Below are 57671 nucleotides of genomic sequence, written 5' to 3'. Positions count from 1 at the left end.
CTCCAAAGGAGTATCTTTCCGGTATTGGTTTCTCTTTTCAGTTCATTAGGGTGGCACAGCAGTGCCACCTGGACGGAATCGTCGAACCTTGGTAACTGTTCACAGAGGCAGTTGTGGGTAAACCCGCAATTTGGACAAGGCATCATTGAGTTTTCTTGAGGGTTAACCCGCCATTGGTTAATGGGTAAGTCGCACCATTGATAGTTTCATGCCCAGTGGAGAGAGTATCGTCCTTTAGTTCAAACTCACGTGTAGCAATGATTTTTTGCCCTTGATAGGTAACTGATGTTACTTGTACCAATCCACTTTCTAGGGTTTGCCAGTAACCGCTTTCGACCACATCATCACTGCCATCGGTATAGGAGTATCGAGTCTCAGCCTGATGATCTGGGCGTAAAGACAAGGTCAGATTGGTTGTGTCATCGATAGATTGAGCATATTCTCCGGCGGACAGGTCGCTATATTCGTTGGAATCTGTACTGCATCCAACGTAGGTTTGATCTTTTGTTGTTAGCTGTGCGCTCCAGCCGTAGATGGAATCGCTCATGGTATCGCGACATACCTTGTTGCTGATCTCGAGCCTACCTTGCGTTAGGTCGTAGCGCGTCCCCTCTGTGTCTTGCTCTAGGTTAACCACGGGCAACACCAGTGTTTCTTTGCCTAATTGCATAAGGGTTATGGCATTGTCAGTGATACTTGCAGACCAAGAGGGCTCATTGCCAAAAGCGCGCGCATCACGAGTAGGTTGGTTACAGCGGTTAGGGTTTTCAGCCGTTATGATATTGAATTCAGTGACAATGAACTGACTACCAAATTCTTCAGCGAAGCCAGTGGTTGCCGGCTCAAAGTAACCAAACACTTCAGCATACATAGGCTGATAAGGCTTGGTTACCATTGATTCTGCGATATTGCGAACAGACTCAGGAAGATTGAGCCAGTAGGTGGTATTGCTATTACAAGGCTGGATAGTGCGAGATTCATGGCCGACAACAATCTGCCCTCGTAATAGTACGCGAGCAGGTGCTTGTTTGTTTGGGATAAGCTCAACGGCGGTGAGTGTCTCGTCTTGATTGACTGAAGATTGAGGCTCGGTGCTACTGCAACCGAGCAAAACTAGAGAGCTAACAATAGAAAATAGAGCGCATTTTTTCATTATATAGCCTGCTGTAAGGCGATGAATTTAATGCCTATCTTAGCAGGTGTTCAACCAGATAGTGAGCAACAGCGTCATCTTCATTGCTGCCAATAACTTCATTTTCCGGTAGTGCGGCTTTTACTTTAGGGTGAGCGGTTTGCATTACTTTACCCATGCCTGCCATAGAAAGCATTTCTGCATCATTCATCCCATCACCAAAAGCGATGCAGTGCGATAACTCTTTGCCAAGAGACTTGGCTACGGCTTGTAATGCGTGCCCTTTTGATACATTGCCTTGCATAACCTCTAGACACCAAGGAGTAGAGAAAGCAATGTTCAGCTCGTCTCCGAATTTTTGGTTTAGTTTATCTTCAAATGAAGCAAGGTGATCGTGACTCTTATGCGTAAAGAAGATCTTTGCGATGCCGTCTTTTGGTGCGTTGCTGTCATCAAAGACATCAAAAGAGAACCCAGATAGCTTACTGAAAGAGAGTAACTGCTCATCGGTTTGATTTACCCACCACTTTTCATCTTGGTAGATGTGCACGATGATGTCAGGGTCTTGGCGAATGATATCGACAATGTCTTGTACCAGTTCAGGATTAACATCTTGGCTGTACATTAGGTTGTCGTCGATGTCATGAACGCGAGCACCATTGGAGGTGATCATGTAAGCGGGAATCCCTGCGGTTTCTCGAATGTAAGCGACATCAACATGGTGGCGCCCAGTCGCGAAAATAAAGGTATAACCTTGTTCATGTAATTGCTTTAGCGTCTGCTTTGTAAACTCAGATAGCTGGTGGTCGGGGGCCAAAAGTGTGCCATCCAAATCGGAAGCGACAATAGAAATGTGTTCAAAAGCAGTTTTGTTCAAGGTCATACCCTTTCTCTTATTTTCAGAAGCAGGTTCATATTACGACAATAATTGGGGAAGAAAGAGGGTAAACCTGCGTTTCCCCTTTTCCTTTTTTTACTGCTCAAAGAAGCTCAATATAGCATCGAGAGCTTGGTTTCTTGGAGCGTCTTTCTCTACCAGAAGCTCGTGTTTAGCATCTGCAACAGGCACCAAAATAGCATCTTGGCGAGCTCGGCTAAGCTGAGCAATAAATTGATTTTGTGCCTTATTGTCGACAACCGTGTCTAATGCTGGTTGAACCAATAACAGAGGGATATTAACCTCTTGCGCATGTTTGACACATTGTTCAGATCCAAGAATGGCCTGCCATACCCATTGTGATGTTGGCCCGCCCATTTGGATGTCTTTTATTGAGTCGAACAGATCGGCTGACCATTCAAATCTAGCTTTACAATGACTAAGGGTGTTGCCCTCAAATGGCGTTCTTTGGTAACTGGTTTGCCCCGGCGCATAATGGGGATGTTTTTTCCAACGAATTAGGGTTTTGCAAAGCGGTTTCGCAATAGCCCGTAAAGGCGAAGGCATATTGATTCCAAACATGGGAGCGCAAAGGGCAATGGCATGAAAAGGCTGGGAGTGATGAGTTTGAATATAGCGCGTTGAGATAGCGCCTCCCATTGAATGGGCTAAAATAAAACGGCGGCTATAGCGGTTAAAATCAAACTTCTTAACAACAATATCTAAGTCATCAATGTAGTCTTGGAAGTCCTCTACATGCCCCATATCATGATCATCCAGCAGGCGCTCAGACATGCCTTGGCCCCTGTGATCATAAGAATAGATATCAAAGCCTTGCTTGAACAAGTCGTAAAATAGCTCTTGATAGCGAAAAACACTTTCAGTGCGGCCATTTACCATCAATATTGCCTTGCTATGAGCTGGAGAGGTAAGGCTTATCCAATACAGTTTCTTTTTATCTTTACCTTCGACATATCCCTGCTGTCGATTGTTCCAGAAGCTGCTTATCGGATATTTCATCTGATACTCATAGTCGTGCTCTTGAGTACAGATATCAATCGCGTTATTTGACATTGCATTTGTTCCCTGTTCACGTTACAAACAGCATAACATCCTAGAATGACAGTGAATATAGGCACCAATATGGAGTTAAAAATTTGGTTGGCATACGTTGCCACCGCCATCATTTTCAGCCTGGCACCAGGCTCAGGCACGGTAAATTCTATCGCCAATGGCATTAACTTTGGTATGCGAAAGTCCTTGTCAGCTATTGTCGGCCTTCAATTGGGATTGGCTTTTCATATCATCTTAGTGGGTGCGGGTATTGGTGCGCTGGTGGCCAAGTCAGCGGTTGCGTTCAGCATGATCAAGTGGGTAGGTGTGGCGTATCTTATCTGGCTTGGTATTCAGAAGTGGCGTGATAGTAAGGGCTTTAAGGTCGTAGAAAGCCATCAACAGGTATCAAGCACAGCTTTGTTGAAGCAGGCTATCTTTATTAATCTCACCAACCCCAAGTCGATTGTGTTTTTGGTGGCGCTATTTCCTCAATTCATCAACCCTAGTATGCCTCAGATGCCACAGTTGTTGATTCTTGGTATTACTACCATAGTCATTGATGGAGTGGTAATGCTTGGTTATACCGGGTTAGCGGCACAGATGGGACGTTTTATTCGCTCAGATAAGATTATTGGTAAGCTGAATAAGGTGTTTGGTTCTATGTTTGTCGGCTGTGGAATGTTGCTTGCAGCAGCGAAAAGCTAACTAATACGACTTCTATTTATTAAGATTTGATGACATCGGCAAATTTTACTTGCCGATGTCTTTTTTTTTATTAAGATATACGGATATTCATATATGGTTATTTGGTTGTTCTTATGTTGCCTCATCAATTTTTTAAACTGCTGTCAGATGAAACCCGATTGCGAAGCCTGCTATTGATTGCGCGCGAAGGGGCATTGTGTGTCTGTGAGTTAACCCAGGCGCTACAAGAAAGCCAACCTAAGATCTCTCGTCATCTAGCTCAAATGCGTCAGTCTGGCATTTTGGTTGATGAACGACGTGGCCAATGGGTTTATTACCATGTATCGACAGAACTTCCTGGATGGGCTCAAAAAATAGTGGACGGCTTAAGAGACTCAAATTGCTTAAAAGAGCAATACCAGCAAGACATACAAAGATTAGTACACATAGGCGATATGTCCTGTGCGTAAGCATAAATTTCAATAACCTCACTTTGCATGAGAAGAAAGGAAAAAAAGATGACTATTAAGATCGGTATCAATGGTTTTGGTCGTATTGGCCGTTTGGCTTTAAGAGCTTCATTCGACTGGCCTGAGGTTGAGTTTGTTCAGATCAATGATGTAGCGGGAGATACAAAGACACTGGCTCATCTATTGGAGTTTGATTCAGTGCAAGGTCGCTGGCACCATGAAGTGTCTGTAGATGGCAGCAATATGATCATCGATGGTCAATCAGTGAAAACCACGCAAGAGCGTGATCTCGATGCAATTGATTGGTCTGGTTGTGATGTTGTAATTGAAGCAACAGGTGTGCATCGCAAGACCTCATTCCTAAACAAATACTTAGAGCAAGGTGTGAAGCGAGTTGTCGTTTCAGCGCCAGTTAAAGAAGAAGGCATTGCTAACATCGTTGTGGGTGTGAACGATGAACTCTTTGACCCTGCTATTCACAAGATCGTGACTGCAGCATCATGTACTACTAACTGTATCGCTCCTGTAGTTAAGGTTATTCACGAGAAATTGGGCATTGAGCAGGCGGCATTTACCACTATTCATGACCTAACAAACACTCAAACTATCCTTGATGCACCGCACAAAGACCTACGTCGTGCTCGCGCATGTGGCATGAGCCTTATCCCAACTACAACGGGCTCAGCAACGGCAATCGTTGAGATCTTCCCTGAGCTAAAGGACAAGATCAACGGTCATGCAGTACGTGTACCACTAGCGAACGCTTCGCTAACAGACATCATTTTTGATGTGAAACGTGATACCACAGTAGAAGAAGTAAACGCACTGCTAAAAGAAGCATCAGAGAATGAGCTGAAAGGCATTCTTGGCTTTGAAGAGCGCCCACTAGTTTCTATCGACTACAAGGGCGACCAACGCTCTACTATCGTTGATGGTCTATCTACTATGCTTGTCGGCACTCGCATGCTGAAAATCTACGCTTGGTATGACAATGAAATGGGCTACGCAACTCGTACTGCTGAGCTTGTTCGCACTGTTGGTCTAGCAGACAAATAAATTATTCGTTTAAAGGGCATGCAACAGCATGCCTTCGTTTTTGAGGAAAAATTAATGACGCATCCTACTTGGGAACTATCTATTGATCACGGCGCAACTCTAGTACTAACGCCTTGCCCAGGCACTAAAGAGTTAGGTCTTGATGAATCTCTTGCTCAACTAAAAGAGCAAGGTGTTGTGGCAATCGTTACTGCTATTAACAGCGAAGAGATGGCGAGTAAAAACGTTGGTGAGTTAGGCGAAAAAGCTAAAGCTTTGGGTCTAAAGTGGTTCCACCTTCCTATTGAAGACGATTGCGCTCCAGAAGCCGATTTCGCACAGCAGTGGAAAGCGGTAAGCCCTGAGCTTCATGAGTTTGTTAAGCAAGGTGACAAAATCGCAATGCATTGCATGGGTGGCTCAGGTCGCACGGGTTTGTTGGCTGCCAATCTTCTACTTGAACTGGATTGGCCACTACCAAAGATTGTGACTGAGGTTAAGGCTCTTCGCCCTGGCGCATTCAGCAAGCCTGTTCAGGTTAATTATGTTGAAGCTTTAGCGCAAAATCGCTAATTAAAGACTGATATAAGCGTGCCTTTACTAGAAGGCGCGCTACTACCCAATGAGATTCTCTCGGAACACTCCTATGTTATCGACTCTAGATAAAAGCGTTCGCCAGTACATGCTGGTGACATTCAACTACTGGAACTTTACCCTGACAGATGGCGCTCTGCGTATGCTGGTGGTGCTGTATTTCTACGACCTTGGATACAGCAGTTTAGCGATTGCATCTCTGTTCTTGTTCTATGAGTTCTTTGGAGTGGTAACCAATCTTGTTGGAGGCTGGTTAGGAGCAAGGCTTGGCCTGAATCGCACCATGAATGTGGGCTTAGGGATGCAGATCTTTGCCTTGGTTATGCTAGCAGTCCCTCAGGCATGGTTAACCATTCCATGGGTGATGGCTGCTCAAGCACTCTCTGGTATCGCTAAAGATCTTAATAAGATGAGCGCGAAGAGCGCAATCAAGACTCTTGTTCCAGATGAAAGACAAGGCGCGCTATACAAGTGGGTCGCGATACTGACGGGTTCAAAGAATGCCCTTAAGGGTGCCGGCTTCTTCTTAGGTGGTGTATTGCTATCAACACTTGGCTTCCAAGGTGCGGTGTTGGCTATGGCAGCGGTTCTGTTCTTTGTGTTGGTTGGCAGTCTCGTTTGGCTAGAAAGCGATATGGGCAAAGCCAAGAGCAAGCCTAAATTCAAGCATTTGTTCTCAAAGTCTGAAAGCATTAATGTGCTTTCAGCGGCGCGTATGTTCTTGTTTGGCGCTCGAGATGTATGGTTTGTGGTGGCGCTACCAATCTACCTTGGCAGTGTCTTTGGCTGGAATCACTCTATGGTCGGTGGCTTCCTCGCTCTCTGGGTCATAGCTTATGGCTTTGTGCAAGGATTTGCCCCGCGCATTACCGGAAAGGCGCAAGGAAAAGTGCCAGACGGAAAAGCTGCGCTTCTATGGGCTATGTTGTTGACCGTAGTAACTGGAGCAATTGCTTATGGGGTGCAAGTAGGCTGGCAACCAGAATTAGTTATCGTAGTTGGTCTACTTATCTTCGGTGCTATCTTTGCGGTTAACTCCTCTCTCCACTCTTACCTTATCGTCAGCTATGCAAAGGGTGATGGGGTATCGATGGATGTAGGGTTTTATTATATGGCCAATGCCATGGGACGCTTGATTGGTACCGTTCTCTCCGGGTGGGTCTTCCAAATGGCGGGTTTGGCTGCTTGTCTTTGGGTCTCGTTTGCCTTTTTATTACTGGCGAGCATCATATCGATTAAGCTACCTCGACACGCATAATTGCTTTAAAAAACAACAAAAAAGCTGGCAGGGTTTCCTTGGCCAGCTTTTTTATTGCTATGATGGCAGTAGCATAAATAAAGGAATAGGTTCAAATGAGACAAAGGGTACTGTTTTTCGATCTCGCTCGATGCGTGGCTGCTATTGCCGTGATCGCGATACATGTGTTGGCTCCGTATCGACATCAGTATGGTGTAATTCCATTTGATGAGTGGTTTACAGCAATCAGCATAAACAGTATCAGTCGTTGGGCCGTTCCCGTATTTATCCTGATCTCTGGCGCTTTAATGCTGAGCGACCGCAGGCCTTTTGATTTCAAGTATTATGTAAAGCGCCGTCTTGGTAAGGTGCTGATTCCATTTATTATTTGGTCTATTTTCTATGCCTACCTGTCTGGTTGGAGCGCGAGTGGTTTTGATGCCAACAATACGCAGAAGGTGCTGATTGAGGGATTAGATCACGCGACCTATTATCACTTAGGCTTCTTTTACTACTTCATCCCACTTTATTTTGTGATTCCGTTCTTGCAGATATTTGTCCGTCGTTATGATGATAAAGCTCTGTATGCTCTAACGGGACTCTGGTTGTTTACCACAGCTCTATTCTTGTTCCGCATTGATGGAATATGGAGTAGTCAAATGTGGCTCTATTCTGGTTTGCTACCGTTAGGTTATATCCTTTACCAAAAAGTCCCTTTGACTAAGGCTAATGTCAGTCTCTTTGTGCTGCTGGGTTTAGCGGCATTTGCAGCGACTATCTATCAGGTTGTGCATCTGAGTATGGAGGCGGACAAGTATGCCTTTGGACGTTGGCTATCCTACAAAACACTGAATACTGTGTTAGCTGCAAGTATGGTGTTTATGGTGTGTCGTTATTTTGGTGAAGGGCTTTCGGCAGGGGCAAACAAGGTCGTTGGCTTTATCAGCACCCATAGTTTGGGCATCTACATTTTGCATCCTATCTTCCTTTGGCCAATGAAAGAGTTCGGTTGGTACCAAGGGCATCCTGGGTGGGTGATTCCGCTTTGGATTGTAATCAGTGGTGGGGCGTCGTTATTTGTGAGTTGGTTGGTCTCTCGCTCAAGTAAAACAGCGTGGTTACTGCCTTAAGATAGAACGCAGATGAGCTTAACTTGATGCTTATGAAGTTAAGCTCTAATCGTTGTTACCTCTTCATCGCAAAGTGCATGAACTTATCACCTTGGTAGGTTAACTCACCTTGATGTCCTGGCAGTAGTGCGTGGTAATAATGGATACCCACTTGAAACTCTCGTTTTGGACCAAAGCGTCCTTTTTGAACGTAGATCCAGTATTCCTTATCTTCTTCACCCGGTTGCGCATCCGGTAAATCCACTGCTTGTTTATCAATGATGGTGACCTTGGCTTTTTGTTCAGGTGCACCAATCCCTTGCACGTGTTTACTAAACACATATTTGAATGCGACAGCGGCAGTGGCAACAAGAATTGCAACCAAAAAGAACAGAGAAGTTGGCATAGGATCACCCTTGAAGTCTATTGGTGAAAAAGTGTAGCCTTCCGTTGCTCGATAGATGAACAATTAGTGATATTGCGTGATCTAGATGTAAGAGATATCACAAAATTGGCGCTTGGATCACATAACGATGCTGAACCGGAATAGGCCATAAAGGTCTGATTTATAGAGAGACGAGTGGTTTAATCCTGCTAAACTTGATTTAGGTTCAATAATTAGCCAACTTGCTCGATTTTAATCACAGAATAGTAAAAAATGGCTAAGAGAAGGTTCATGGACGGAATCTTCTGCATAAGCAGACATTTGGACGGGAGTATGGATATGTCCGATATTGATCAAGTGGTAACACGCACTCGGCGTATAGAGGGGCTTTTACGCACGCGCTTTCATGCGAGTGGGCGAGGCCTTCATCAACTCATCACAGACAGTGAAGAGCGCTTGCCTCATGATGTTATTGCGAAACTGCGCTATGTCGCCACGATCCGCAATAAAATGCTTCATGAAGATGGCTTTAAATTAGAAGATCGTAAACAATTTCTTCAGGCATGTAATGAATGTGAGAAAGAGCTTACTCCACGCAGTGGACGCTTTATTTGGGGAGTCGCTATTGCATTAATGACCCTTCTTACATTGGCAGCCGCTTTATTCTACTACGCCAATTGGGCGGAATTTAGTGTACATCTATAAATGACAGGATGTACTTTGACTTGTAACAATGTCTTTCTTTTCTCACTCGGTAAAGTCTGATTTTAAAATTTAGGAGTCCAGTATGTCCGTACATGCACATAAAATATTGAATCAGCTTCGAGAGCAACCAATGTCGAAAGCAGAATTGCACCAGTGGGTTGTATCTGAGTTTGGCGAACAGACTCAATTTCGTACTTGCAGCAAAGAAGGCTTCGATTTTGATTCAATTTTAGATTTTTTTGTATCTAGAGAAAAAATCCTTTTAGATAACGATAAATTCAGAGTCAATGAGCCGAATATCTGCTCTCACAACTGATTTAATCGACACCTTCTTCGACGATTTTAAAGGCTCCTATAGTGGAGCCTTTTTTGTTCATAATTTTTTAACATTCCGATATGGCTTAAAGTTACTATCGTGCTATTTATATGCGACCAATTGGTATTAAATACATCATTAATGTGATATTCCTGGTGTTTATGGTTGCTTATCTCGGTTATTTACGGCTTTTATACTGTAAAGGTTCTTGAATTATCTAAGCATAAAAATGCGTAGTATTTGCTATTAGATCCTTGCTGTGTAAGGACTTACACTCAAGATCCCTTTGCTAGCAAGGAGGAAGAGTTGCTTGCGTCCTCCCCCTATACCTTGGTTTGACTTTTTATTCACCCATATTGTCTACTCATGCATCAGTTCATCTTTTATTCAGCAGTAAAGCCAACTTTTATCCTTTAAATGTTGCTTTTGTGTGTCTTTTTTGCCAAATTGTGCATCGAACACAATATTTATCGTTGTGTTTTGGACGAAGACGCCGCTAGAAGGCGCAGACTGGATATCAAATCAGTCACGTTCATTTCGAATGGATTCAATTTGCAGACAAGGCAGAAAACTGTCCAGCAGTAGAGGTCTGGTAATGTCGTTATTAGAAGTAAAAAACCTTCGCATTGAGTACCCGTCAAGACACGGTGTTCACGCAGCAGTAAAATCTCTTTCTTTCAATATTGAGCGCGGCGAAATCGTCGGCGTTGTTGGTGAATCTGGCGCGGGTAAATCCACAGTCGGTAATGCCGTTATTGATCTTTTAAGTCCTCCAGGTGTGATTGCTGGTGGCGAAGTTTTCCTTGATGGAGAAAAAGTCTCTGGTTTATCTCCAGAGCAGATGCGTAAGGTGCGCGGTTCAAAGATAGGGTTTATCTTTCAAGACCCAATGACGTCATTGAACCCTTTGTTCACCGTTGAGCAGCAGCTCAAAGAAACTATTCATGCCAATATGAAGGTTTCTGATGAAGAGGCGTATAAACGCTCTTTGGATCTGATGAACAAGGTGGGTATCCCGCAGCCTGAAAACCGTTTGAAGCAATATCCGCATCAGTTTTCTGGTGGTATGCGTCAGCGTGTCGTTATCGCAATAGCCCTTGCAGGTGAACCCGATCTTATCATTGCAGATGAGCCAACCACGGCGTTGGACGTATCAATTCAAGACCAAATCCTAACCCTGATTCGTGACCTGTGCATTCAGCAAAATGTAGGCTGTATGCTGGTAACTCACGATATGGGGGTTGTATCAAATGTGACGGATCGCGTAGCCGTAATGTATCGCGGTGACCTGGTAGAGTTCGGCCCTACTAGTAAGGTGTTGGGAGAACCTGAACATTCTTATACTCGTAGCTTAATTTCAGCTGTTCCTCGCTCTGACGTGAAGTTAGATCGATTCCCATTGGTAAGCTACATCGAAGAAGCCGCTGAGCATCAGCCTTTAGATGTAAAGAATCACTGGTTAGGTCAAAGCCAAGACGAGCGTGAGTACACAGGTCCATTGCTGAATGTTGAAAACGTAGACCTACGTTTCATCACTAAAGATTCTTTATTTGAAAGTCGCAGAGAATACGTGCAGGCATCTAACAATGTCAGCTTTGAGGTCTTTGAAGGTGAAACCTTTGGCCTAGTAGGCGAGTCTGGTTCAGGTAAATCGACCATAGCACGCGTTATTGCCGGTCTTTATGCGCCTGATGCAGGCAAGGTGACCTTTGAAGGTATAGACCTTACTGGCCTCAAGAGCGAAAAAGAGCGCCGTCCAATGCGCCGTCAGATGCAGATGGTGTTCCAAAATCCATATACATCGATGAATCCGCGTATGAAGATCTTCGATATCATCGCTGAGCCTATTCGCTTCCACAAACTGACAGCAAACGAGAATGAAACTCGTCAGATCGTTAATGACCTACTTGACCATGTAGGCTTAGGTCGTATGGCTGCAGTCAAATATCCACACGAATTCTCAGGTGGTCAGCGTCAGCGTATTTCAATTGCACGCGCTTTGGCGACACGCCCTCGTTTATTGATTTGTGATGAGCCAACATCGGCACTGGACGTTTCAGTGCAGGCTCAGATTCTAAACCTCCTGAAAGACCTTCAGGATGAATTGAATCTAACCATGCTATTTATCAGTCACGATTTACCGGTTATTCGTCAGATGTGTGACCGTATTGGCGTGATGCAAAAAGGTACTCTGTTAGAGGTTGCACCGACTGAACAGCTGTTTAAGTCTCCGCAACATGAGTACAGCCAACATTTAGTTTCACTGATGCCAGAGTTCAAGGGTTTGCGCGAAGGCATAGTGGAAGATAAAGAATTAGCTTAGGGAACTAAGCAATAAGCTCACTGAGCAAAATACACTGCAAACACAACAGGGATTCCATCCCGCATGAAGGAGATATGCAATGAAAACCATTAAGACCAAATTGGCTGTAGCACTTGCAGCCGCTGGCCTTGCTTTTGGCGCTGCCGCTGCCGACATCAAAGTTGCTTACGATGCTGACCCAGTATCTCTAGATCCACAAGAGCAACTATCTGGTGGTACGCTTCAATTGTCGCACATGGTATTCGATCCATTGGTACGTTATAAGCAGGATCTGTCGTTTGAACCTCGCTTAGCAACTAAGTGGGAGCGTGTTAACGATACAACAATGCGTTTCACACTACGCCAAGGCGTTAAATTCCACTCAGGTAACACATTAACTGCTGACGATGTAGTTTGGACTTTCGACCGTTTGAAAGATTCTCCAGACTTCAAAGCAATCTTCGCACCGTTTGACAAGGTTGTTAAAGTTGACGATTACACATTTGACCTTGTATCCAAAGGCGCTTTCCCGCTAGTTCTACAAACGGCGACTTACATTTTCCCAATGGATAGCAAGTTCTACACTGGTACAACTGAAGACGGTAAAGATAAGTCTGAGATCGTGAAGCACGGTAACTCTTTTGCTTCTACTAACGTTTCAGGTACGGGTCCATTCATCGTTACTGCTCGCGAGCAAGGCGTGAAGGTAGACTTCAAACGCTTCGACGGCTACTGGGATACAGAGTCAAAGGGTAATGTTGAAAACCTAACTCTAGTGCCAATCAAAGAAGACGCAACGCGTGTTGCAGCTCTACTTTCTGGTGGCGTAGACATGATCGCTCCAGTTTCTCCTAACGACCATCAGCGTGTTGAGTCAGCGAAAGATGTTGATCTAGTTACTCTTCCTGGTACGCGTTTAATTTCGTTCCAAATGAACCAAGAGAGCAACCCTGCACTTAAAGACGTTCGTGTTCGTCAAGCTATCGTATACGCAATCAATAACGACGGCATCGCACAGAAAATCATGAAAGGCTTTGCAACTACTGCAGGTCAGCAAGGTCCTGAAGGTTACGCGGGCTATGACGCAGACCTGAAGCCTCGTTACGATCTGAAGAAAGCGAAAGAGCTAATGAAAGAAGCAGGCTACGAAGATGGCTTCTCTCTAACTATGATCGCACCAAACAACCGTTACGTGAACGATGCGAAAATCGCTCAAGCAGCGGCGGCAATGCTAGCTAAAATCGGCATTCGTGTTGACCTGAAGACTATGCCTAAAGCGCAATACTGGCCTGAGTTTGATAAGTGTGCTGCAGACATGCTAATGATTGGCTGGCACGCAGATACTGAAGATTCAGCGAACTTCTCTGAATTCCTGACTATGACTCGTAACGAAGAGACAGGTAAAGGTCAGTACAACTGTGGTCACTATTCTAACCCAGAAATGGACAAGCTAGTTGAAGCGGCTAACGTAGAAACTGATCCAGCGAAACGTGCACAAATGCTGCAACAAGTAGAGAAGACTCTTTACGATGATGCTGCATACGTACCTCTACACTGGCAGAACCTAGCGTGGGGCGCAAAGTCTAACGTTGAGATCAAACCAATCGTAAACGCAATGAACTTCCCTTACTTTGGCGACCTAGTTGTTAAGTAAGAAGTAGCAATACGAATAAAGGCACCCATTAGAAATAATCGGTGTGCCTCTGTTGCCCACGAGCAACGCTTTTAAAAGCGCAGTAATGCGGTTTTCGGTGCCTGGCCTTGTTTCAGTCGGGTCAGGTACCATTTTTAAGGCTGAAAAGTTGATAGATTGGAAGAAAGGGGCAAAGGAATGTTTTCGTTTCTAGTCAAGCGCCTATATCAGGCACTGGTAGTGATGTTTGTGATCAGTTTGGTGGCGTTTGCTATCCAAGATAATCTTGGTGATCCCTTACGTGAATTAGTCGGTCAGTCAGTATCTGAAGCGGAGCGTCAGGCGCTGCGTGATGATCTAGGTCTGAATGACCCGTTTGTAACTAAATATACTCGTTTTATCACTGCAGCAGTGCAGGGTGATTTAGGTACATCATATTTCTTTAAGCGTCCAGCTGTGGACGTTATCTTGGACAAGCTGGTTGCGACCTTAGAGCTCGTATTTGGTGCCACACTAATTATTGTCGTGTTGTCGATTCCGCTTGGCGTTTATTCCGCTATAAATCCTAAAAGTTTCTTTACCAAGGTCGTCATGGCGATGAGCTCGGTGGGTATTTCTATACCTGTATTCCTAACAGCAATCATGCTGATGTACATATTCTCTATCACCTTAGGGTGGCTGCCTTCCTATGGGCGGGGCGATACTGCAAATGTACTCGGATGGGAGTCTGGCTTCTTTACTAAAGATGGCCTGCAGCACTTGATACTGCCATGTATTTCCTTGGCTTCTATCATGCTTCCACTGTTCATCCGTCTGGTGCGCTCTGAAATGCTAGAAGTGCTTGGTTCGGAATACATCAAATTTGGTAAGGCAAAAGGCCTACCACTGAAGAAAATTCATTATCAACACGCACTGAAAAATACCCTTTTACCGGTATTGACGGTAGGTGGTGTACAGATTGGTACTATGGTGGCCTACACCATTCTTACCGAGACTGTATTCCAATGGCCAGGTACAGGATTTTTGTTCCTTGAGGCAATCAACCGTGTAGATACACCGCTGATCACTGCTTACGTTATCTTCGTAGGTCTGATTTTCGTGGTCACTAACACCATTGTTGACTTGCTATACGGCTTAATTAACCCAACCGTAAACATTACTGGTAAAGGAGCATAATCATGGAACAGACAACACAAGCTCCGGGCCGTTGGGAGCGTTTTAAAAACTCGGATATCGTTTATTATTTCCTGCGCGACAAAGTAGCTATGTTCAGTGCTTTCGTCTTCGCGTGCTTCTTGGTCTCTGCACTGGCAGCACCGATCATTGCGCCGTCAGACCCTTATGATTTGATGTCTATCGATATCATGGATGCTGAGCTTCCTCCGTCATGGATGGAGGGTGGTGAGTCCAACTTTGTATTGGGTACTGATGAGCAAGGTCGTGATATCTTCTCAACTATCTTGTACGGCTCTCGACTGTCACTCACCATTGGTTTCCTAGCAGTAGGCTTACAGTTAATTCTGGGTATCGTAATTGGTCTATCAGCGGGTTACTTCGGTGGTCGTATTGATAGCTTCTTGATGCGCTTTGCGGATATTCAGCTTTCGTTCTCAACCATGATGGTAGCAATCATCGTATCCGCTATCTTTAAAGCAAGCTTTGGTAGTGCCTTCTATAGCGAATATGCGGTAGTCATGCTGGTGGTTATCATTGGTGTTGCTGAATGGCCACAGTATGCGCGTACCATTCGTGCATCAGTGTTGGCTGAGAAGAAGAAAGAATACGTAGAAGCAGCACGTGTGATGGGCTTTAAAGCGCCTCGCATCATGTTCCGTCACATTCTTCCTAACTGTCTGTCACCTATTTTGGTTATCTCAACGGTACAGATTGCTAATGCAATCATGTCTGAGGCGGCGCTGTCGTTCCTTGGTTTAGGTCTACCTGTTGACCAACCCTCACTAGGCGCATTGATTAGTACTGGCTTTAACTACATCTTCTCGGGTGCATGGTGGATTACAGCCTTCCCAGGTATCGTTCTTGTTACCTTAGTATTGGTTATCAACCTTTTAGGTGACTGGCTACGTGATGTATTTAACCCGAAATTATATAAGGGTTAACACCAAGTCTGTTTTTTTGACTCAAAAAGCTACTTCGGTAGCTTTTTTTTGTTTTTAGATGTTTGTGAAGAGATACATGTGTTGATATTTTGTTATCATGTAAGGGTTATGTTTGTTGCGTGACATGGAGGTCACAGTGAGTATAAAAAGTGGTTTTGTTTTGATTTTGTGTGGGTTGTTTGTTGGTTGTAATGATAGTGATAATCAAGTCCAATCTATAGCGGATACTGTTCGTGAACAGCTGAAAATAACAGAAATAGACGAAGCATCCTCCGTTTTTATTTCATCTCTTCAAGTTGATATCCCTACAGCCCAAGTATCTTCGATAAAGTTTGAGGTTCAACCTAGGCAGGGTTCTGTAACCGAACCGATATCTGTAACTTATGATTTGGATTCAACTGACTACAGTGATCTGGGATTGAAGTTGCCGATATGGGGTATGTATGAAAACGCCCTGAATACCATTGATGTTGAAATATCGTTCACAGATAACTCTTTTTTAAGTGAGTCGTTACAAGTTCAAACTGGGGAATATATCGATACAAACAACATATTTAATAAAATTTTGGTCAATCAAGAACTCAATCGAGAAGACGTAACTTACAGTTACTTTTATCTAGAAAACAGGACAGACCAGGGTCCAGTGATTATGGATATTGAAGGAAACATTAGGTGGGTAGGTAATACTGAGTTATACAAAGATCCTGACCCAAATTATTTGACGGCTCTATTCGATTCTGATCGTTTTGTTATTCATAGCGGTGAAAGTTTAGTCACTCTGTTTTTGGATGGTAGAGTAAAGGAAACGGATATTGTAGCCGAAAATCTTGAAGCTATAAGCCCTCATCATGAAATTACTTGGGGGAAAGAGGGTTACCTGCTAAATATAAACGCGACAAAGAACAGTGTTTATATTATCGAAGCCATCTTAATTGAGGTTGATGAAAATGGTGTACTAATAAATGAGTGGGATTTTGGTGAAATAATAAGTAATTTTATGCTGGAGAATGGTGATGATCCATCGAGCTTCGTCCGTGATGGGATAGACTGGTTTCACATGAACTCGGCAATTTATGACCCAAGTGATAATTCAATAATTGCTTCTAGTAGAGAAAACTTTGTTATTAAAGTGGATTACGACACGAAAGAGATTATTTGGATTTTAGGTGATGAAACAAAGTACTGGGCAACATTTCCTTCTTTACTAGCATTGTCTCTGTTTTCTAGTGACATCAAGCCAATGGGTGAGCATGCTTTGTCTCTTGTCGATGATACTTTAATGCTCTTTAACAATGGTCAAGCTAGCTTTAATCAGCCGGACTCGGCGCCTGTAGGTGATAAACTTTCATCAAGCTTGGGGATGAAGTGGGTGATAGACGAATCAACTATGTCTGCGGATGTAGTTTGGCAATATGATGGTGGTATCTACAGTGATATTTGCTCAAGCATATACGAGCAAGATGGAGCATACTTAGTCACATACTCGGCAGTTGATCGGACAAATGCAGATTTAAGTAGAGCTATTATTAGAGGTGTAAGCGATGATAAAAGCACTCTCTTCGAGTATGAACATTCTAATAACGGCTCAGCATGTGTGACCTGGAACAGTGACATCATTGAAACACTAGGTTTAACATTATAACAATTTTGTGTAATCCGAAAATCTACAAGAGTTTATTAAAGTCGCTTCGAGCAAGTCCTGAACGCCTGATGAGATTTCATCAGGCGTTTTTTTTATTGTCTTAGAACAAGGTCATACGCAACAGAGTGCTAATTATTGGCGAATAACTCAACACTCAACTAGTCTTTCGAAGTGACTATTTTTAATATAATTAGAGGGTTATAAGCAAAATGAAGCTAATAAAGTTACCCCTAGTATTTTCAATGTTTGTTTGGCTATTTGCTTCCGTTAATGCTCAGGGTGGCAACTTCTTGTGTTCGGCGACCCAAGAGTCTTTTGATAAACCAGCCCTGTTGGGAGAAGAGTGTCCGATAGGCGTTTCTTTGTGGGGAAAAACAAAACCACAATATGATAAATCGACTTTTTGGATACAGTGTGGTTTTTTCCCAGAAGAGCTCACCATAGATCAAGTGAATGTAATTTATCCCAATGTGTCGGCTTCTATCTGGAATAAAGCTGAGTCAAAAGGGCGACGCTGTTTGATTGGACCTTATGACGACTTCGAACAGGTAAACCTTGAAGTTACGCAGCTTCGGACCGTGACCGGTTTTGAAAAATCTTTTATTCGTGAAGTTGAGAAATAAAAAAAGGATGGCATAGCCATCCTTTTTCACCTTGCTGCGAACAGCAATTATCTCATGGTAACGAACTCTTCTGAGCCCGTAGGGTGGATAGCTACGACAGAATCGAAATCTGCCTTAGTTGCGCCCATTTTCATTGCTACAGCAAAGCCTTGAATCATCTCATCAACGGTGAAACCGATGCCGTGAAGACCAACGACTTTCTCGTTGTCGCCCGCACATACAAGCTTCATTTTGCATGGCTGGCGGTGCTTGGTTACTGCCGTGTACATAGCGGTAAAGCCAGAGGTATAAACCTTCACCTTGTCTTCGCCGTACTGCTCAATAGCTTGTTGCTCAGTCAGACCAATAGTACCAATTGGTGGGTGGCTGAAGACTACGGTTGGAACTAGGTCGTAGTCCATTTTTGCGTCGGTCTTGTTGTTAAATAGACGCTCAGATAGTTGACGACCCGCTTTAACCGCAACAGGCGTTAGCTCAATGCCACCTTCCATGATGTCACCAACACAGTAGATGCCTTTCACGTTAGTTGCTTGGTACTCATCAACCTTGATGTAGCCACGGTCGTTGGTTGCAACGCCAGTGTTGCTTAGGTTGATAGCATCCGTCGCTGGGTGGCGACCGATAGCCCAGATTAGCTCGTCCACATTGTGGGTGTTGCCGTTCTCTAGGTGCAGGGTTAGGCTGCCATCTGCTTCTTTTACCACTTCTTTTGGTACAGAGTGAGTATGTAGCGTAGGGCCTTCTGCGGCCATTACCTCGGTAAGCGTTTCGATGATCATAGGATCGAAACTACGTAGAGGAGACTCTTTGCGTACAAACAGATCCGTTTGCGTGCCGAGAGCGCTCAGTACGCCTGCGATTTCAACGGCAATGTAGCCTGCGCCAACTACGGCAACGCGCTTAGGCTGTGCTTCTAGGTCGAAGAAACCATTAGAGTCGATACCATACTCAGCACCAGGGATGTTAGGGATAGTTGGACGACCACCCACGGCAATTAGAATGTGATCAGCGGTGTACTGCTCGCCATCAACTTCAACCGTCTTCTCGTCAACAAATTTTGCAAAACCCTTGATAACATTAACTTTGTTGTTACCTAGAACACGGTCATATGATTGGTGGATACGACCAATGTAAGCTTGGCGATTTTCTACAAGCTTTGACCATTGAAAGTCTTTCAGGTCTACATCAAAGCCATAGTCTTCTGCGTAAAGGTTAATGGCTTCAGCAACTTGCGCGCCATGCCACATAACTTTTTTTGGCACACAGCCAACGTTTACACAGGTGCCACCAAGGTCTTTTGCTTCGATAAGAGCGACCTTCGCGCCATACATAGCAGCACGGTTTGCCGATGCAATACCGCCACTACCGCCACCAATACAGATGTAGTCAAAATGAGTTGCCATTGAGTTCTCCAAAATCCTTGTAGTCTTTTTAGTTATATTGGGTGAATTTATTCGGGTACAACCCATTCAACCTTAAAATGTCCTGTTGCGGGTGCAATCGCTTGTTGCAATACCGGCAAGATGGCTTGCATCTGGCTTTCAAGCTTCCAGGGCGGATTGACAACGATCATACCAGACGCTGTCATGCCTCTTTCGTTGGTATCTGGTGATACACCCATTTCGATTTGTAATATTTTGCGAATGCCAAGGCCTTGTAAGCCCTTCAACATATCGTCGATATCGTAGCGATTGACTACAGGGTACCAGATTGCGTAAATACCTGTTGCCCAACGCTTATAACTTTGTGCGATAGCTTGTACAACATCGCGATATTCTTTTGCGAGCTCGTACGGAGGATCGATAAGTACTAAGCCACGACGCTCTTTTGGCGGTAAGCTACCCTTTAAGCGAGCGAAGCCATCTTCTTTAAAAATCTTAACTTGGCGGTCGCGGTGGAATTCTTGCTCTAGCAGCGGAAAGTCGCTCGGGTGCAATTCGGTTAGCACCATGCGATCACCACGGCGAAGCTGAGCTCGAGCAACACGCGGAGAACCAGGGTAGTATCTCAGCTCATCACCTTCATTGAGGGTGCGAATTGAATCAAGGTAGCTTTCTAGTTCATCAGGCAAGTCGGCTTGTTGCCAAAGCTTAGCGATGCCTTGTTTATATTCACCTGTTTTTTCTGACCACTCATGGGTTAGATCGTAGCGGCCAACACCTGAATGGGTGTCGTGATAGACAAAAGGCTTGTCTTTCTGCTTTAAGGCGTCAAGTATAAGACTTTGTACGATGTGTTTAACCACATCTGCATGATTTCCAGCATGAAAACTGTGACGGTAGCTGAGCAAGGTGACTCCCCAAGTGAGTATGTGATGGGACTAATCCACATTATACTCGACTATTGAAAATTGCATAAGTCGTCACTATGTAAACTCTTATAAGACGAAAATAAAAGGGACCCTCTATGTCTAACCCGCTTCTCAATATTACGGATTTACCGCATTTCTCCGAGATTAAGCCAGAGCACGTTAAACCTGCTGTGGAAAAGGCAATTGCGGATTGCCGACACCAGGTAGACGAAGTTCTTAAAGACAACGATAACCCAAGTTGGGAAAACGTCTGCATGCCATTGGATGAGGTGGACTCGGTTCTTTCACGCCTTTGGTCACCAGTGAGTCATTTGAACTCAGTAGCAAACAGCGAGGAGCTTCGTGAAGCTTACGAGAGCTGCTTGCCGCTTTTATCTGAGTACGGCACATGGCTAGGCCAGCACAAGGGTCTTTATGAGGCTTACAAAGCGATCAAGGCAGACTCAAGCTTTGAAGGACTAAGCCAAGCTAAGAAGAAAACCATTAAAGATGCATTGCGCGACTTTGAGCTGTCGGGCATCGGTCTTCCTGCTGATGAGCAACATCGCTACGGTGAGATCAGTAAGCGTCTATCTGAGTTAGGCTCTAAGTTTTCTAACAATGTACTTGATGCCACTATGGGGTGGAGTAAGCACATTGAAGACGTAAACGAGCTTGCTGGTATGCCAGAGTCGGCATTGGAAGCAGCAAAAGCGGCAGCACAAGCAAAAGAGCTTGAAGGCTACCTACTTACACTCGATATCCCTTCTTACGTTCCAGTATTAACTTATTGCGACAATCAAGAACTGCGTAAAGAGATGTACGAGTCTTACAATACTCGCGCATCAGATCGTGGACCTAATGCAGGTAAGTGGGACAACACCGAAATTATTGCTGAGCAGTTAAAGCTGCGCCACGAGATCGCTCGTATGCTAGGTTTCTCAACCTATAGTGAACGCTCACTTGCCACTAAAATGGCAGAGACGACCGATCAGGTACTTGGATTCTTGAATGATCTTGCTAGCAAGGCTAAGCCTCAAGGTGAGAAAGAAGTAGAAGAACTGCGCCAATTTGCCGAAAAAGAATTTGGTGTTACAGAACTAAATCTTTGGGATATCGCCTACTACAGCGAAAAACAAAAGCAAAACCTGTTCAGTATTTCAGATGAAGACCTGCGCCCTTACTTCCCAGAAAATAAAGTCGTCTCAGGCCTGTTTGAGGTATTAGAGCGTGTGTTTGGAATGCAAGTTAAAGAACGACAAGGCGTGGACGTTTGGCACGAATCGGTGCGCTTCTTTGATATTCTGACCAAAGAGGGTGAGCTGCGAGGCAGTTTCTACTTAGACCTATATGCCCGTGAGCATAAGCGCGGTGGTGCTTGGATGGATGAGTGTCGCGTGCGTCGCACAACATCATCAGGTGAACTGCAAACCCCTGTCGCCTACCTTACTTGTAACTTTAACAAGCCTATAGGGGATAAACCTGCACTGTTTACCCACAACGAAGTGACGACGCTATTCCATGAGTTTGGCCACGGCATTCACCACATGCTAACTCAGATTGATATTTCGTCTGTGTCTGGCATCAATGGCGTGCCATGGGATGCGGTTGAGCTGCCAAGTCAGTTCCTAGAGAACTGGTGCTGGGAAGAAGAGGCGCTGTCGTTTATCTCTGGTCACTATGAAACGGGTGAGCCCCTTCCAAAAGAAATGCTAGATAAGATGCTGGCGGCTAAGAACTTCCAATCGGCGATGTTTATTCTGCGCCAACTTGAGTTTGGATTGTTTGATTTTACTCTACACACTGAGTTTGATCCTGATATTGGCGCGCGAGTGCTTGAAACCTTGGCAGAGGTTAAGCAAAAGGTGGCGGTATTACCAAGCCTAGAGTGGAACCGCTTCTCGCATGCATTTAGTCATATCTTTGCTGGTGGTTACAGTGCGGGCTATTACAGCTACCTGTGGGCAGAAGTGCTGTCTGCAGATGCGTACTCTCGCTTTGAAGATGAAGGCATCTTCAACAAAGAGACAGGACAAAGCTTCCTGAACAACATCTTAGAGATGGGCGGTAGTGAGGAGCCTATGGAGCTATTCAAACGCTTCCGTGGTCGTGAACCTCAAATTGATGCCTTGCTAAGACATGCGGGTATTGAGGCTTAATTTCCTCTAGCTCTTTGTAAGCCATCTCAAATTGAGGTGGCTTTTTTTATGGGTTCACGTTGCGGTTTATTGGGTTTTGTAGCGAGATAAGGGTTTCTGTAGATTGCACCTCGTCAATGGCCTGCAATTTGTTGATCAGCACATGCTGCAACTCTTCAATCGAGCGGCACATGAGTTTAACAAAGATACTATAGGCGCCAGTGGTGTAATAGGCTTCGACAACTTCGTCTAGTGCATTGAGCTTTTCCAACGCGGAGTGGTAGTCCTTAGCCGCATTCAAGTTGATGCCGATAAAACAACATACGTCATAGCCAAGCTTTTTGGTGTTGACGATAACCTCTGTGCCCTCAATGACCTCAGCTGCTCTCATCTTTTCAATTCGAACGTGGATGGTGGCAGGGCTAACATTAAATCGCTTACCCATTTCTGCATAGGGTGTGCGTGCGTCCTCCATCAGCGTTTTTAAGATATCTTTATCAAGTTGGTCGAGCATAGGGCTTTGGTTCATTGGGGTTCCTTAAGAGACACAGAGAACAAGAATGCGGTAAACTAATGGATATCCTAATCGGTCGACAGGCCCCTAAACTTTAGAGAGATGACGTTGCAGATTCAACTTCTAGCGCAGTCCGAAGATAAACAATTACAGATCCAAGCATTAGCGGAGCGCTGGGGCTTGCAACATGATCCTGATAGTCAGTTTGCCTTGCAGTTGGGTGAGCGTCTAGAACTAAAGAAGCTGGATGAGCCAAAGTTAGGGTCAATCTTCGTCGACTTCGCGGGTGGCGCTGTGGCACATCGCCGTAAATTCGGTGGCGGTAAAGGGCAATCTATTGCAAAAGCTGCTGGCCTTAACAAGGGCGCTACACCGTGTGTGCTAGACGCTACTGCTGGTCTTGGTCGTGATGCATTTGTACTGGCCTCTTTAGGTTGTATGGTGCAGATGATAGAGCGTAACCCAGTGGTTGCGGCTCTGCTTGATGATGGCCTATCTAGAGCAAAGCTAGATCCTGAAATCGGAGGTTGGGTTAGCGAGCGCATGTCGCTATTGCATGCTTCGAGCCTAGATGCATTGTCTCAACTAGCTGAGGACAATGCTTTCCAGCGGCCTGATGTCATTTATCTTGACCCTATGTATCCACACCCAGAAAACAAGAAGAAAACTGCACAAATCAAAAAAGAGATGCGCGTGTTTCAAACTTTGGTAGGTCCAGATCAAGATGCTGATGGTCTTCTAGAACCCGCGTTGGAGCTTGCTACTAAGCGAGTGATAGTGAAAAGGCCTGACTATGCCAACTGGCTAAATGAGAAGAAACCGAGCATGGCCATCGAAACCAAGAAAAATCGTTTTGATGTTTATGTCTTGTCTTCAATGACTTAGCAAAAGGTCAAAAATAAAGAGTTGAATTACTGCCGTGAAATCGCTATATGTAAGTAATAATCATTATTAATTGCATTTGGGTGACGAGGCTTTATGACTAAAAAGATGTGCAAATTTAATCGCCGAACGATAGAGGGCAGCTTGGGTGCTATCTACTCTATTGTGGCTGAACCAAAATTTGTGTGTCGCTCTTGCGCTCGCGTAGCGGGTAGTGGGGAAAACCTGTGCAAGCCTAGCCCGATCCCACCTCAAGCCTGTCGTAATAAGATTGCAGGGCCTATTTTAGAGCCAGCCGTTGATGATTGCGTGTTGTTAGCTGAAGCTAAGGCAACCAACACGATTACAGAAATTTCGTCGGCAAAAAATAAATCGGCAAAGAAAAAGTCGATTAAGCCACAAATCGAAGTCGCTGAAAGCGCGGAGCAAGACGCTACTACGGATGAAGGCGTGCAATATCAATTGAGCAATAAGCAACTCAAGAAGCAACTTAGCAAACAGCGTAAAATGTTGAAGAAGCAGGAAAAAATGCACAAGAAGCTGAACAAAATTTTACGCAAAGAGAAAAAGCTCACTAAGAAGAGAAGTAAGCTTGATGCACACCTCAATGAGGTGGTTGAGGCAACCTCTATTCGTGCAGCCTCAAATCACCTTCATTAAATCTAGATCTAAACCACAACTAATCTTGAAGCGGCACGACCAATAGGTCGATAGGCATATCATGGATCATGTGGCGAGTGTTGGAAAGTAACTTGCCCCAGAAGTCATGATGGTGCCCACAGACAACCAAATCAAACCCTCTTTCTTTTATCGCATCTGAGAGTTCCTCTACCAGATCACCACGTCCCACCAGGGTGTTACTTACTGGATAATCGAGTTTGTCACTCAAATCTTGAAGCTTCTGAGTGGAAAGCCTGGTGGTCGCAGTCTGACTATCAACTAAATTAACTTCGATCAGCCCAGTGTAGACTTCGCTATAGTTAACGTCGATATGAATAAAAGAAAGCTCAGCATCAAGAGCTTTGGCAAGCTTGGCTGCTCGATTAGCTAAATACTCACTATGATCCCCTAAGTCTAGGGCAACAACGATATGTTTATAGCTCATGATAGGCTCCTTATTTCGGGCAATAGAGAATGTATCCTTAATTTTATTCTAGCAGGGCGGGACATAATTTTTGCTGAAGTGATCTTAAGTTGAAGTATTCGACTAACAAAAGAAAGAGAATTTTGATTTAGGGCAAAGTCTGTTAATTTAGACACTATAGCCAGGTGGTACATTGGCTGAATGACATTAGAGCTAATAAGAAGAGGAACGTCTTATGCTGTCGCAACAGATGGTTGAAAATTTAAACGCACAAATAAACCTAGAATTTTTCTCATCCAATCTATACTTACAAATGAGTGCTTGGTGTGAAGACAAAGGTTTCGAGGGTGCCGCAGAGTTTATGCGCAAACATGCCACCGAAGAAATGGAGCATATGCAACGCTTATTCACTTATGTGAGTGAGACGGGAGCTATGCCAATTCTAGGTGCAATAGATGCGCCAAAGCATGAATTTGCGAGCCTTGGAGAGGTTTTCCGTGAGACCTACGAGCATGAGTGCATGATCACTGAAAAGATCAATAAGCTTGCTCACGTGGCTTTCACAAGCCAAGACTACTCAACGTTCAATTTCTTACAGTGGTATGTGGCAGAGCAACACGAAGAAGAGAAATTGTTTAAAGGGATTTTAGACAAGCTAGAGTTGGTTGGTGAAAATGGCCAAGCGCTGTTCTTCATTGATAAAGACCTAGCAATGATGGCTAAAGAAGGTTCAACCTCTATCATGGATGTGGCAGCTGAGTAACTTATCCGTACTCGACTAAACAACTGATTCACACTGGTTGTCTTGCCATTTCCTAGAGAGTGTAGGGAGGAATAGAGATGATCAGTGGGGATTTGATTATTTTTGCGCTTATGATCGTAACAGCGGTCAATTGTATGCGTTACATCAGTACATTAAGGGCACTTATCTTTGTGATGCGCGAAGCGCACCCTTTACTCTACCAGCAAGTCGATGGCCGAGGGTTCTTCACTACTCAAGGTAATGTCGTCAAGCAGTTCAGACTTTTCCATTACCTCAAGAGCAAAGAATACTCTCAGCATCATGATCCGGTGTTTGTTGATAAGTGCGACAAGGTTAGAGAGCTTTTCATTCTCAGCTGCGCATTGCTTTTTGTCACTTTAGTGGCCGCTTTCAGCGTTTAATTATTAATCTTGTTTGTATCTCTACCCCGCATCTGGGTAGAATGTGCGCCTTTGTAAGGGTATGCGGTTTTCGCATGCCCTTTTTGTATGAACTCCCGAGATGTAGAAAATGAGTGAACACTTTGATGTCGTGATTATTGGTGCTGGTGCTGCAGGCCTGATGTGTGCCGCTGAAGCAGGCAAGCGAGCTAGGCGAGTACTGGTGGTTGATCATGCTAAAAAACCAGGGCGTAAGATTCTCATCTCAGGCGGCGGTCGTTGCAACTTTAGTAACTACGATGTTTCTCCTTCCAACTTCATCTGTCGTAATCCACATTTTGTGAAGTCGGCATTGTCGCAATACACCAATTGGGACTTCATCTCTATGGTGAGTAAGCACGGCATCGAATTTGAAGAACGCGAGCATGGTCAGCTGTTTTGCGTGGATTCTGCGAAGCAAATTGTAAAGATGCTACTTGATGAGTGTGACTCGCAGTATGTGCAGTTCCAATACCAGGTAGCAGTAAGTAATATCGAGAAAACAGAGTCTGGCTATACACTGCTTGCCAATGGTAAAGCGATCAGCTGTGAATCATTAGTGGTTGCGACTGGTGGGTTATCAATGCCTAAACTTGGGGCGACCCCTTTTGGTTATCAGATTGCCGAACAATTTGGCTTGGATGTGGTTCCAACGACTGCAGGTCTAGTGCCATTCACTCTGCACAAACAAGACAAGCTTGATTTTAGTGAGCTATCAGGTATTGCGATTCCAGCGGAGCTTACCGCGGAAGATGGCACTGTATTCAAAGAAGCGTTGTTGTTTACTCATAGAGGACTCTCTGGACCATCAGTACTGCAGATATCGTCATATTGGCGTGCAGGGCAAAAGGTCACCGTCAACTTAGTGCCTGAGGCTGATGTTGCTGAACTACTGGCGCAGAACCGAGAGAAACATCCAAATCAGTCTCTAAAAAACACTCTATCTAAGGTGCTACCAAAGCGCTTAATTGAGGTGTTGATTGAGCGTAAGCAGTTGGCAGATAAACCTCTAAAGCAGTTGAATCACAAAGAGTATGACCAAGTGATTGATGCACTAGAAGGCTGGCAGATTGTTCCCAATGGAACTGAAGGCTATCGCACTGCGGAAGTTACACTAGGTGGTGTAGATACCAACCATCTTTCGTCTAAAACCATGGAATGTAAAACACATTCGGGCTTGTATTTCATTGGCGAGGTTATGGATGTTACTGGATGGCTTGGAGGCTTTAATTTCTGTTGGTGCTGGAGTTCGGGTTACGTTGCTGGACAGAATGTTTAAGCTTTTCTAAACAACTACGGTTGGCCTATCTAGTAGGCCAACTCTTGATAACGCGTTTGCGCTTTTTGCACTCTCAATCTTCTTTGTTCAACGTGTTGCTTAAGTTCGTTAAGGGCAACACGATTTGCATTTTTTTGCGCAGGGCTAAGGCGTTCAAAATCCGCAGCTTTTTGCATATATTCAGCGTGTAGTCTTTGGTAGCTGCGTTGTGCATTGCGAGCTTCATCTGCCCAATGACTCGTTTCTTTTAGGTATGATTTGATCTCTAGAGTTGCTTTGTCTTCAACGACAACGGGCTTTTTCAGTGCTAAACGAACTGCTAGGCTCATGCTCGATACAGCCAACATTGAATACATAAATAACATCATCGCCAAATACCTCTAACAACCACTTCTTGCGCGGACGTGCATTCTGCCATTGTTCAAAAAATGATCAATAGTTTTGTAGTGCAATCTTACATTTCATTTTTATGCGCTTTTGGCATATGAAAAGGGTTCTTAGATTAAGTCTTTGATACTCCTTATAGATCACATAAGAAAGCGCTTTCTTTTGCAATAATTGAACAAAATAATAATTATTGTTTGGAAACAGAAATGGTTAGTTTTTGGAATGGAAATAAGTCACCTTCTCGACAGGAACATGAGTTTGAGGTGCTGAAACTTGCTTTAGGTACCGCTGAAGTCGCTAATGACTTAACGGATTACCCTGATGCTAAAGATGAAGGTAATATCTTCAATTTGGGTGCGGATGCGCTGGTAACTGTTGCTGGCAATACTAAGTTTGATCAACATACCTTTTTACCCGTTAATCAGCCCTTGTGCATGGGGTTGCTTGGCCATCGAATCCTGATTATTCGTCGTCAAGATATCGCTAAATTTTCGGATATCTCTGAAGATAATTTAAAAGCTTTGAAGGCGGGGATTCCTGCAACTTGGGCTGATGCTGATTTATTTCGTAGCAATGGCTACCAAGTCTTTGAACAGGGCTCTCTAGATACCATCTTTGCTGACCTGCAATTGGGCCTATGCGATTATGTCGCGCTTGGGGCGAATGAGGTGCAGGCGATTTATCATGAATTTGCTGAGCAATTTGAAGGGTTAGTTATTGAGCCATCCATGATGCTTTACTATCCGTTTCCATTGGTTTTCTATGTGCATCCTGAAAAAGAGCAGCTCGCTAGCGAGATAAATAGTGGCTTGCAACGAAGCCGTCGCAGTGGTGCTTTGAGATCATTGTTTGATAAGCATTATGGTGAGACGGTCACGGATATGGATTTGCTATCTCGCAGACAGATTGAGCTCGAAAATCCGTTGCTACCAACCGTTTTTTCTAGTTTTAGTTCGGAGCTATCTTCAAGCTAATAAGCAATTGGATCATAGTAAACTAAAAGGCCTCAGCATTTTGCTGAGGCCTTTGTTTTTCAATGGTAGTTATTAGCTACGAAGAGCTGACTGAGCCACGAGGCAACGCACTTGAGTGACTTTTCCTGAGCGACTAAATAGTTCTTGGCATACTTCGGCTGTTAGGCCGTTGTTTGGCATGGTGACTACTGATCCATCTGCAAAGCATACCTCAACAGAGGTTTCATTTTCAGATGCTACTTGGTACACAAATGGTACTTGGCAGTAGGTGAATGCCAGTTGGCCCACCGCTAGAGGGATCTCTTTGGCTTCGCCTTGAATATCAAGGTAGCTAAAGGTAACCGCTTCATTCAAAAACTCACTGCTGTTAAGTAGTGAAGGGTTTAATTGAATAGCCCCCTCTTTCACTTGAATACCAAGCTCTACAAAACGAGTAATGATTTCTTCTTTTACTTGCCCTGTCATACCCGGCTGCTGAGCACCTGCTTGCTTAGGTGTGTGCGAGTATGGGTCAGTAGGGAAGGCACCATAGTTACTTGCTGTTTTGTTAAAGCCAATACCTTCACGTACGCGGTAGTAGTAGTCAGCAAGGGCTTTGGTCACTTCGCTATCGGCATCTTGTTCTAGCGCAATAGAGTAGTTCTCTTGAACCGCTAATAGTAGTTTGGACACCATGTGCCAATAGATACAACCCAAACCTTCATAACCGAACATGGTACCCGAGCGACCAGTGAAGGCTTTATGGTTGAAGACCTGCTCGTAAAGGGCATTGATCTCTTGCCATTGTGCTTCTGTGGCTTCTGGGTAGTCACATTTGATGCTACTGATTGCGGCATTTAGGTAGTCACGATTTTCAAAACTAGCATTAAAGTGGAAATGGTCGGCCGTGCTTTGTTGAACAAGACGTTTATCGCCTTTTTCTACCATTGAGTTCAGAAGGCTTGAGCCTGCAATTTGCTGTTTGGTGACTTGGTTTTTCTCCATGAATGGCGTCAAGTCACGATCAGGGTAAAGCATAAAGCTCTTCTGGTCTTGGCGATACATTTCGCTAGCGTATAGCTTGTCTAATAACTGCTTGGTTTCTTGAGGCTCGAGTAAACCAGAGCTTAACACCGCTACTTGACCTTCTAGCATTGGATACAACTCTTCTACTGTCACGCTATCTTTTGCGTACGAGATAATGTTGTAAGCGTTGTATAGGCCATCTTCACGAAGGTTGTTGTGAATACTCTTATCTAGAACCGTTAAGCTTACGTTTAGTAGCTTGCTTATCTCTGCGGTATCTACGGTTTCTTTGCTACCAAAGCTGCCTGTAGGATACACAGTGTTGCGATAATCTGCTGCTGCTTGCGCGAGTGAAACAAGAACATCGTATCTTAGTTTAGGAGTCACCTCACCAGCGGTAATAGAGGCTTCAGCGTCCGCTAAAATAGCTTCAATTGCCACCATCCAATCACGTACTTGAGTCGATAGTTGCGTGTATTGAGGTGCTTCAGCAAGCATCTGTTGCATGAAAGAAACATATCGACGCATGTAGTAAAGCGTAACCATAGATAATCCGTTACCCACGATAGCGTTGTTGGCATCGTTCCACTCTGGACGTTGAGTGTTTAGCCAGATACCACCATCAAGCACTAGGTTACTCAGCTTAGAAAGGAGAGGAACCAAGATCTTTTCTAGTAGGTTAACCATGTAAACAGAGTCGTCGCTGTTTAGAACTAACTTGCCATCACTGCCTAGCTCTGCAACTTTACGCTCGATAAGTGATTGCTTCTCATCGTTAAAATTAACCGTGTCTTTCGGGTTTGCAAACAATCCATCTACATCGCAAATTTCATAAGGCACGTTGGCGTAGCTGTACATCTCTGTATTTAGCAGTGCGATCAACTCATCATGCTCAAACTTATCAGCCAACTCTAAGAACTTCAGTAAGTAGATGATCTGATGGTCACCCCAGTAGCCGATGTTGCTCCACTCATCTTCAGGATCAAGAAGTTCCCAATCAATACCATCTTTAGTGATGCGGTAAGGGTTGAAGCCATCAACGGTCGATGCGTTAACGAACTTAGCGATGAATGATTTAATAAAACCAGGGTAGCTAAGAGCCATTGCTTCCCAGTTTTGGAAGATGTCACGCCAGTTACCTTGGTAGGACAGTAGGCGATCGCCATGCTCGTCTTTTAGTTTGATTTCGTAATGGTTCCAAGGGCGACTAGGGTCACCATGGCGACGACCAAATGTTAGTGGTAGGTACTCATAGGCAAGACGAACAAGCTGTTGATCGTCGGTTTGTTTAGCCAAAGAGACTAGCTCTGCATGAGTGAAGCTATCTGCAAGCTCAGCAAAGAAGCCTTGATGTTTTGCTACCACAGCTTGGTTAGCGTTACGCATGGTCTTCACCACGTCTGCTTTATCCAAGGTGTAGTTGTTTTCGATTACGCCACCACGCATGTTGTTGAACAGTACGTTAGCGTAGTGGTGAACAGAGGTGTTTTCTTCAGCAGTTAACTGCCATGCATCGGCGCCAGACATCAAAGACACTAATTCTTTTTGATTGTCTTCGATGCTAGAAAGCACTTGTTTTCGGATGTCGTTAGGCACTGCAATTTGAGCGTTCAGTGCAGTAATGTCGCTATGACTCTTGTCGATGTCAGCGGCGATAATCCAAGAATTTGTCTGGTTGCCTTGTAGCTGAATTGTTTTATGGATTAGGTAGCTACCACGCTGCCCCTTAGTTAGGGTCTCGTCTTGAACGGGCAATCCTTTTCTGAATGCTGCTATTTGCGAGCTGGTCAGTAAGATCTGGCTTGCGTCGTCATCAAGGCTGAAGACGGTAGTTGCAAGTAGCGATTCCGCAGGATCGGCGCGGTCGCTAAGTTTGGCATACATGGTGTACAGGGCTAGAGGAGAACCTTGCTGGCGCTCATTCCATTTGTAAGCATCAACTAAAGCACTTCTTGTTTGCAAGGCACCTAGAGGAGCACCTGGTGGTAATAGGTTTTGCAGGCCATCAAGTAACTCAATCTCACGGTTATCTCCAGAAAGATCGGTTAACTGTGATTGGCGGATAAAGCCAAACTGTTCACTGGTGTTCCAGCTGTATTGGAATTGCAGTTTCAAAGAGTGGTTGATCTCTTCGAATATAATTTTATCGCCAATGCTGTTTTTGTAGAGGTTACGTTCTACTTGATAAAGGCCGTCATGGAAGGTGTTGAACGGTTCCCATAGTGAAACACCTGAGCTAGTTTTCACTTTAAAGATTGATTTTGCGCCGGTATTTTCGGCGCTTTCATGGATGTAATCTACTGACTTATATGGGAATAATGCATTCTCAGGGCGAATGCGACCTGCAGAAAGACTTCCTGTAGAAGAGATGAACAGCCAGTGATCACTTGCAGAAACAACGCTGATAAAAAATGGGTTCATATGATAGACATTGGATATCTTGTAGTAGCGTTCACCATCAAGATTGACGAACTTTCCATCCACGTCTTGTAGAGTATTGTGTTCCATGTTTCAGGCCCTTTTAGAATTTTTGAAAGCGCTTTCTTTTCTACGCTATTGTTTTTATATCGCTATATCTGAGGGATAACCCTCAGATATAGACCCTTTATTCATTAAATAATTGAGTGTACTGAGTTGCGCTTCACCAGCTCGGGGTTGAAGCGTTTTTTAACAGGTAGCTTGCTGCCATTTAGCTGATTTAACAGCATGTTGGTTGCATTGATGCCGATTTCTCTAATGGGATAGTTTACTGTGGTCAGCGTCGGTCGAATGTAGCGACAGTAGGCACTGTTATCAAAACCAATCACGGAAATATCTTTGCCAACAATAAGGTTTCTTCGATCGCATTCGTCATAGATGGCCATTGCGATGTTGTCATTTTGGCAGAGTACAGCGGTAACTTGAGGGTGCTCATCAAGGAGCTGTTGTGCTCGTTGCCTATTCAACTCGCTTTCCGTCTCATAAGTACCGTGATAGACATAGTCCATATTGGGCTCGATACTCGCTTCCTTAATGGCTCTGTGATACCCGATTAATCGCTCTCGACAGTCCATTTTATTCATATCACCAGTAATGATACCGATGTGGCGATGACCTAGTTCAATGAGGTGCTTAGCCGCAAGGTAGCCCCCCAGCTCATTGTCGATATAAAAGCACTGCTCTGATATCTCTTCAATGTGCCTGTTGACTATAACCAGTGGACGGTCTTGCTTGGTCAGCTTGATCAGATCTTCATCTTCCAGTTTGTCGGCATGAACGATAAGTCCATCGACGCGTCTAGAATCAAGAAAGTGCAAAGACTCAGCTTCAACCTTTTTATCCATATGACCGCAGGTTGCAACCAAATGCAGGTTCGCATCGCGAGTCTTTTTTTCTACTTCTTTCATAAGGCTGCCAAAGAAGGAGCCCTCTAAGGCTCCCACCAAAACACCAATACTATTAGAACGATTAGAAGCTAAAGCCTTTGCAATAGAGTTCGGCTGAAATCCTAACTCATTGATTGCTTTGTACACTTTATCTTTGTTCGCCTCTTTCACTGTGCTGTGGTTATTCAAGACACGGGACACCGTGGCTTGAGACACTTTTGCATATTCGGCAACTTCTTTTATCGTAATCATGTTCTAATCTTATCGACCTCAGAATAGAAAATTTTCTGTCTGAATTATTCGTAGTTGTGGCAACGGATAAAGTGATCATCTGCCAGCTGTCTAATTGCTGGGAATGATTTTTCACACTGCTCGCTCGCTTTAGGGCAACGAGGTGCAAAAGGGCATCCAATGCTACTTGGCTTCCAAAGAGGGATTTCACCCTTCTTCGCATCCAATTCACGTCGACCACCACGGCCAGGCTCTGGTACCGCAGATAATAGTAGCTGCGTATACGGGTGCTGAGGAGTTTGTGTCACTTTGTCACTGTTACCCCATTCAACCATGTGTCCTACATACATTACCGCAGTTTTCTCAGCAAAGTAGCGAGCAGTGGCAATATCGTGAGTGATGTACATAAACGAGATGCCGTGCTTGTCTTTTAGGTCCGACATTAGGTTCAAGATACCTAAGCGAACAGACACATCTAGCATTGAGATCGGCTCATCCGCTAGGATCACCTCAGGGTCAACTGCGATGGCACGCGCAATCGCAACACGCTGACGCTGACCACCACTTAATTCGTGTGGGAATTTCTCGGCCGTTTCGACAACTGGAGATAGACCTACTAGCTCAAGCAGTTGATAGACCAAGCTATCAATGTTTTCTTTGCCTACACGATCGTGGATCTGTAATGGGCGAGCAATGTGGTGGTAGATAGAATGCACTGGGTTCAGAGAGCCAAACGGGTCTTGGAAGATCATTTGTACCTGACGAGCGTACTCTAGGCTGCCATTTTCTTTGATGTACTCATCAATTGGCTGACCCTTAAACTCAATGTTGCCACCGGTGGCTTCATAGATACGAGTCAGAACACGAGCACCCGTACTCTTGCCTGAGCCAGATTCACCAACAATAGCCAGAGCTTCACCTTTGCGTAGGTCAAATGACACATCATTTACCGCACGCATGTAAGCGTCTTTTTTCTTGCTGCTGCCGATAGGAAAGTCTTTGATTAGGTTCTTAATCGAAAGAATTACTTCAGGGGTATTAGTTTGCATAGTTTTCCCTTTTCTTCTCTATTACAGCAAGTTACATGCAGCGTGGTGGTGTGGAAGCACTTCAATAAGTTGCGGCTCGGTTTTCATGCAATCAGCAAAACAGTCATTACAACGGTCTTGGAAGTTACAGCCTTGAGGTATCTTAAGCAGGTTAACTGGGTTACCTGGGATACCGTGTAGGCGTGTCTTTGGACCGTGAATGCTTGGGAATGAAGAAACTAAGCCTTTGGTGTACGGGTGAACTGGATCGCGGAATACTTTTTCTGCTTCACCAATTTCAATTAGGTTACCTGCGTACATCACACCAATACGGTCTGCAATCTCACCCATCAAGCTCAAATCGTGGCTGATAAATAGAATTGAGAAACCAAACTTAGTTTTTAGATCGTAAAGTTCATTCAGAATTTCACGTTCTACGACCACATCAAGTGCTGTAGTTGGTTCATCCATAATGATGAGCTTTGGCTCAAGTGCTAGTGCAATCGCGATAACAACACGCTGACGCATGCCACCCGATAATTGGTGTGGAAAGCTTGATAGGCGATCGCCGTGGATACCGACAATTTTCAGCAGTTCAACTGCTTTCTCACGAGCTTCCTTTAGCGTTACTCTTTTGTGCGCCAGAATTACATCTGTAAGCTGTTCGCCAATGGTAATTACGGGGTTAAGTGAGTTCATTGCACTCTGGAATACTACCGAGGTTTCATTCCAACGGAACTCACGCAACGCCTTGTCATTCATCTTTAGAATGTCAGTGCCTTTGTATAGAATCTCGCCTTCAGAGATCAGCGCCGGCGCTTTATGCAGTCGAGCGATAGCAAATGCTAGCGTACTCTTACCACAACCTGATTCACCTGCGATGCCTAAGGTTTCGCCTGGTTTGATTTCTAGGCTGACATTGTTTACTGCGCGTGCCACACCGTTTGGTGACACGTAATCAACACATAGGTTGTTAATTTCTAATAGAGGTTGTTGGTTCATGCTAGGCCTCGACGTTTGTCAGCGTCTTTCTTCATTTTCGCCCATAGCTTCATATGAGCACCAGTTTTCAGTTTCGGGTTACTTACTTGGTCAATCGACATGTTGATTAGAGCTAGTGCACCACCAGTGATCGCTAGAGCAAGAGCTGGAACAATCATTTCCCACCAAGCGCCAGTGTAAAGAGCGGCTGAAGTCTGTGCCCAGTACAACATTGAGCCCCAGCTCACTTCTGTTGCATCACCTAGACCAAGGATACCTAGACCTGCTTCTGCGCCCATTGCATAGATAACCGCACCAAGGAAACCACCGAAAACGATAGACGTTAGGTTTGGTAGAATCTCAACAAGGATGATGCGAATCTTTGACTCACCCATTACCTCTGCTGAGATGATGTATTCTTTGTTTCTTAAAGCCATGGTTTGCGAACGGATAACACGTGCCCCCCATGGCCAGGATGTGAGTCCGAGCAACAAGGTTATGACTAATGAGCTGACCTGTCCGAGGAAGGCGGCGAGTACTATCAACAGCGGTAGCTGAGGGAATACCAAGAACACGTTAGTCACGAAGTTCATCCACTCATCAACTTTGCCACCCATGTAGCCAGAAGTAACGCCAACCGCTACTGCTAGTGTCATTGCGATAATGCCAGCAGACAAAGCCACAGTTAGAGATTTCTTACCACCGTGTAGCACTTGGCTGTACACATCACGACCACTACGGGTTGTCCCAAAGAAGTGCTCTGAGCTAGGCTCTTGGTGTGCGCGAGCTACGCGTCGTTCTGGATCATGTGTTACCAATACTGGCGAGAAAAGCGCACCAGCTAGGATGATAGTAATTAGGAAAGTACCAATAATTGCTGGTGGGTTTCCGTTAAAGAAGTCTTGTAGAGTGCCTTTGAGCTTGCGCAGTGTCGTTGCTAGACCTCGCGCACGACCTGTAGGGAACTCGGACGTATCAATGTGTGCAGTTAACTTTTTCATTATCAAACCTTAATCGTCAATGCGAGGGTCTAGCCAAACGTACAGTAGGTCAGCAATGAAGTTTGCTGCTAGTACTGCTGTAACCAAAATTAGTAGGATTGCTTGAATTAGAGGGTAATCACGAGCGGTGATGCCCTTAAGTAGCATGTTGCCAAGGCCTTGGTAGTTGAATACAACCTCTGTAAGGATGGATCCAGCAAATGAGAAACCAATCGCCATTGCAATCGCTGTTGCTACTGGAAGAATCGCGTTGCGTCCTGCGTAACGGTACATAACACGGAAGCTTGATAGGCCTTTTGCTTCAGCCATGGTCACGTAGTCTTCACCTAGTACGTTGATCATTGCGTTACGCATGTTGAATACCCAAGTTGCGATGCCCACAAGAATCATCGAACCCATTGGGAGTACGGCGTGTTTTGCTACGCTGCTTATGAACTCCCAAGTAAATCCTGGAGTAATCATTGGGTCATAGGTGTAACCCAGAGGGAACATTTCTAGCTGTAGAGCAAAAATGTAGAAAAGTAGTAGTGCTGTAACAACGTATGGGAAGTTACTGATGAATGCTAACACTGGTGGAACGATTTGACCGAATAGGCCTTCACGGCGGTAAGAAGCGTAAGTACCGATGCTAACGCCAATGATTAGAGCAACAATCAGTGAGCCTAGGGCTAGGAACATAGTCCACGGTAGGGACATACCGATCACTTTGGTTACTTCGGTCGGGAACATCAAGACCGATGGGCCAAGGTCTAGAGTGAAAACACTCTTGATGTATGCGATGTATTGTTCGAATAGGCTACCATCAACGAAGCCGTACATTTCTTTTACCGCATCCATCTGGGCCATGTCCATTTTACCGCCCGCAGCCGCAAATAAAGCATCAACTGGACTACCAGGCATAACGCGAGGCAAGAAGAAGTTGAATGTTATTGCGACAAAGAACGCCGTCAAATAGAAGCTAAATCTACGGAGTACAAAATTCATAGGTCTTTCCTGGGAATGGAGGACTACCGGATAGGTAGTCCTCAGTGGGTTTTAATTATTTTGCGTGAAGGTGATCTAGGATTTTCACTTTTTTGTCCGCTTGGTAGTAGTTAGGGTGGATGTATGGGTTTTCAGCATCCGGCCAGCCTACAACTTTCTCTGTGCGGTATTGGAACCAAGTTGGGTTAGAGAATAGAGGAATGAACGCAACTTGTTCTGCTGCAAATTCTTCTAGCTCGTTCAGGATTTCACGTTGAACTTTCTCGTCTGTAGTTTGAGTAAATGCATCAATCTTGTCAGAGATCTCTTGTGAGAATACACCGTGACCTGCGTGCCAGCTCTTACCTACAGCACTCGCTGAGAAGTAGTCTTGGTATGCTTGGATAGGGTGTGCGTTGTTAGTGTTAGACCAGTTGATAGAGATGTCGTAGCCACCTTCTTTCAAGTTCTTGTCGTATACAGACCAGTCAACAGTCTTAACGTTTGCTTTAACGCCAACTTCTTCGAAGTACTCAGAAACCATTTGCACGGTTTGAACCCAGTCAGTCCAGCCACTTACTACTTCAATGTCAAACTCAACGTTTTCGCCGTTTGGCATGTTACGGATGCCGTCACCATTGGTGTCTTTTAGGCCAGCTTCGTCAAGAAGACGATTTGCTTCGTCAAAGTTGTAAGTAGAGTATTGCGCGAATTTCTTCTCGATATCTTGGTTAACATACGCTTCAAAGTACTGACCTAAACCGCCCATGTAGTGGTTAGCTGTTGGGTAGCCGTAAGCTGCGAATTCAACAATATCTTCACGGTCAAGCGCCATAGAAAGTGCGCGACGAACGTTTATGTCATCCAGTGGTGCTTTCTTAGTGTTCAAGTAAAGTTGGATAGCATCGTTCGCTGGGTACCAGTAGTGGTTGTTCTCTGGATCGCGCTCAACGAAGGTTTTATCGATGTCAGCAACAAAGTTAGATGCCCAGTCGATTTCGCCTTTCATAAGTGCTGCTTGGATTTGCGAGTTATCGTTGTAAGAACGCGCAGTGATACAATCTAGGTATGGACGACCTTGTTCTGCCTGCCAGTAATGAGGGTTACGACAAAGCTTAACTTGCTGAGGAGTCATAAGAGCAACCTCAGTCATAGGACCGTTACCAACAGGGTTAGGGTTAGTGAAGGTAGTTAGATTTTCTACTTTGCTCCATACGTGCTTAGGAACGATGTAGTAGTCTTTAAGACCCCAGATGAAAGTAGAGTCTGCTTTTGCCATATTGATAACAACAGTTGTGTCATCAGTAGCGGTAATGCTGTCAGTGTAACCACTCCACATACCTTTAACGTCAAAAGCTTTGTTGTCTTTAGTTAGTGCGTAGCTGTATGCAACGTCTTCAGCAGTAAGAGGTTTGCCATCAGACCACTTTAGGTTCGGGCGAACCTTGATAGTGATGGTCATTAGGTCTTCAGATTGGGTGATAGACTCAGCGATACGAGGCTCAATTTCACCAGTTTTGCCGTTATGAATGAATAGTGGCTCGAACATTGTTCCAGCAACGATATCTTTTTGGGTATAAGGGTTAAAGTTTTCAACAAAACCAGTGCCGATCGCAGGTACAGTAATCTCACCACCTTGTTTGATTTCTGTATTAGCGAAGGTCGCTCCTGTAGTTAACAGTCCGACTACAAGTGATGCCACTGCAGTTTTCTTTAACATATCTTCTATTCCTCGTTGTTACACTTCGATGAAGAAAGTGTGAAAGCGCTTTCTTTTTTGAAGCGTAGGTTTAAGAACCGATTAATTATTTTGTGTTTGTTTCGTAGGGTATTTAAAAGAAGCATTGCTCGTGAAAGCGCTTTCTTTAGCGAGTAAGTTACGACTTCTTTACCTGCAAAACAAACATCATTCCGGTAAAACCTGTTCGATCTCACGCATATTTCACGAACCAATGGCGAAAGTTTGATCTGCTGCAAGATTTATATATTTGTATGATTTTTGCGCGAATTCGCTTAAATCTTAAACGGAAACACTGTATATGAGGTTAGAAATGCCTAGTTACATTTACTCACTCAATGAGTCAAATCATTGCCACTGGCGAGTTATTGAATCTGGTTTGCGTTGTAATTGGAGGGGAATGTTCGTATTCTGCACGGAAATGCTATTTGTACGACTAAAATAAGATTGCGCTAAGGAAGGAATCGGCTCAGGGATCTATTTAGCAATTGTGATAACCCCCAAAGTGAGAAATATGCCTAAATTAAATCTACATCGCAGTGATTACACCTCTTCAATCGGCTCTGAACTTGACGCATCACTTCGTAATGAGGCTTTGCAACCTCACTTTGATAAGCCCAAAAGAAAGCTAACTAAGAGCCCATATCTGACTGAAAAAAATGTCCAGCGACGTTGGGCTTCTCTCGATAATGCCGATTCTCAGCAACACCTTTTAGATGAGCATACTCTGCAGCACATGATGGAGTACTCAAAGAATATAGAGCATTTCATTGGCACGCTAAAAATGCCAGTGGGTATGGCTGGACCATTGCGAATCAATGGTTTATTCGCTCGTGACGATTTTCTGGTTCCTCTAGCCACTACAGAAGCGGCATTAGTGGCGTCTTATAACCGTGGCTCTCAATTACTCACTGCTGCTGGTGGTGCTACGGCTATGCTTCTAAATGAGGGCGTGACCAGAACACCTGCGTTTGCCTTCTTTGACATTAGTGAGGCAGGGCAGTTTGTCGCTTGGGTAGTGACTCAATATGCCACCTTTAAATCAATTGCTGAACAAACCACCTCTCATGGCAAGTTAACAGACATTAGTGTCAGCATTGAAGGTAACCATGTTTACCTCGTGTTTGAATTTCTTACAGGCGATGCCTCGGGTCAGAATATGGTGACGATTGCCACTAATGCGGTGCTTGAGTACATCATAGAAAATACGCCGGTTGAACCAGAGCATGCCTTTCTTGATGGAAACCTATCCGGGGATAAAAAAGCGAATGCACAGACATTACGTAGTGTTCGCGGAAAAAAGGTAACAGCAGAAGCGCATATTCCAGCTGCGTTGGTTGAGAAGTACCTTCATACCACGCCAGAGAAGATGATGCAGTTTGCGCAGATAACAACGGTTGGTGGCGCGTTAAGTGGCACTATCGGTATCAATGCCCATTATGCCAATGCTTTGGCTGCGCTTTATATTGCGTGTGGCCAAGATGCCGCCTGTGTGGCTGAGTCTGCGGTCGGCATGACGCGATTAGAAGTAGACAGAAATGGTGATTTATATGCCAGTGTTACCTTGCCCAACCTAATGGTGGGAACGGTCGGTGGTGGTACTGGATTACCGAGCCAAAAGGCTTGTTTAGATCTCATGGGGCTGCATGGCAACGGAAAATCACAGGCTCTTGCCGAGGTTGCGGCGGCGCTTTGTCTTGCGGGTGAGCTTTCTATTGTTGGCGCTTTCTGTGCTGGGCACTTTTCTCGTGCCCACCATAAACTAGCGCGAAAATAACACCCTAGGCACTTTTACGTTTAAGTTGCTGGATGGCGAGTCCAGCAACGATCAATACTAAACCGAGTAAGGTTGAGATATGGATCTCTTCTCCTAAGATTTGCGATAGCAAGATCAATGAAATGAAAGGAGAAATAAAGATGAGGTTGCTGATCCTCGCGGTATTTTGAGTTGCTTTTAGTGCACCGAGCCACAGCACAAAGGTGATTCCCATCTCAAACAGACCTACGTAAGTCACCGCTAGCCAACCTTTAGTGCTGATATCCCAAGTGGCTCCCTCCCAAATAGAGAGTGCTACGGCCAGTGGGATCGCCACTATGAATCCAAGCAATACTGCAACAACCGGATCGGCTTTATTCTTAGCATTCAAGATCCAGTAACCTGCCCAAAGCAGGGTAGATAACAAAGCTAAGCTAACACCTAGCGGGCTCTCAAATTGCAAACCTAGCACATCTCCTTGCGTTGCAATGACCACAACACCTAAATAGCCTAATGCACAAGCTATCCAGTCTTGAGTTCGAATCTTTTGTCCCAAAAATACCGCAGCCATTAAGGTTAGGGTAATAGCCCAACTGTAATTGATCGGTTGTGCCTGTGAGGCGGGTAAAAGGTCGTAAGCCTTAAATAGAATCAGATAGTAGGCGAGAGGGTTAATCAGACCTAACATCAAGTAGTAAAGTGGATTGGCGACAAAGGTACCGGCGATACTTTGAGTCTTTTTTTGATAGATACAAACAAGCAAGAGAGCAATCGCAGAGACTATGCTGGCACAGGTGAGCATCTGGATTGGCGTAAACTCAGCGAGGGTGATCTTGAATGCGGTGGCAACAGTAGACCACAGAAGGACTGCACTGAGTCCTAATATAAGCGCTTTGCGTTCGTTCATGAATGACTCAAAGTGTTAAATAAAGGAAAGACAAAAGAGGGCTCAGTCTATAGCCTTTAAGGGTGCGCGCCAATATACAATTTGCTTGGTTTGGTCGCGTATCCCCACTCGCCTTGGTGCATCTATTCACACTTATGCAAACCTTATGCGGTTGCGCGATACTTCAGCAAAGACAAGTGCTGATGTATGCAGTAAACTTGGCCATTCGTTTGCAATGCTGTTTGCTAGCGTAGTCGGGCGGCTTTCGTTGTGAATACACTTTCACTAGCCCTCGTTTGGAATACGACTTCAGAGATAGAACATGGATATGAGCGTTAAAGAACCCCAAGATCAAGCCTCGCAAGACACTACTCACTTTGGTTTCAAGACTGTTGCCAAGGATGAAAAGGTAACTAAAGTAGCAGAGGTATTTCATTCGGTAGCAAGCAAATATGACCTGATGAACGACTTAATGTCTGGTGGTGTTCATCGCTTGTGGAAGCGCTTTACCATTGACTGTAGTGGTGCTCGTCCTGGGCAACGTATATTGGATCTAGGTGGCGGTACTGGCGACCTAACGGCTAAGTTTTCGCGCATCGTGGGCGATATCGGTCACGTAATTTTAGCGGATATCAATAACTCAATGTTGAACGTGGGTCGTGACAAGCTAAGAGATGTTGGCGTTGTCGGCAATGTTCACTATGTACAAGCAAACGCAGAAGAACTACCGTTTCCTGATGATTACTTCGACTGTATTACCATCAGTTTTTGCCTGCGTAACGTCACCGACAAAGATAAGGCTCTGCGCTCAATGTATCGCGTATTGAAGCCAGGTGGTCGCCTGTTAGTGCTTGAGTTCTCTAAGCCAATTCTGGATCCACTGTCTAAGATCTACGATACCTATTCATTCCACATTCTGCCTAAGATGGGTGACATCATTGCTAACGATTCAGAGAGCTATCGTTACCTAGCGGAGTCTATTCGCATGCACCCAGATCAAGAGACCCTTGAAGGCATGATGCAACAGGCTGGCTTTGAGCAGACAAACTACTACAACCTGACAGGCGGCATCGTCGCACTGCATCGTGGTTACAAATTTTAGTGGGATGCCAAGATGCCAATTGATGCCTTAGTGACAGCGGCCGTTGAAACCTCATTCAACGCACTGATAAAAGAGCAACCGGAAAGCCAAAAGCAGTTGGCTCGCCTTAAGGGCTCGATCATTCGACTGAATATCAAAGAGTTGAATAAAAGTCTGATTTTTGTGTGCAGTCAGCAGGTTGATGTGTTGGCTGAGTTTGAGGGGACGCCGGATTGCGAGCTGACCTTGAGCCTAACGGCTCTACGAGATTTACAGCAGCAAGCCAATATCAATGATTTATTCAAGAAGGATAAGCTGTCGGTAGCGGGAGATATGCAGGTAGGGCAGCAATTCGCGACTCTGATGCAATTGAGTAAGCCTGATGTGGCTGAAATTCTCTCCAAAGTGGTAGGGGATGTGGCTGCTCACACCTTAGTCACCGGGGCTAAGAACGGTTTATCGTTTTTTCAGCGCAATGCCCGTAAGCACACTACGCACCTCAAGCATGCTATTACAGAAGAGTGGCAGTTAGCACCATCGCCTTTGGCTGTCGCAAATTTCTGCGATCAGGTCGATGACGCCAAGGCTCAGTTACATTCTCTAGAGCAACGTTTATCGCGTTTGATGGAGACAGAATGACCCCTTCTGAGTTAAAGCGCCTTTATCTTATTACTCGAGTTCAGCTGGAATATGGCTTAGATGAGCTTATTCCTGAGCATGAACTGGCGAAATTTCCACGACTAGCGCGAAAGGCTCTATTCTGGATTAAGAATAAGCACCCAGATAAAGAACTAGGTCACCGAATGCGTCTTGCGTTGCAGGAGTTGGGGCCGGTATGGATTAAGTTTGGGCAGATGATGTCCACGCGCCGAGACCTATTTCCTCCACATATCGCCGATCAACTCGCTTTATTGCAGGACCGAGTTGAGCCGTTTGATGGTCATCTAGCAAAGAAACACATCGAGCTTGCCTTGGGTGGCCCAATTGAAAATTGGTTCGATGATTTTGATATTGACTGCCTTGCATCAGCATCAATTGCGCAAGTACATACGGCCAAATTGAAAGAATCTGGCCGAGAAGTCGTACTCAAGATCATTCGTCCAGACATTCGTCCAATCATTGCTGATGACGTTAAGCTTATGTTTCGAATGGCTAAACTGTTGGCTAAAGTGGCACCAGAGGCACGCAGGCTACGACCTATAGAGGTGGTGGCTGAATATGAAAAAACGTTGCTTGATGAGCTTGATCTGCGCCGTGAAGCGGCTAATGCCATGCAACTTCGTCGTAATTTCGAAGGCAGTGAAGAGCTTTATGTGCCAGAGGTTGTGGGTGATCTAAGTAGCAAGAATCTGATGGTTTCAGAGCGTATCTATGGTATTCAAGTGTCTGATATTGAAGGACTTGAAGCCAATGGCACCAACATGAAGTTACTTGCTGAGCGCGGAGTGACAGTATTCTTCACCCAGGTATTTCGAGACAGCTTCTTCCATGCCGACATGCATCCAGGCAATGTGTTTGTCCAGTATTCACACCCTGAAAACCCACAATGGATCGGTCTAGATTGTGGCATTGTGGGCACACTCAACGCTGATGATAAGCGCTATCTAGCAGAGAACTTCCTAGCCTTCTTCAATCGTGATTACGGTAAGGTTGCACAGCTACACGTGGACTCAGGTTGGGTTCCTGCAGACACCAATGTACAAGAGTTTGAGTTTGCAATCCGTATGGTGTGTGAACCTATTTTTGCTAAACCTCTGTGCGAAATCTCGTTTGGACACGTGTTACTGAACCTGTTCAACACTGCGCGACGCTTCAATATGGAAGTTCAACCACAGTTGGTGTTGTTACAGAAAACGCTTCTTTACGTAGAAGGGTTAGGTCGCCAGTTGTACCCTCAATTAGATTTATGGGCGACAGCCAAGCCATTTCTTGAAAAGTGGATGGGTGAGCAAGTAGGTCCACAGGCGGTAATTAATTCTCTTAAAGATAGAGCCCCATTTTGGGCAGAGAAGCTCCCTGAATTGCCGGAACTGCTGTACGACAACCTTAGGCATGGCAAGCAATTGTCTAGAAAAGTCGAGCATTTATATGAGGGATATCGACAAACTAAGAGACAACACGCCACAGGCCAATTTATGTTTGGAATAGGCGCTACATTTATCGTATGCTCATCAATACTTTATGTTAGTGATAACCCATTGATTTCTTCAGTGGTTGGCGGGGTCGGAGTGTTGGCTTGGCTGTTAAGCTGGCGTACTTACCGCAAGTAATTATTTATAGAATGGAAACAAAGGTAATAACACATGGGTGGAATTAGTATTTGGCAACTTCTGATCATTGCTGTGATCGTGGTTCTGTTATTTGGTACCAAAAAGCTGCGCGGTATTGGTGGCGATTTGGGTTCTGCGGTTAAGGGTTTTAAGAAAGCGATGTCTGATGAAGACGGTGCAGCGAAAGACTCAAAAGATTCAAAGGATGCGGATTTCGAACAGAAGAATATCTCTGAGAAGCAATCAGCAGAGCAGAGTACTGAGCAGAACACTGAAAAGCAAAAAGATAAAGAGCAGGTTTAAACCGTGTTCGATATAGGTTTTTGGGAACTGATACTGATCTCCGTATTAGGATTGGTGGTATTGGGGCCCGAGCGTCTTCCTGTGGCTATTCGTAGTGTTGCTCGCTTTGTTAACTCCGCTAAATCTATGGCAAGTAATGTCAAAGATGAGCTTGATCATGAACTTAAAATCCATGAACTTCAGGAAAACTTGAAGAAGGCAGAAAAGATGGGAATGCAGGATATGTCTCCTGAATTGCGCCAGTCTGTCGAAGAGTTAAAAGAAGCAGCCAAAAGCGTTCAGCAACCCTATAAGTCCTCAGAAAACTCTGCTGAGTCGCCTTCTCCTAAGTCACAAGATTAATCAATAGGGGCACATTCGCCCCTTTTGTTATTTATAGAGGTTTCTATGTCTTCGGTTGATTCTAACCAGCCATTGATGAGTCATCTGATTGAGTTACGTACCCGATTATTGCGTGCTATCGGCGCTGTCATGGTCGTATTTCTGTGCCTGATTTATTTCTCCGGCCATATCTATGAGTTTGTATCTGCTCCTTTAATTGACCGATTGCCTGAAGGGGCAACGATGATTGCAACAGATGTCGCATCACCGTTTTTTACCCCACTGAAATTAACACTAATTTCGTCGGTCTTCATTGCAGTGCCGTTTATTCTTTATCAGGTGTGGGCGTTTGTCGCTCCAGGCTTGTATAAGCATGAAAAGCGCTTAGTGATGCCACTGCTGTTCTCCAGTTCACTGCTGTTTTACTGTGGTGTGGCGTTCGCGTATTTCGTGGTATTTCCACTAGTGTTTGGCTTCTTCACTGCTATTTCCCTTGGCGGAGTAGAATTTGCCACCGATATTTCAAGCTATCTTGATTTCGTACTGGCACTATTCTTGGCTTTCGGCATTGCTTTTGAGGTACCGGTTGCCATTATCTTGCTGTGTTGGACAGGGGCTACGGATGTTGGAACGCTGAAGGCGAAGAGACCGTTCGTGGTTGTCGGTGCTTTTGTGATCGGCATGATGCTGACGCCTCCAGACATTATTTCTCAGACATTACTCGCGATACCTATGCTTCTTCTGTTTGAGGTGGGTTTGTTTTTTGCTCGCTTTTATACCCGCCCAGACGAGGAAGAAGAGCAAGAGTCTTAATCACGGTTAGTCATCTATAAAAAATCCCCTTATTGGGGATTTTTTATAGATTTGAGCAACTTATAGATTGAACAGTTTAATGGCATTGCTAGTAGTGAGGCTATCGACCTCTTGCAGACTTAACTCTCTAAGGTCAGCTACGCGCTGAGCGACCAATTGTGTATAGGCGGGTTCATTTCTCTTGCCGCGATGTGGCACTGGCGCAAGGTAAGGGCAGTCTGTTTCTAGGATGACATATTGCATATCCAAGTGAGGGATCACCTTATCCATACCCCCATTCTTGAAGGTAGAGACACCACCTAACCCTAGATGAAAACCAAGATCATTGATGGCTTTGGCCTCGTTGATACTTCCGCCAAAGCAGTGGAAGACACCACGCAGTGAGCCATCTTGCTCCTTGCTAAGTAGGGCTAGAGTTTCTTCGATGGAATCTCGAGTATGAATCACTACCGGAAGATTCATCTCTTTTGCCCAGTTGAGCTGAGTGATAAAGGCGTACTCTTGCTCTGCTCGATACGTTTTGTCCCAGTACAAGTCGATCCCAATTTCACCGACAGCGATAAATTCATGTTTGTCATACCAAGAGTGAATGGTTTGCAAGGTTTGCTTGACGTCTTGGTCTACATAACATGGATGCAAGCCCATCATAGAACGGCAGATGGTAGGAAATTGCGCTTCGGTGGCGAGCATTGGCTCTATAGAATCAAGGTCAATGTTTGGCAGCAATATTTGCTGAATGCCTTGTGCTAATGCTCGCTCAACAACCGCTTCGCGGTCTTGGTCAAATTCGCTTGCGTATATATGGGCATGGGTATCGATCATAATTAGAATTCAGCTTAAATGTCAGTAGCCCCAGTATATACCACCTGCTAGTAGGTGTAACACGCGGAGCAGTCATTGGATGAGAGTTCAGTGAGCCCTCGAAGATTCATGACATGTTGCTCACCGGAATCTAATCCCATTTGATAACCCGTATCGAGTAATTTTGGTTTACGAGTCAGGCGCTTCACAGGGAAATTCTCTGGTGGGGCAATAACGCGAATAACAGCATCTTTAGGTGGGAATCGAATAAATTCTAGCGCTTCATTGTAGCGCTTGGCTCGAGTCTGCAAAGTGCTTGCCACCATTGGGTTATCGGCGAGTAATCGTTTCATTAACCAATGACTCTTTGATTCTGGCATGGAGTAGCTTAGAGGGTGTGAAAGGATAACCGTAATGTCTTTGGCACCTCGGCGATACGCCTCTTTAACAGGAATGGAATCGGCTACCGCACCATCCGTAAAGCAGCCACCAGAAAAACAGGGCGTTTGCTTATAGGCGACTGGTAGAGCAGTAGTGGCTTCGATAACATTCAGCATATTTTGTTGGGTTATACGGAAGTAATTAGCCTTTCCTGAATCAATATCTGTGGTAGCAGCATACAAGGGAATGTTATTAAACAGCTGTTGGTGATCGAGCGGGTATTGCTCTAGAGAGGTTTCACTTAACCATTTAACATCCGTTAAGTCTCCGCCTTTGGCAAAGCGACTAAGGTTATAAAACTGCTTTGATGTAGCGAGTGTGGTAATAATCTCATAGCTACGCTTAGGCTGATTTGCCAAGTAACCTAATAGATTTGAAGCGCCTGCTGATACACCAATTGCAAAATCAAATGGTTGATGTGCAAGCTCTAGAAATGCATCTAGTACACCGGCTGCGAATATGCCTCGCATAGCGCCGCCTTCTACCACTAAAGCTGTTTTATTCATTGTTTTTACTCATTTATGTTTATCTAGACGGATCTTAACGAGGGCTTACATTGATTTAAAATCAATCGTCTTTATTAATTTGATAGATAAAACCGAATAACGTGCTGATGGAATGAAAAACCCCACTTAGCATAGGCAAAGTGGGGTTTTGATTATCGACAAACTAGCTCAGAGGAGCGTGGTAGATAAATTACGCTTTCTCGGTTGCCATAGTAGGAGCTGGATTGCGAATTAGATGATCAAAAGCACCTAAGCTCGCTTTTGCTCCTTCACCCATAGCAATAATGATTTGCTTATATGGCACTGTAGTAACGTCACCTGCAGCAAATACCCCTTTCATAGTCGTTGCACCATGTGCATCGACAACGATTTCGCCGCGAGGAGAGAGTTCTACTTGAGTCTCTTTTAACCACTCACTGTTCGGCATTAGACCTATTTGAACAAAGATACCTGCCAGTTCAATTTGTTTTAACTCACCGGTATTACGATCTTTGTATTCCAGACCTGTAACACGGTTACCGTCACCCAGTACTTGAGTTGTTTGAGCCATTTTGATGATTTCAATGTTTGGCGTAGCGTTAGCTTTGTCGATTAAGACTTGGTCCGCACGCAATGTATCTGCAAACTCGATAACCGTAACGTGTTCAACAATACCCGATAGGTCGATTGCCGCTTCAATACCTGAGTTCCCCCCTCCAATCACAGCAGTTTTCTTGCCTTTAAATAATGGGCCATCACAGTGTGGGCAGTATGCGACACCCTTGTTACGATATTCTTGTTCACCAGGAACATTCATCTCACGCCAGCGCGCACCTGTACTGGTGATCACAGTTCGAGAACGCAATACCGCACCACTTTCTAGTTCAACGTGGATGTAGCCATCATCGGTATTTTCAGCATCTATGATGTTTGCAGCGCGTTGTTCCGTCATAACTTCAACGCCATATTCTTTTACGTGTTCTTCAAGGCTCGCAACCAGTTTTGGACCTGTGGTTGCTTTTACTGAAATGAAGTTTTCAATTGCCATGGTATCCATGACTTGTCCGCCAAAGCGATCAGCAACCACGCCAGTGCGAATGCCTTTGCGTGCAGCATAGATAGCCGCAGAAGAACCCGCAGGACCACCACCTACAACCAGTACGTCAAATGGCGCTTGCTGGCTAAGGTTTGCCGCTTTCTTTTCTGCAGCGCCAGAGTCGACTTTATTTAGGATTTCAGCTAAAGACATACGACCTTGGCCAAACAGTTCACCGTTCACAAAGACACTCGGTACCGCCATGATATCGCGAGATTTTACTTCATCCTGGAAAGCCGCACCGTCAATCATAGTGGTTTTAATTAGTGGATTGATAGCTGACATCATGTTGAATGCTTGAACCACTTCTGGGCAGTTCTGGCATGACAGAGAAATAAAGATCTCAACCTCAAGTGGATGGCTTAGCTCTTTTATTTGCTGGATAGTTTCAGCTTCAAGCTTAATAGGGTGACCACCACTGTGCAAAAGAGCTAGAACAAGGGATGTAAACTCATGTCCCATAGGTAGTCCAGCAAATCCAATAGCGGTTTGTTTCTCAGGATTCACAACTTGCATGATGGGTTTGCGGCTACTCGCGTTGTCATCGCGAACCACGTCAATCTTGTTGGTCAACGATGCAATATCATTGGCTAGCGCTTGCAGTTTATTAGCGGTTTCACTGCTATCTAAACTTAGCACCAGCTGAACATTTGTTTTTAGGTTTTCAAGGTATGCTTTTAGTTGTTGCTTCATTGCTTGATCTAGCATGGTCGGCCCTATTATTTATTATTCTCAGATTCTTTGTGATGCGCTTTCTTGCGCTGTTGAGGTTATATTGCCGTTATTCTAACGATAGGTAAAATCGAATGTTTCTATTAAATTGGTAGGCAAAAGCTATTAACAAGGCATAAAAAAACCACCTCATTTGGAGGTGGTTTTAGATTAGGGTGGTACACCAAGCCCCTTAGGAGCAAGGGCAAGGTGTACCCATGGACTTCTTTAGATTTTGCCTACTAGGTCTAGAGATGGTGCTAGAGTTTCTTCACCTTCTTTCCATTTAGCTGGGCAAACTTCACCTGGGTTAGCAGCAACATATTGTGCAGCTTTTACTTTGCGTAGCAGGTCTTCTGCATCGCGGCCGATACCTTCAGCAGTGATTTCCATTGCTTGGATAACGCCTTCTGGGTCAACTAGGAAAGTAGCACGGTCTGCAAGACCTTGACCTTCACGCATTACACCAAAGTTGTTTGTGATGTTGCCAGTTTGGTCGCCTAGCATGTAGTAGTTAATCTTACCGATTGTCTCAGAGCTGTCGTGCCATGCTTTGTGAGTGAAGTGAGTATCAGTTGATACAGAGTAAACTTCTACGCCACGGCTTTGCAGTTCTTCGTAGTGGTCAGCTAGGTCGCCAAGTTCAGTAGGACATACGAAAGTGAAGTCCGCTGGGTAGAAGAAGAATACTGCCCACTTGCCTTTAACGTCTTGTTCAGTTACTTCAACAAAATCGCCATTTTTGAATGCTGTGGCTGTGAATGGTTTAATTTCCGTATTGATCATAATTGGCTTCTCTCTAATTGATTGTTTGTTAGCGCTCCGTTGCGCTGATGGAGTTATATTGCCTCCAATTTTTAAATTGATAAATTCAATTGTTTCTATTGATTTAGTAGGCAAAACCTATCAAATAGAGCAAGCCGGATTGGTTTGATGTTGATTCGTGATAAAAGTGCTTCTCATTTTTTATACGCAGAGCACGTAAATATCATGGTAAGTGGTATGATTTACCTCAGTATTAGATAGACAAGGAACGTGTTGTGTCCGCACTTATTCAAAGTTCATTTCCACTGCGCCGTATGCGCCGTATGCGTAAGCATGATTTCAGTCGTCGCTTGATGGCAGAAAACAAGATCTCTGTAGATGATCTCATTTATCCAATGTTCATTCTTATGGGTAAGAATCGTCGTGAAGCGGTTGAGTCTATGCCGGGCGTTGAGCGCTTATCTATTGATTTGATGCTAGAAGAAGCCGAAAGACTGGCGAACTTGGGCGTGCCAGCTATCGCACTGTTTCCTGTGGTCAATCAGGATGTAAAAAGTACTTGTGCGGCAGAAGCTCATAACCCTGAAGGCTTGGTGCAAAGAGCTGTACGTTTACTAAAAGAGCATATACCTCAGATTGGTGTCATTACTGATGTCGCTCTAGATCCATACACTACTCATGGTCAAGATGGCATCATTGATAACGATGGCTATGTACTTAACGATGAAACAACAGCGGTACTGATTAAACAGGCATTGTCTCACGCAGAAGCAGGCGCAGATGTTGTTGCACCATCAGATATGATGGATGGTCGTATTGGTAAAATTCGTGAAGCACTGGAAAAAGCAGGTTATATCCACACCCAGATAATGGCTTACTCGGCTAAATATGCTTCCAACTACTACGGGCCATTCCGTGACGCCGTCGGTTCTGCTAGCAACCTAAAGGGTGCAGACAAAAAGAACTACCAAATGGATCCTGCCAACAGTGATGAAGCTCTGCATGAAGTGGCGCTGGACATTGCTGAGGGTGCTGACATGGTAATGGTTAAGCCTGGTATGCCATATTTAGATGTGGTTCGCCGAGTTAAGACTGAACTGCAAGTTCCCACATTTGCCTATCAAGTCTCTGGAGAGTATGCGATGCATAAGGCTGCGATTCAAAATGGCTGGCTAAAAGAGAGGGAGACGGTGTTAGAGTCCTTGCTATGTTTCAAGCGCGCTGGTGCAGACGGTATCCTTACCTATTTTGCAAAAGATGTGGCTGAGTGGCTGGCTGAAGACAAGTAACTACACATAAGTTTCTGAAAGTTAAGGCCCTCGTCATGAGGGCTTTTGTATTTATTCGTATCCAATAAAGGGTGACAAATGTCGATTGTGGTTCGCGAAGGCTCTTTGCAAGAAGCCTTACAGGTAATGAGCAGTATTGAAGAATTTGCCAAACCAGAGAATGTGGAATCACTGGCCAAGCGTCTTGAGAATAAAAAGCAGCTTATTCTTGTTGCTGAAGAAGATGGTGCTTTACTCGGCTTTAAGATTGGCTATGAGCAAGACAGTGATACCTTCTACAGTTGGCTTGGCGGTGTTAACTCGCAGGCAAGAGGTAAAGGTGTCGCTCAGAGTCTGCTGGTTGAGCAAGAGCATTGGGTAGTTAAAGAGGGGTATTCTTGGCTAACGGTTAAGTCGAGAAATCAATTTTCTTCTATGCTTCGACTACTGTTGAGAAATGGTTATTGGATCGAAAAGTGCGAGCCATATCCAAACCCTCAAGAAAATAGACTACACTTCCGCAAGTCTATGTTGACTGAAAGTTAGTCGACTCTATGAAAGGTGTTTGTTGCGCAACAAATGCCTTCTATCTTTATCAGTCAAAATTTTTTTCCACATACAACGATCACGCCAAGATCTTATTCTAGATCGATTGATCTATATTAAGTTATTGTATTTAAAGGTTTTTAATCTGTATTTTTTGATTTTATCTACAGGCTTTTTCATCAGGTAAATTATTTGCACACAAACTTATCCACAGGCAAGGTCGGCATAAGGGATTATTTTTGTGGGTGTAAATAACGGTTACCTAGATAAGCAGAGAGACTCGTGGCATCCTATACCTAAGTTATCCCCTTCTACTTAAGTTGGACACCTATACATGGCAACGATCCCTGAAAATCCGCTGATTTTAATTGACGGTTCCTCATACCTTTATCGAGCATTTCACGCTTACCCTGGCACCATGAGCAACGGTGAGCACCCGACCAATGCCGTTTATGGTGTGATGAACATGCTAAGAAGCATGATGCGCCAATTTTCTAGTGAGCGCATTGCTGTGATTTTTGATGCCAAAGGGAAGACATTCAGAGATGACATGTATCCCGAGTATAAGGCGAATCGTCCACCTATGCCCGATGACCTTAGATGCCAAATTGAACCATTGCACAATATGATCAAGGCGATGGGCCTGCCTCTTATTTCTATCTCAGGTGTTGAGGCCGACGATGTTATCGGTACTTTGTCTGCTGCAGCCTCTAAGAAAGGGATGCCAGTTCTGATCAGTACTGGTGATAAAGATATGGCTCAGCTAGTGGATGAGAATGTCACTCTAATCAACACCATGACTAACGTTATCTCTGATAGAGAGGGAGTGATTGAGAAGTTTGGGATTCCGCCAGAATTGATTATCGACTACCTTGCGCTGATGGGCGATAAGGTAGATAACATCCCAGGTGTTCCTGGTGTAGGTGATAAAACCGCAACGGCTCTACTGCAGGGCATTGGCGGACTCGATGACCTGTATAACAGGCTTGATGATATTGCTCCTCTAGGATTCCGTGGTTCTAAAACCATGGCGAAAAAGCTCGTAGAGCATAAAGAGTCAGCTTACCTGTCTTACCAACTGGCTACCATTAAGCTAGATGTAGAACTGGATGTGACTTTAGATGATCTTGTGAAGGCAACGCCGGATAAAGATCAGCTGATTTCTCTCTATGGTCAGATGGCATTTAAGTCTTGGCTAAACGAATTGCTAGAAGGCGGTACCGGCGTTGTAGAAGCGGATGAGAAATCTGGTCGTGCTATTAGCAGTCGTTCGGGTAGCGGTGCGGGTAAAGCCGCATCAATAGCTGAAGCGCCGTCAAAAGCGATTACCGTCGATCGTAGCCAGTATGAAACCATACTGGAAGAAGACAGTTTTAACCTTTGGCTAGAAAAGCTGAAGAAATCTGAGGTGTTTGCCTTTGATACAGAAACTGACAGCCTAGATTACATGGTTGCCAATTTAGTGGGTTTGTCATTTGCGACGGCAGAGGGTGAAGCTGCATATGTTCCAGTTGCGCACGATTATCTAGATGCGCCAAAGCAGTTGGATCGTGATTGGGTTTTACAACAGCTTAAACCGATACTAGAAGATTCGACTCAAGCTAAGGTGGGACAGAACCTTAAATACGATGCATCAGTACTCGCTCGCTACGATATTGAAATGCAGGGTATTGCCTTTGATACCATGCTAGCGTCCTACGTGTATAACAGCGTGGGTGGTAAGCATGATATGGACAGTTTGGCTCTACGATTCTTACAACATCCGTGTATCTCATTCGAGCAAATTGCCGGTAAAGGCAAAAAGCAGCTTACCTTTAACCAGATTGACTTAGAAGAGGCATCGCCATATGCCGCTGAGGATGCGGACGTTACCCTACGTTTGCATAATCACCTGAATGCCCTTCTTGAGGCAGACGAAAAGCTTAATTCGGTATACCAAGACATCGAGATGCCGTTAGTACCTGTGCTGTCGCGTATTGAGCGTCGTGGCGTATTAGTTGATGACATGCTGCTTGGTACGCAGTCGCAAGAGATTGCTCAGAGACTGGATGAGCTGCAAGCAAAAGCGTATGAATTGGCGGGCAAAGAGTTCAACTTGAGCTCTCCGAAGCAATTACAAGCCATTTTATTTGAAGAGATGGGTCTACCGGTTGTTAAGAAAACGCCATCGGGCGCACCATCCACCAATGAGGAAGTGCTTCAGGAGCTAGCTTTAGATTATCCGCTACCTAAGCTGATCCTTGAGCATCGCGGCCTGGCAAAGCTGAAATCAACTTACACAGATAAGTTACCTAAGATGATCAACCCTACAACGGGGCGCGTGCATACTTCTTACCATCAAGGCGTTACGGCTACGGGGCGTTTATCGTCTACCGATCCTAACCTGCAGAATATCCCTATCAGAAATGAAGAGGGACGCAGAATTCGTCAGGCATTTGTTGCACCACATGGCTGGAAGATCCTTGCCGTGGATTACTCTCAAATCGAGCTGCGTATCATGGCGCATCTGTCAGGGGATAAGGCTCTATTAGAGGCGTTTAGAACGGGTAAAGATATCCATGCTGCAACAGCGGCTGAAATTATTGGTGTGGATATTAATGATGTGTCTAGTGAGCAGCGTCGCCGCGCTAAGGCAGTCAACTTTGGACTTATTTATGGTATGAGTGCCTTCGGCCTAGCCAAGCAGCTTGGAATCCCTCGTGGTGAAGCGCAGCACTATATGGATACCTATTTTGAACGCTATCCTGGTGTGATGCAGTACATGGAAGAAACTCGCAGTCAGGCAACTGAGCAGGGCTATGTTGAAACCTTGTATGGTCGTCGTTTACATCTGCCTGAAATTAACTCACGAAATGGCATGCGTCGTAAGGCCGCAGAACGCGCTGCAATCAACGCACCAATGCAGGGCACAGCAGCCGATATTATCAAAAAGGCGATGTTGCTTGTTGATGAGTGGATTGAGCAACAACAGGGTGAGCCTAAGGTTCGTATGTTGATGCAAGTACACGATGAATTGGTCTTTGAGGTTCGTGAGGATGCGCTTCAAGAAATTGAAAGAAACATACAGGATCTGATGGAAGCAGCAGCAGAATTGGATGTGCCTTTGGTGGCGGATGCTGGTCATGGTGATAACTGGGATCAAGCGCACTAACACACTATTTGCACCAAAATAGAACATTTACGAGAGCTGACTCACGAAGTCAGCTTTTTTTTTGCGTGAGTTTTGTACAGAGGCTAAATTCTACTGATGATCTTTAGTTAAAGGCTTTTTGTGAAAAAAAACTACAAAAAGTGTTTGCATTTGGTCACAGATCGGGTAAATTTATCTGCGTAGGGTACAGAGGTAAGATGTTCCATCTTTCAGACCTTTTGTTTCACGTTATTAGAATTTGTTTAAATTCATACGCTTCAGTTACTTTTTGACTGAAGCGTTTTTTATTGCCACAAAGAAAAGTTTTCCCCTTGTTTAGCAATAGCTTAAACCTCCATTCAACTAGAAATATCCTTTCTATATGCGTTAAAAAGCATAGCTAAACTTTCAATACGCCTAATACACACTCAGAGCATAATTGGCTGATAGAGTTAAACTATTTAGGCTTTATCAGAAAATACTGTGGAAAGGGTTTGTTGCTATCTGATATGTAACTTACAAACAAAAAACGCGACCTCAGGCCGCGTTTTGTTAACAATTCTTGTAGAGCAGGGCTACTCTTGCTCTAAAGCATCACTATCTTCATCAGGTTGCTCAAAGGCAGGAGCAAACCAAGTATCTAAGCGAGCACGCAACTGATCAACACCAATTCCTTTTAAAGAAGAGAATGCTTCAACATTCACATCACCGCCGAAGCCTTCTGCGTCTTTACGAATCTTAAGTAGAGCTGCTTTACGCGCACCACTCTTTAGTTTGTCTGCTTTGGTTAATAGAACCTGAACTGGAATGCCAGAATCTACAGCCCAGAAGATCATCTGCTGGTCGAGGTCTTTCATTGGGTGGCGAATATCCATTAGCACTACTAGCCCTTTTAGACATTCACGTCTCTGCAAATATTCGCCAAGACTTTTTTGCCACTTCTTCTTCAGTTCCAGAGGTACTTGAGCAAAGCCGTATCCTGGAAGATCGACAATGTGGCAGTTCTCATCCACCTTGAACAAGTTGATTAACTGAGTACGACCTGGGGTCTTACTGGTTTTTGCCAGTGCACGCTGGTTGGTTAGGCGGTTGAGCGCACTAGATTTTCCCGCATTAGAACGACCAGCGAATGCGATTTCGATACCTTCATCTTCAGGTAGGTGACGAATATCAGGGGCACTGGTTATAAAATGCGTGTTTTGGTAATGAATTTTTACGCTCACTGTTAACTCCATCGCGACTTTGTGTAGTCGACTGATTACTTTTTTGTGAATTTGTGTAAAATAACCGTGTTCGGCATTAGTTCGCCTATTCTAGCACGACAAAAGGCGGCACCTAGGGCTTGTTCACCTTTTCAGGTACTTTTTATTCAATCTAGAAGATAAAAACTGAGCAAACCTTAGTATTGGAAGCTCAATTATTATAATGGAATGTCATGAAGAAATTAGCGCTCATCGTAACTCTTTTCGCTAGCTGCTCTGTGTGGGCGGCAGGTAGCATTGAAGCAGGTAAAGAAAAATCAGCAACTTGTGCAGCTTGTCATGGTGCTGACGGCAATAGTCCAGTAGCTATTTATCCTAAACTGGCAGGCCAACATGAAAACTATATTGAGAAGCAACTTAAAGACCTTAAGTTGGGTGCAACGAGTGGTGGCAAGCAAGGTAGATATGACGCTGCGATGAGTGCAATGGCTATGCCTTTGACTGACGAGGATATGGCTGACCTAGCGGCTTACTATGCGTCTATACCGATGTCAGAAAATACCACACCTGAGAACGTGGTAGAGCAGGGTAAAGAGTTGTATCTGGCGGGTAACGCTGAGCGCGGAATTGCGGCTTGTGTGGCTTGTCATGGTCCTCGAGGAAACGGCACGAGCCTATCAGGCTTCCCTAAGATCTCTGGTCAACACGCTGATTACATCAAACAGCAACTACAGAAATTCGCTTCAATGGAGCGTAACAATGACCTAAACGGCATGATGCATGATGTTGCGAGAAAGCTGACAGAAGAAGAGATGGATGTATTAGCTAAGTACGTTG

55 protein-coding genes (2 of these 55 running past the window's edge) are annotated in these 57671 nt (G+C 44.6%); 32 read left to right on the top strand and 23 right to left on the bottom strand.

The genetic code is table 11. The annotated features are described in order from the left end of the window. From OCU46_RS13555 to OCU46_RS13540, 4 genes are all read right to left on the bottom strand, one after another. Positions 1-146, bottom strand: partial view of a tRNA-uridine aminocarboxypropyltransferase gene (locus OCU46_RS13555; protein ID WP_141271671.1) — the beginning only. Its footprint begins 430 nt before the window's first position; 146 of the gene's 576 nt are visible here — the first part of the coding sequence; its start codon is at positions 144-146; its stop codon lies off the left edge, out of view. Further along, the gene (locus tag OCU46_RS13550; RefSeq protein WP_141271672.1) at positions 143-1153 is read right to left on the bottom strand and encodes a COG3650 family protein; all 1011 of its coding nucleotides are present in this window, start codon (positions 1151-1153) and stop codon (positions 143-145) included. The genes OCU46_RS13555 and OCU46_RS13550 overlap by 4 nt, the downstream gene beginning before the upstream one ends. Positions 1154-1187: 34 nt before the next feature. Continuing rightward, positions 1188-2015, bottom strand: a complete 828-nt coding sequence (locus OCU46_RS13545) for a Cof-type HAD-IIB family hydrolase (RefSeq protein ID WP_141271673.1) — start codon at positions 2013-2015, stop codon at positions 1188-1190. Between the two features lie 90 nt (positions 2016-2105). After that, a complete protein-coding gene (locus OCU46_RS13540; RefSeq protein ID WP_141271674.1) occupies positions 2106-3083 on the bottom strand; it encodes an alpha/beta fold hydrolase in 978 nt (325 codons plus the stop codon). Between the two features lie 69 nt (positions 3084-3152). Between OCU46_RS13540 and rhtB the strand changes: the two genes are divergently transcribed. The 6 genes from rhtB (at position 3153) to OCU46_RS13510 (ending at position 8215) form a co-directional block, all read left to right on the top strand. Continuing rightward, entirely contained in the window at positions 3153-3770 is a 618-nt protein-coding gene (rhtB, locus tag OCU46_RS13535; RefSeq protein ID WP_141271675.1) for a homoserine/homoserine lactone efflux protein, read from the top strand. A 113-nt stretch (positions 3771-3883) separates the two neighbouring features. Then, complete coding sequence (locus tag OCU46_RS13530) at positions 3884-4219, top strand: metalloregulator ArsR/SmtB family transcription factor (protein ID WP_017029298.1); 336 nt, start codon at positions 3884-3886, stop codon at positions 4217-4219. A 48-nt stretch (positions 4220-4267) separates the two neighbouring features. Next, positions 4268-5275, top strand: a complete 1008-nt coding sequence (locus OCU46_RS13525) for an ArsJ-associated glyceraldehyde-3-phosphate dehydrogenase (protein ID WP_141271676.1) — start codon at positions 4268-4270, stop codon at positions 5273-5275. Positions 5276-5329: 54 nt separating this feature from the next. Then, positions 5330-5827 carry a phosphatase domain-containing putative toxin gene (locus OCU46_RS13520; protein ID WP_141271677.1) on the top strand — a complete coding sequence of 166 codons (498 nt, stop codon included), beginning with the start codon at positions 5330-5332 and terminating at the stop codon, positions 5825-5827. 73 nt (positions 5828-5900) lie between these two features. Then, a complete protein-coding gene (gene arsJ, locus OCU46_RS13515; protein WP_141271678.1) occupies positions 5901-7106 on the top strand; it encodes an organoarsenical effux MFS transporter ArsJ in 1206 nt (401 codons plus the stop codon). Positions 7107-7201: 95 nt separating this feature from the next. Further along, on the top strand, positions 7202-8215 hold the full coding sequence (locus tag OCU46_RS13510) for an acyltransferase (protein ID WP_141271679.1): 1014 nt from the start codon (positions 7202-7204) through the stop codon (positions 8213-8215). Between the two features lie 55 nt (positions 8216-8270). On the opposite strand, the gene OCU46_RS13505 is transcribed toward OCU46_RS13510, so the two are convergent. Further along, on the bottom strand, positions 8271-8600 hold the full coding sequence (locus OCU46_RS13505; RefSeq protein WP_141271680.1) for a DUF2500 domain-containing protein: 330 nt from the start codon (positions 8598-8600) through the stop codon (positions 8271-8273). Positions 8601-8918: 318 nt separating this feature from the next. On the opposite strand from OCU46_RS13505, the gene OCU46_RS13500 reads away from it, so the two are divergent. The 8 genes from OCU46_RS13500 (at position 8919) to OCU46_RS13465 (ending at position 17917) form a co-directional block, all read left to right on the top strand. Continuing rightward, positions 8919-9284 carry a hypothetical protein gene (locus tag OCU46_RS13500; protein ID WP_050988793.1) on the top strand — a complete coding sequence of 122 codons (366 nt, stop codon included), beginning with the start codon at positions 8919-8921 and terminating at the stop codon, positions 9282-9284. Between the two features lie 82 nt (positions 9285-9366). After that, positions 9367-9600: a YecH family metal-binding protein gene (locus OCU46_RS13495; protein ID WP_141271681.1), complete on the top strand. Its 234-nt coding sequence runs from the start codon at positions 9367-9369 to the stop codon at positions 9598-9600. 595 nt (positions 9601-10195) lie between these two features. Next, positions 10196-11923, top strand: a complete 1728-nt coding sequence (locus OCU46_RS13490) for a dipeptide ABC transporter ATP-binding protein (RefSeq protein WP_141271682.1) — start codon at positions 10196-10198, stop codon at positions 11921-11923. A gap of 79 nt (positions 11924-12002) precedes the next feature. Beyond that, positions 12003-13556 carry an ABC transporter substrate-binding protein gene (locus OCU46_RS13485; protein WP_141271683.1) on the top strand — a complete coding sequence of 518 codons (1554 nt, stop codon included), beginning with the start codon at positions 12003-12005 and terminating at the stop codon, positions 13554-13556. A 177-nt stretch (positions 13557-13733) separates the two neighbouring features. Continuing rightward, positions 13734-14711 carry an ABC transporter permease gene (locus tag OCU46_RS13480; RefSeq protein WP_141271684.1) on the top strand — a complete coding sequence of 326 codons (978 nt, stop codon included), beginning with the start codon at positions 13734-13736 and terminating at the stop codon, positions 14709-14711. Between the two features lie 2 nt (positions 14712-14713). Continuing rightward, complete coding sequence (locus tag OCU46_RS13475) at positions 14714-15652, top strand: ABC transporter permease (protein WP_141271685.1); 939 nt, start codon at positions 14714-14716, stop codon at positions 15650-15652. A 136-nt stretch (positions 15653-15788) separates the two neighbouring features. Then, positions 15789-17294 carry an aryl-sulfate sulfotransferase gene (locus OCU46_RS13470; RefSeq protein ID WP_167495396.1) on the top strand — a complete coding sequence of 502 codons (1506 nt, stop codon included), beginning with the start codon at positions 15789-15791 and terminating at the stop codon, positions 17292-17294. 242 nt (positions 17295-17536) lie between these two features. After that, positions 17537-17917, top strand: a complete 381-nt coding sequence (locus tag OCU46_RS13465) for a hypothetical protein (protein ID WP_337972448.1) — start codon at positions 17537-17539, stop codon at positions 17915-17917. 47 nt (positions 17918-17964) lie between these two features. Here OCU46_RS13465 and gorA read toward each other — a convergent pair whose 3' ends face one another. Continuing rightward, entirely contained in the window at positions 17965-19320 is a 1356-nt protein-coding gene (gorA, locus tag OCU46_RS13460) for a glutathione-disulfide reductase (RefSeq protein WP_141271688.1), read from the bottom strand. Between the two features lie 47 nt (positions 19321-19367). Then, positions 19368-20207: a 23S rRNA (adenine(2030)-N(6))-methyltransferase RlmJ gene (locus OCU46_RS13455; protein ID WP_141271689.1), complete on the bottom strand. Its 840-nt coding sequence runs from the start codon at positions 20205-20207 to the stop codon at positions 19368-19370. A gap of 116 nt (positions 20208-20323) precedes the next feature. On the opposite strand from OCU46_RS13455, the gene prlC reads away from it, so the two are divergent. Continuing rightward, entirely contained in the window at positions 20324-22366 is a 2043-nt protein-coding gene (gene prlC, locus OCU46_RS13450; RefSeq protein ID WP_141271690.1) for an oligopeptidase A, read from the top strand. A gap of 46 nt (positions 22367-22412) precedes the next feature. Here prlC and asnC read toward each other — a convergent pair whose 3' ends face one another. Further along, positions 22413-22874: a transcriptional regulator AsnC gene (gene asnC / locus OCU46_RS13445; protein WP_102334648.1), complete on the bottom strand. Its 462-nt coding sequence runs from the start codon at positions 22872-22874 to the stop codon at positions 22413-22415. 87 nt (positions 22875-22961) lie between these two features. Between asnC and OCU46_RS13440 the strand changes: the two genes are divergently transcribed. Further along, on the top strand, positions 22962-23744 hold the full coding sequence (locus OCU46_RS13440) for a class I SAM-dependent methyltransferase (RefSeq protein ID WP_371858841.1): 783 nt from the start codon (positions 22962-22964) through the stop codon (positions 23742-23744). A gap of 93 nt (positions 23745-23837) precedes the next feature. Beyond that, positions 23838-24401: a hypothetical protein gene (locus tag OCU46_RS13435; protein WP_244311415.1), complete on the top strand. Its 564-nt coding sequence runs from the start codon at positions 23838-23840 to the stop codon at positions 24399-24401. Between the two features lie 19 nt (positions 24402-24420). Here OCU46_RS13435 and OCU46_RS13430 read toward each other — a convergent pair whose 3' ends face one another. Further along, positions 24421-24846, bottom strand: a complete 426-nt coding sequence (locus tag OCU46_RS13430) for a universal stress protein (RefSeq protein ID WP_141271692.1) — start codon at positions 24844-24846, stop codon at positions 24421-24423. A 214-nt stretch (positions 24847-25060) separates the two neighbouring features. Here OCU46_RS13430 and ftnA point away from each other — a divergent pair, with 214 nt between their 5' ends. The 3 genes from ftnA (at position 25061) to OCU46_RS13415 (ending at position 27286) form a co-directional block, all read left to right on the top strand. After that, positions 25061-25588: a non-heme ferritin gene (gene ftnA, locus OCU46_RS13425; RefSeq protein WP_141271693.1), complete on the top strand. Its 528-nt coding sequence runs from the start codon at positions 25061-25063 to the stop codon at positions 25586-25588. A gap of 77 nt (positions 25589-25665) precedes the next feature. Further along, the gene (gene uspB, locus OCU46_RS13420) at positions 25666-25989 is read left to right on the top strand and encodes a universal stress protein UspB (RefSeq protein WP_017029319.1); all 324 of its coding nucleotides are present in this window, start codon (positions 25666-25668) and stop codon (positions 25987-25989) included. 109 nt (positions 25990-26098) lie between these two features. Then, on the top strand, positions 26099-27286 hold the full coding sequence (locus OCU46_RS13415; RefSeq protein ID WP_141271694.1) for a BaiN/RdsA family NAD(P)/FAD-dependent oxidoreductase: 1188 nt from the start codon (positions 26099-26101) through the stop codon (positions 27284-27286). A 29-nt stretch (positions 27287-27315) separates the two neighbouring features. On the opposite strand, the gene OCU46_RS13410 is transcribed toward OCU46_RS13415, so the two are convergent. Further along, positions 27316-27654, bottom strand: a complete 339-nt coding sequence (locus tag OCU46_RS13410) for a hypothetical protein (protein WP_141271695.1) — start codon at positions 27652-27654, stop codon at positions 27316-27318. A 225-nt stretch (positions 27655-27879) separates the two neighbouring features. Here OCU46_RS13410 and OCU46_RS13405 point away from each other — a divergent pair, with 225 nt between their 5' ends. Then, positions 27880-28647: an amino acid ABC transporter substrate-binding protein gene (locus OCU46_RS13405; protein ID WP_141271696.1), complete on the top strand. Its 768-nt coding sequence runs from the start codon at positions 27880-27882 to the stop codon at positions 28645-28647. Between the two features lie 72 nt (positions 28648-28719). Here OCU46_RS13405 and OCU46_RS13400 read toward each other — a convergent pair whose 3' ends face one another. The 7 genes from OCU46_RS13400 to OCU46_RS13370 all read right to left on the bottom strand — a co-directional run bounded on the left by OCU46_RS13400 (position 28720) and on the right by OCU46_RS13370 (position 38941). Further along, complete coding sequence (locus OCU46_RS13400) at positions 28720-32160, bottom strand: hypothetical protein (protein WP_141271697.1); 3441 nt, start codon at positions 32158-32160, stop codon at positions 28720-28722. A 104-nt stretch (positions 32161-32264) separates the two neighbouring features. Beyond that, on the bottom strand, positions 32265-33269 hold the full coding sequence (locus OCU46_RS13395) for a LacI family DNA-binding transcriptional regulator (RefSeq protein WP_141271698.1): 1005 nt from the start codon (positions 33267-33269) through the stop codon (positions 32265-32267). A gap of 44 nt (positions 33270-33313) precedes the next feature. Continuing rightward, positions 33314-34297 carry an ABC transporter ATP-binding protein gene (locus tag OCU46_RS13390; RefSeq protein WP_141271699.1) on the bottom strand — a complete coding sequence of 328 codons (984 nt, stop codon included), beginning with the start codon at positions 34295-34297 and terminating at the stop codon, positions 33314-33316. 21 nt (positions 34298-34318) lie between these two features. Continuing rightward, positions 34319-35278: an ABC transporter ATP-binding protein gene (locus tag OCU46_RS13385; protein ID WP_141271700.1), complete on the bottom strand. Its 960-nt coding sequence runs from the start codon at positions 35276-35278 to the stop codon at positions 34319-34321. After that, positions 35275-36258, bottom strand: coding sequence for an ABC transporter permease (locus OCU46_RS13380; protein ID WP_141271701.1), 984 nt, complete (start codon positions 36256-36258; stop codon positions 35275-35277). Before OCU46_RS13380 ends, OCU46_RS13385 begins: the two co-directional genes overlap by 4 nt. A gap of 9 nt (positions 36259-36267) precedes the next feature. Further along, the gene (locus OCU46_RS13375; protein WP_141271702.1) at positions 36268-37242 is read right to left on the bottom strand and encodes an ABC transporter permease; all 975 of its coding nucleotides are present in this window, start codon (positions 37240-37242) and stop codon (positions 36268-36270) included. Between the two features lie 55 nt (positions 37243-37297). Beyond that, the gene (locus tag OCU46_RS13370) at positions 37298-38941 is read right to left on the bottom strand and encodes an ABC transporter substrate-binding protein (RefSeq protein ID WP_141271703.1); all 1644 of its coding nucleotides are present in this window, start codon (positions 38939-38941) and stop codon (positions 37298-37300) included. Positions 38942-39473: 532 nt separating this feature from the next. On the opposite strand from OCU46_RS13370, the gene OCU46_RS13365 reads away from it, so the two are divergent. Then, a complete protein-coding gene (locus OCU46_RS13365; RefSeq protein WP_141271704.1) occupies positions 39474-40736 on the top strand; it encodes a hydroxymethylglutaryl-CoA reductase in 1263 nt (420 codons plus the stop codon). Between the two features lie 4 nt (positions 40737-40740). On the opposite strand, the gene OCU46_RS13360 is transcribed toward OCU46_RS13365, so the two are convergent. After that, complete coding sequence (locus OCU46_RS13360) at positions 40741-41622, bottom strand: DMT family transporter (RefSeq protein WP_141271705.1); 882 nt, start codon at positions 41620-41622, stop codon at positions 40741-40743. A 307-nt stretch (positions 41623-41929) separates the two neighbouring features. On the opposite strand from OCU46_RS13360, the gene ubiE reads away from it, so the two are divergent. From ubiE to tatC, 6 genes are read left to right on the top strand one after another with little or no spacing between them, the layout of a single operon-like run. Then, on the top strand, positions 41930-42703 hold the full coding sequence (gene ubiE / locus OCU46_RS13355; protein ID WP_141271706.1) for a bifunctional demethylmenaquinone methyltransferase/2-methoxy-6-polyprenyl-1,4-benzoquinol methylase UbiE: 774 nt from the start codon (positions 41930-41932) through the stop codon (positions 42701-42703). A gap of 12 nt (positions 42704-42715) precedes the next feature. Continuing rightward, positions 42716-43321, top strand: coding sequence for a ubiquinone biosynthesis accessory factor UbiJ (locus tag OCU46_RS13350; RefSeq protein WP_141271707.1), 606 nt, complete (start codon positions 42716-42718; stop codon positions 43319-43321). After that, positions 43318-44952, top strand: a complete 1635-nt coding sequence (ubiB, locus tag OCU46_RS13345; protein ID WP_141271708.1) for a ubiquinone biosynthesis regulatory protein kinase UbiB — start codon at positions 43318-43320, stop codon at positions 44950-44952. The genes OCU46_RS13350 and ubiB overlap by 4 nt, the downstream gene beginning before the upstream one ends. Before the next feature lie 33 nt (positions 44953-44985). Then, positions 44986-45255 carry a Sec-independent protein translocase subunit TatA gene (tatA, locus tag OCU46_RS13340; protein ID WP_141271709.1) on the top strand — a complete coding sequence of 90 codons (270 nt, stop codon included), beginning with the start codon at positions 44986-44988 and terminating at the stop codon, positions 45253-45255. A gap of 3 nt (positions 45256-45258) precedes the next feature. Next, entirely contained in the window at positions 45259-45597 is a 339-nt protein-coding gene (tatB, locus tag OCU46_RS13335; protein WP_065599601.1) for a Sec-independent protein translocase protein TatB, read from the top strand. Between the two features lie 45 nt (positions 45598-45642). After that, positions 45643-46389: a twin-arginine translocase subunit TatC gene (tatC, locus tag OCU46_RS13330; protein WP_141271710.1), complete on the top strand. Its 747-nt coding sequence runs from the start codon at positions 45643-45645 to the stop codon at positions 46387-46389. Positions 46390-46449: 60 nt separating this feature from the next. Here the strand turns inward: tatC and OCU46_RS13325 are convergent, their stop codons facing one another. From OCU46_RS13325 to ahpC, 4 genes are all read right to left on the bottom strand, one after another. Then, the gene (locus tag OCU46_RS13325; RefSeq protein ID WP_141271711.1) at positions 46450-47211 is read right to left on the bottom strand and encodes a TatD family hydrolase; all 762 of its coding nucleotides are present in this window, start codon (positions 47209-47211) and stop codon (positions 46450-46452) included. 47 nt (positions 47212-47258) lie between these two features. After that, a complete protein-coding gene (locus tag OCU46_RS13320; RefSeq protein ID WP_141271712.1) occupies positions 47259-48137 on the bottom strand; it encodes a patatin-like phospholipase family protein in 879 nt (292 codons plus the stop codon). A gap of 190 nt (positions 48138-48327) precedes the next feature. Continuing rightward, positions 48328-49920 carry an alkyl hydroperoxide reductase subunit F gene (ahpF, locus tag OCU46_RS13315; RefSeq protein ID WP_141271713.1) on the bottom strand — a complete coding sequence of 531 codons (1593 nt, stop codon included), beginning with the start codon at positions 49918-49920 and terminating at the stop codon, positions 48328-48330. Between the two features lie 231 nt (positions 49921-50151). After that, positions 50152-50709, bottom strand: coding sequence for an alkyl hydroperoxide reductase subunit C (gene ahpC, locus OCU46_RS13310; RefSeq protein ID WP_141271714.1), 558 nt, complete (start codon positions 50707-50709; stop codon positions 50152-50154). A gap of 254 nt (positions 50710-50963) precedes the next feature. Between ahpC and hemB the strand changes: the two genes are divergently transcribed. The 3 genes from hemB to polA all read left to right on the top strand — a co-directional run bounded on the left by hemB (position 50964) and on the right by polA (position 55653). Then, positions 50964-51977, top strand: coding sequence for a porphobilinogen synthase (gene hemB, locus OCU46_RS13305; protein WP_141271715.1), 1014 nt, complete (start codon positions 50964-50966; stop codon positions 51975-51977). 78 nt (positions 51978-52055) lie between these two features. Next, on the top strand, positions 52056-52502 hold the full coding sequence (locus tag OCU46_RS13300) for a GNAT family N-acetyltransferase (protein ID WP_141271716.1): 447 nt from the start codon (positions 52056-52058) through the stop codon (positions 52500-52502). A gap of 334 nt (positions 52503-52836) precedes the next feature. Continuing rightward, on the top strand, positions 52837-55653 hold the full coding sequence (gene polA, locus OCU46_RS13295) for a DNA polymerase I (RefSeq protein WP_141271717.1): 2817 nt from the start codon (positions 52837-52839) through the stop codon (positions 55651-55653). Positions 55654-56207: 554 nt separating this feature from the next. Here the strand turns inward: polA and yihA are convergent. Continuing rightward, positions 56208-56867: a ribosome biogenesis GTP-binding protein YihA/YsxC gene (gene yihA / locus OCU46_RS13290; protein ID WP_208733549.1), complete on the bottom strand. Its 660-nt coding sequence runs from the start codon at positions 56865-56867 to the stop codon at positions 56208-56210. 200 nt (positions 56868-57067) lie between these two features. Between yihA and OCU46_RS13285 the strand changes: the two genes are divergently transcribed. Next, positions 57068-57671, top strand: partial view of a c-type cytochrome gene (locus OCU46_RS13285; RefSeq protein ID WP_141271719.1) — the 5' portion only. The gene runs 14 nt beyond the window's last position; 604 of the gene's 618 nt are visible here — the first part of the coding sequence; its start codon is at positions 57068-57070; its stop codon lies beyond the right edge, outside the window.

The sequence above is a fragment of the Vibrio comitans genome (assembly GCA_024346835.1).
GTDB classification, from domain to species: domain Bacteria; phylum Pseudomonadota; class Gammaproteobacteria; order Enterobacterales; family Vibrionaceae; genus Vibrio; species Vibrio comitans.
The sequence above is the reverse complement of the archived record's forward strand: the minus strand, read 5'-3'. Positions and strand labels throughout refer to the sequence as shown.

Bases quoted from the DNA above. Each gene is read 5' to 3' on its own strand.
- ahpF (WP_141271713.1), bottom strand. From the start codon at position 49,920: ATGCTAGATCAAGCAATGAAGCAACAACTAAAAGCATACCTTGAAAAC.
- OCU46_RS13485 (WP_141271683.1), top strand. From the start codon at position 12,003: ATGAAAACCATTAAGACCAAATTGGCTGTAGCACTTGCAGCCGCTGGC.
- asnC (WP_102334648.1), bottom strand. From the start codon at position 22,874: ATGAACCAAAGCCCTATGCTCGACCAACTTGATAAAGATATCTTAAAA.
- OCU46_RS13550 (WP_141271672.1), bottom strand. From the start codon at position 1,153: ATGAAAAAATGCGCTCTATTTTCTATTGTTAGCTCTCTAGTTTTGCTC.
- OCU46_RS13410 (WP_141271695.1), bottom strand. From the start codon at position 27,654: ATGATGTTATTTATGTATTCAATGTTGGCTGTATCGAGCATGAGCCTA.
- OCU46_RS13350 (WP_141271707.1), top strand. From the start codon at position 42,716: ATGCCAATTGATGCCTTAGTGACAGCGGCCGTTGAAACCTCATTCAAC.
- OCU46_RS13390 (WP_141271699.1), bottom strand. From the start codon at position 34,297: ATGCAAACTAATACCCCTGAAGTAATTCTTTCGATTAAGAACCTAATC.
- arsJ (WP_141271678.1), top strand. From the start codon at position 5,901: ATGTTATCGACTCTAGATAAAAGCGTTCGCCAGTACATGCTGGTGACA.
- OCU46_RS13385 (WP_141271700.1), bottom strand. From the start codon at position 35,278: ATGAACCAACAACCTCTATTAGAAATTAACAACCTATGTGTTGATTAC.
- OCU46_RS13300 (WP_141271716.1), top strand. From the start codon at position 52,056: ATGTCGATTGTGGTTCGCGAAGGCTCTTTGCAAGAAGCCTTACAGGTA.
- tatA (WP_141271709.1), top strand. From the start codon at position 44,986: ATGGGTGGAATTAGTATTTGGCAACTTCTGATCATTGCTGTGATCGTG.
- OCU46_RS13380 (WP_141271701.1), bottom strand. From the start codon at position 36,258: ATGAAAAAGTTAACTGCACACATTGATACGTCCGAGTTCCCTACAGGT.
- gorA (WP_141271688.1), bottom strand. From the start codon at position 19,320: ATGGCAACTCATTTTGACTACATCTGTATTGGTGGCGGTAGTGGCGGT.
- prlC (WP_141271690.1), top strand. From the start codon at position 20,324: ATGTCTAACCCGCTTCTCAATATTACGGATTTACCGCATTTCTCCGAG.
- OCU46_RS13435 (WP_244311415.1), top strand. From the start codon at position 23,838: ATGACTAAAAAGATGTGCAAATTTAATCGCCGAACGATAGAGGGCAGC.
- tatC (WP_141271710.1), top strand. From the start codon at position 45,643: ATGTCTTCGGTTGATTCTAACCAGCCATTGATGAGTCATCTGATTGAG.
- ubiB (WP_141271708.1), top strand. From the start codon at position 43,318: ATGACCCCTTCTGAGTTAAAGCGCCTTTATCTTATTACTCGAGTTCAG.
- OCU46_RS13540 (WP_141271674.1), bottom strand. From the start codon at position 3,083: ATGTCAAATAACGCGATTGATATCTGTACTCAAGAGCACGACTATGAG.
- OCU46_RS13510 (WP_141271679.1), top strand. From the start codon at position 7,202: ATGAGACAAAGGGTACTGTTTTTCGATCTCGCTCGATGCGTGGCTGCT.
- OCU46_RS13530 (WP_017029298.1), top strand. From the start codon at position 3,884: ATGTTGCCTCATCAATTTTTTAAACTGCTGTCAGATGAAACCCGATTG.
- OCU46_RS13525 (WP_141271676.1), top strand. From the start codon at position 4,268: ATGACTATTAAGATCGGTATCAATGGTTTTGGTCGTATTGGCCGTTTG.
- OCU46_RS13400 (WP_141271697.1), bottom strand. From the start codon at position 32,160: ATGGAACACAATACTCTACAAGACGTGGATGGAAAGTTCGTCAATCTT.
- OCU46_RS13370 (WP_141271703.1), bottom strand. From the start codon at position 38,941: ATGTTAAAGAAAACTGCAGTGGCATCACTTGTAGTCGGACTGTTAACT.
- OCU46_RS13505 (WP_141271680.1), bottom strand. From the start codon at position 8,600: ATGCCAACTTCTCTGTTCTTTTTGGTTGCAATTCTTGTTGCCACTGCC.
- OCU46_RS13405 (WP_141271696.1), top strand. From the start codon at position 27,880: ATGGTTAGTTTTTGGAATGGAAATAAGTCACCTTCTCGACAGGAACAT.
- uspB (WP_017029319.1), top strand. From the start codon at position 25,666: ATGATCAGTGGGGATTTGATTATTTTTGCGCTTATGATCGTAACAGCG.
- OCU46_RS13365 (WP_141271704.1), top strand. From the start codon at position 39,474: ATGCCTAAATTAAATCTACATCGCAGTGATTACACCTCTTCAATCGGC.
- OCU46_RS13490 (WP_141271682.1), top strand. From the start codon at position 10,196: ATGTCGTTATTAGAAGTAAAAAACCTTCGCATTGAGTACCCGTCAAGA.
- OCU46_RS13325 (WP_141271711.1), bottom strand. From the start codon at position 47,211: ATGATCGATACCCATGCCCATATATACGCAAGCGAATTTGACCAAGAC.
- OCU46_RS13395 (WP_141271698.1), bottom strand. From the start codon at position 33,269: ATGATTACGATAAAAGAAGTTGCCGAATATGCAAAAGTGTCTCAAGCC.
- OCU46_RS13360 (WP_141271705.1), bottom strand. From the start codon at position 41,622: ATGAACGAACGCAAAGCGCTTATATTAGGACTCAGTGCAGTCCTTCTG.
- OCU46_RS13375 (WP_141271702.1), bottom strand. From the start codon at position 37,242: ATGAATTTTGTACTCCGTAGATTTAGCTTCTATTTGACGGCGTTCTTT.
- ubiE (WP_141271706.1), top strand. From the start codon at position 41,930: ATGAGCGTTAAAGAACCCCAAGATCAAGCCTCGCAAGACACTACTCAC.
- OCU46_RS13480 (WP_141271684.1), top strand. From the start codon at position 13,734: ATGTTTTCGTTTCTAGTCAAGCGCCTATATCAGGCACTGGTAGTGATG.
- OCU46_RS13500 (WP_050988793.1), top strand. From the start codon at position 8,919: ATGTCCGATATTGATCAAGTGGTAACACGCACTCGGCGTATAGAGGGG.
- OCU46_RS13520 (WP_141271677.1), top strand. From the start codon at position 5,330: ATGACGCATCCTACTTGGGAACTATCTATTGATCACGGCGCAACTCTA.
- OCU46_RS13320 (WP_141271712.1), bottom strand. From the start codon at position 48,137: ATGAATAAAACAGCTTTAGTGGTAGAAGGCGGCGCTATGCGAGGCATA.
- rhtB (WP_141271675.1), top strand. From the start codon at position 3,153: ATGGAGTTAAAAATTTGGTTGGCATACGTTGCCACCGCCATCATTTTC.
- OCU46_RS13430 (WP_141271692.1), bottom strand. From the start codon at position 24,846: ATGAGCTATAAACATATCGTTGTTGCCCTAGACTTAGGGGATCATAGT.
- OCU46_RS13465 (WP_337972448.1), top strand. From the start codon at position 17,537: ATGTTTGTTTGGCTATTTGCTTCCGTTAATGCTCAGGGTGGCAACTTC.
- OCU46_RS13415 (WP_141271694.1), top strand. From the start codon at position 26,099: ATGAGTGAACACTTTGATGTCGTGATTATTGGTGCTGGTGCTGCAGGC.
- OCU46_RS13440 (WP_371858841.1), top strand. From the start codon at position 22,962: ATGACGTTGCAGATTCAACTTCTAGCGCAGTCCGAAGATAAACAATTA.
- OCU46_RS13475 (WP_141271685.1), top strand. From the start codon at position 14,714: ATGGAACAGACAACACAAGCTCCGGGCCGTTGGGAGCGTTTTAAAAAC.
- ftnA (WP_141271693.1), top strand. From the start codon at position 25,061: ATGCTGTCGCAACAGATGGTTGAAAATTTAAACGCACAAATAAACCTA.
- polA (WP_141271717.1), top strand. From the start codon at position 52,837: ATGGCAACGATCCCTGAAAATCCGCTGATTTTAATTGACGGTTCCTCA.
- yihA (WP_208733549.1), bottom strand. From the start codon at position 56,867: ATGGAGTTAACAGTGAGCGTAAAAATTCATTACCAAAACACGCATTTT.
- OCU46_RS13545 (WP_141271673.1), bottom strand. From the start codon at position 2,015: ATGACCTTGAACAAAACTGCTTTTGAACACATTTCTATTGTCGCTTCC.
- OCU46_RS13495 (WP_141271681.1), top strand. From the start codon at position 9,367: ATGTCCGTACATGCACATAAAATATTGAATCAGCTTCGAGAGCAACCA.
- ahpC (WP_141271714.1), bottom strand. From the start codon at position 50,709: ATGATCAATACGGAAATTAAACCATTCACAGCCACAGCATTCAAAAAT.